This window comes from Streptosporangium sp. NPDC020072, from assembly GCF_040631445.1.
Taxonomy (GTDB): Bacteria; Actinomycetota; Actinomycetes; order Streptosporangiales; family Streptosporangiaceae; genus Streptosporangium.
This window is the reverse complement of the sequence record NZ_JBEYAB010000022.1, coordinates 57,396-115,066: the sequence shown is the minus strand read 5'-3', so window position 1 is coordinate 115,066 and position 57,671 is coordinate 57,396. Positions and strand designations below refer to the sequence as shown.

General features: G+C 71.3%; 48 protein-coding genes (2 of these 48 cut by a window edge). 28 read left to right on the top strand and 20 right to left on the bottom strand.

Translation table 11 applies throughout. From position 1 onward, the window contains the following. Window positions 1-1,061: the 3' portion of an alpha/beta fold hydrolase gene (locus ABZ470_RS38705; protein ID WP_362917808.1), read on the top strand. Its footprint begins 526 nt before the window's first position; 1,061 of the gene's 1,587 nt are visible here — the last part of the coding sequence; the start codon falls outside the window, past its left edge; its stop codon occupies window positions 1,059-1,061. Window positions 1,062-1,195: 134 nt separating this feature from the next. After that, window positions 1,196-1,504: a metalloregulator ArsR/SmtB family transcription factor gene (locus ABZ470_RS38700; protein ID WP_352016388.1), complete on the top strand. Its 309-nt coding sequence runs from the start codon at window positions 1,196-1,198 to the stop codon at window positions 1,502-1,504. Window positions 1,505-1,544: 40 nt separating this feature from the next. On the opposite strand, the gene ABZ470_RS38695 is transcribed toward ABZ470_RS38700, so the two are convergent. After that, window positions 1,545-2,807 carry an amidohydrolase family protein gene (locus ABZ470_RS38695; protein WP_362917806.1) on the bottom strand — a complete coding sequence of 421 codons (1,263 nt, stop codon included), beginning with the start codon at window positions 2,805-2,807 and terminating at the stop codon, window positions 1,545-1,547. Between the two features lie 76 nt (window positions 2,808-2,883). On the opposite strand from ABZ470_RS38695, the gene ABZ470_RS38690 reads away from it, so the two are divergent. Continuing rightward, window positions 2,884-3,417 (top strand): MarR family transcriptional regulator, encoded by a 534-nt coding sequence (locus ABZ470_RS38690; RefSeq protein ID WP_362917804.1) that lies wholly within the window; start codon window positions 2,884-2,886, stop codon window positions 3,415-3,417. On the opposite strand, the gene ABZ470_RS38685 is transcribed toward ABZ470_RS38690, so the two are convergent. Then, a complete protein-coding gene (locus tag ABZ470_RS38685; protein WP_362917802.1) occupies window positions 3,403-4,068 on the bottom strand; it encodes a WYL domain-containing protein in 666 nt (221 codons plus the stop codon). The two genes, ABZ470_RS38690 and ABZ470_RS38685, sit on opposite strands and share 15 nt — an antisense overlap. Before the next feature lie 114 nt (window positions 4,069-4,182). Here ABZ470_RS38685 and ABZ470_RS38680 point away from each other — a divergent pair, with 114 nt between their 5' ends. The 9 genes from ABZ470_RS38680 to ABZ470_RS38640 all read left to right on the top strand — a co-directional run bounded on the left by ABZ470_RS38680 (window position 4,183) and on the right by ABZ470_RS38640 (window position 12,620). Then, the gene (locus ABZ470_RS38680; RefSeq protein ID WP_352016384.1) at window positions 4,183-4,617 is read left to right on the top strand and encodes a hypothetical protein; all 435 of its coding nucleotides are present in this window, start codon (window positions 4,183-4,185) and stop codon (window positions 4,615-4,617) included. 9 nt (window positions 4,618-4,626) lie between these two features. Further along, the gene (locus tag ABZ470_RS38675) at window positions 4,627-5,787 is read left to right on the top strand and encodes a glutathionylspermidine synthase family protein (protein ID WP_362781835.1); all 1,161 of its coding nucleotides are present in this window, start codon (window positions 4,627-4,629) and stop codon (window positions 5,785-5,787) included. Window positions 5,788-5,838: 51 nt separating this feature from the next. Further along, a complete protein-coding gene (locus tag ABZ470_RS38670) occupies window positions 5,839-6,315 on the top strand; it encodes a DUF350 domain-containing protein (protein ID WP_352016382.1) in 477 nt (158 codons plus the stop codon). Between the two features lie 189 nt (window positions 6,316-6,504). After that, the gene (locus ABZ470_RS38665; protein ID WP_352016428.1) at window positions 6,505-7,614 is read left to right on the top strand and encodes a helix-turn-helix domain-containing protein; all 1,110 of its coding nucleotides are present in this window, start codon (window positions 6,505-6,507) and stop codon (window positions 7,612-7,614) included. Between the two features lie 117 nt (window positions 7,615-7,731). After that, window positions 7,732-8,628, top strand: coding sequence for an ACP S-malonyltransferase (locus tag ABZ470_RS38660; RefSeq protein WP_362781831.1), 897 nt, complete (start codon window positions 7,732-7,734; stop codon window positions 8,626-8,628). Continuing rightward, window positions 8,625-9,581 carry a beta-ketoacyl-ACP synthase III gene (locus ABZ470_RS38655; RefSeq protein ID WP_352016380.1) on the top strand — a complete coding sequence of 319 codons (957 nt, stop codon included), beginning with the start codon at window positions 8,625-8,627 and terminating at the stop codon, window positions 9,579-9,581. The genes ABZ470_RS38660 and ABZ470_RS38655 overlap by 4 nt, the downstream gene beginning before the upstream one ends. Window positions 9,582-9,656: 75 nt before the next feature. After that, window positions 9,657-9,896, top strand: coding sequence for an acyl carrier protein (locus ABZ470_RS38650; protein ID WP_352016379.1), 240 nt, complete (start codon window positions 9,657-9,659; stop codon window positions 9,894-9,896). A gap of 57 nt (window positions 9,897-9,953) precedes the next feature. Continuing rightward, window positions 9,954-11,186: a beta-ketoacyl-ACP synthase II gene (gene fabF / locus ABZ470_RS38645; RefSeq protein WP_352016378.1), complete on the top strand. Its 1,233-nt coding sequence runs from the start codon at window positions 9,954-9,956 to the stop codon at window positions 11,184-11,186. 12 nt (window positions 11,187-11,198) lie between these two features. Next, window positions 11,199-12,620: a carboxyl transferase domain-containing protein gene (locus tag ABZ470_RS38640; RefSeq protein WP_352016377.1), complete on the top strand. Its 1,422-nt coding sequence runs from the start codon at window positions 11,199-11,201 to the stop codon at window positions 12,618-12,620. 252 nt (window positions 12,621-12,872) lie between these two features. Here ABZ470_RS38640 and ABZ470_RS38635 read toward each other — a convergent pair whose 3' ends face one another. Further along, window positions 12,873-13,367, bottom strand: coding sequence for a DUF3145 domain-containing protein (locus ABZ470_RS38635; RefSeq protein ID WP_352016376.1), 495 nt, complete (start codon window positions 13,365-13,367; stop codon window positions 12,873-12,875). 201 nt (window positions 13,368-13,568) lie between these two features. Here ABZ470_RS38635 and ABZ470_RS38630 point away from each other — a divergent pair, with 201 nt between their 5' ends. Genes ABZ470_RS38630 through ABZ470_RS38615 form a run of 4 tightly spaced genes read left to right on the top strand, consistent with a single transcriptional unit; the run spans window position 13,569 to window position 18,152 of the window. After that, entirely contained in the window at window positions 13,569-14,621 is a 1,053-nt protein-coding gene (locus ABZ470_RS38630; RefSeq protein WP_352016375.1) for a S8/S53 family peptidase, read from the top strand. A gap of 19 nt (window positions 14,622-14,640) precedes the next feature. After that, entirely contained in the window at window positions 14,641-15,258 is a 618-nt protein-coding gene (locus ABZ470_RS38625; protein WP_362917800.1) for a sigma-70 family RNA polymerase sigma factor, read from the top strand. Next, entirely contained in the window at window positions 15,255-15,722 is a 468-nt protein-coding gene (locus ABZ470_RS38620) for a hypothetical protein (RefSeq protein ID WP_352016373.1), read from the top strand. Before ABZ470_RS38625 ends, ABZ470_RS38620 begins: the two co-directional genes overlap by 4 nt. Then, entirely contained in the window at window positions 15,723-18,152 is a 2,430-nt protein-coding gene (locus ABZ470_RS38615; protein ID WP_362917798.1) for a CHAT domain-containing protein, read from the top strand. Here ABZ470_RS38615 and ABZ470_RS38610 read toward each other — a convergent pair. From ABZ470_RS38610 to ABZ470_RS38595, 4 genes are all read right to left on the bottom strand, one after another. Then, window positions 18,092-18,904 (bottom strand): sulfurtransferase, encoded by an 813-nt coding sequence (locus ABZ470_RS38610; protein WP_362781815.1) that lies wholly within the window; start codon window positions 18,902-18,904, stop codon window positions 18,092-18,094. The genes ABZ470_RS38615 and ABZ470_RS38610 overlap by 61 nt on opposite strands. Further along, window positions 18,901-20,034, bottom strand: a complete 1,134-nt coding sequence (locus ABZ470_RS38605) for a nucleotide pyrophosphatase/phosphodiesterase family protein (RefSeq protein ID WP_362917796.1) — start codon at window positions 20,032-20,034, stop codon at window positions 18,901-18,903. Before ABZ470_RS38605 ends, ABZ470_RS38610 begins: the two co-directional genes overlap by 4 nt. Further along, window positions 20,031-20,621 (bottom strand): DUF5998 family protein, encoded by a 591-nt coding sequence (locus tag ABZ470_RS38600; protein ID WP_352016369.1) that lies wholly within the window; start codon window positions 20,619-20,621, stop codon window positions 20,031-20,033. Before ABZ470_RS38600 ends, ABZ470_RS38605 begins: the two co-directional genes overlap by 4 nt. Window positions 20,622-20,787: 166 nt before the next feature. After that, entirely contained in the window at window positions 20,788-23,448 is a 2,661-nt protein-coding gene (locus tag ABZ470_RS38595; RefSeq protein WP_362917794.1) for a bifunctional GNAT family N-acetyltransferase/acetate--CoA ligase family protein, read from the bottom strand. Between the two features lie 185 nt (window positions 23,449-23,633). On the opposite strand from ABZ470_RS38595, the gene ABZ470_RS38590 reads away from it, so the two are divergent. Beyond that, window positions 23,634-24,527 carry a sugar kinase gene (locus tag ABZ470_RS38590; protein WP_352016367.1) on the top strand — a complete coding sequence of 298 codons (894 nt, stop codon included), beginning with the start codon at window positions 23,634-23,636 and terminating at the stop codon, window positions 24,525-24,527. 48 nt (window positions 24,528-24,575) lie between these two features. Here the strand turns inward: ABZ470_RS38590 and ABZ470_RS38585 are convergent, their stop codons facing one another. Then, window positions 24,576-26,666 (bottom strand): RecQ family ATP-dependent DNA helicase, encoded by a 2,091-nt coding sequence (locus ABZ470_RS38585; RefSeq protein ID WP_362917836.1) that lies wholly within the window; start codon window positions 26,664-26,666, stop codon window positions 24,576-24,578. Between the two features lie 174 nt (window positions 26,667-26,840). Between ABZ470_RS38585 and ABZ470_RS38580 the strand changes: the two genes are divergently transcribed. Then, on the top strand, window positions 26,841-27,464 hold the full coding sequence (locus ABZ470_RS38580) for a GNAT family N-acetyltransferase (protein ID WP_352016366.1): 624 nt from the start codon (window positions 26,841-26,843) through the stop codon (window positions 27,462-27,464). A 292-nt stretch (window positions 27,465-27,756) separates the two neighbouring features. After that, a complete protein-coding gene (locus ABZ470_RS38575; RefSeq protein WP_352015873.1) occupies window positions 27,757-30,243 on the top strand; it encodes a DNA topoisomerase IV subunit A in 2,487 nt (828 codons plus the stop codon). 198 nt (window positions 30,244-30,441) lie between these two features. Here the strand turns inward: ABZ470_RS38575 and ABZ470_RS38570 are convergent, their stop codons facing one another. After that, window positions 30,442-30,822, bottom strand: coding sequence for a VOC family protein (locus tag ABZ470_RS38570; protein WP_362917792.1), 381 nt, complete (start codon window positions 30,820-30,822; stop codon window positions 30,442-30,444). A gap of 174 nt (window positions 30,823-30,996) precedes the next feature. Then, window positions 30,997-31,314, bottom strand: a complete 318-nt coding sequence (locus tag ABZ470_RS38565; protein WP_352015875.1) for a hypothetical protein — start codon at window positions 31,312-31,314, stop codon at window positions 30,997-30,999. A 165-nt stretch (window positions 31,315-31,479) separates the two neighbouring features. Between ABZ470_RS38565 and ABZ470_RS38560 the strand changes: the two genes are divergently transcribed. Then, window positions 31,480-31,974, top strand: coding sequence for a carbonic anhydrase (locus ABZ470_RS38560; protein WP_352015876.1), 495 nt, complete (start codon window positions 31,480-31,482; stop codon window positions 31,972-31,974). A 66-nt stretch (window positions 31,975-32,040) separates the two neighbouring features. Here the strand turns inward: ABZ470_RS38560 and ABZ470_RS38555 are convergent, their stop codons facing one another. Beyond that, window positions 32,041-34,113 (bottom strand): DNA topoisomerase IV subunit B, encoded by a 2,073-nt coding sequence (locus ABZ470_RS38555; RefSeq protein WP_352015877.1) that lies wholly within the window; start codon window positions 34,111-34,113, stop codon window positions 32,041-32,043. Window positions 34,114-34,353: 240 nt separating this feature from the next. Between ABZ470_RS38555 and ABZ470_RS38550 the strand changes: the two genes are divergently transcribed. Next, the gene (locus ABZ470_RS38550) at window positions 34,354-34,584 is read left to right on the top strand and encodes a hypothetical protein (RefSeq protein WP_352015878.1); all 231 of its coding nucleotides are present in this window, start codon (window positions 34,354-34,356) and stop codon (window positions 34,582-34,584) included. A 218-nt stretch (window positions 34,585-34,802) separates the two neighbouring features. Continuing rightward, entirely contained in the window at window positions 34,803-35,543 is a 741-nt protein-coding gene (locus tag ABZ470_RS38545; protein WP_352015879.1) for a peroxide stress protein YaaA, read from the top strand. 61 nt (window positions 35,544-35,604) lie between these two features. Here the strand turns inward: ABZ470_RS38545 and ABZ470_RS38540 are convergent, their stop codons facing one another. Beyond that, entirely contained in the window at window positions 35,605-37,236 is a 1,632-nt protein-coding gene (locus ABZ470_RS38540; RefSeq protein WP_352015880.1) for an RNA polymerase sigma factor, read from the bottom strand. A gap of 241 nt (window positions 37,237-37,477) precedes the next feature. Further along, entirely contained in the window at window positions 37,478-39,571 is a 2,094-nt protein-coding gene (locus ABZ470_RS38535; protein ID WP_362917789.1) for a SpoIIE family protein phosphatase, read from the bottom strand. A gap of 631 nt (window positions 39,572-40,202) precedes the next feature. Between ABZ470_RS38535 and ABZ470_RS38530 the strand changes: the two genes are divergently transcribed. From ABZ470_RS38530 to ABZ470_RS38510, 5 genes are all read left to right on the top strand, one after another. Continuing rightward, window positions 40,203-40,442 (top strand): hypothetical protein, encoded by a 240-nt coding sequence (locus tag ABZ470_RS38530; protein WP_352015882.1) that lies wholly within the window; start codon window positions 40,203-40,205, stop codon window positions 40,440-40,442. 194 nt (window positions 40,443-40,636) lie between these two features. After that, window positions 40,637-42,148 carry a hypothetical protein gene (locus ABZ470_RS38525; protein WP_362917834.1) on the top strand — a complete coding sequence of 504 codons (1,512 nt, stop codon included), beginning with the start codon at window positions 40,637-40,639 and terminating at the stop codon, window positions 42,146-42,148. Window positions 42,149-42,155: 7 nt separating this feature from the next. Beyond that, complete coding sequence (locus tag ABZ470_RS38520; RefSeq protein WP_362781793.1) at window positions 42,156-42,911, top strand: 5-oxoprolinase subunit PxpA; 756 nt, start codon at window positions 42,156-42,158, stop codon at window positions 42,909-42,911. Further along, window positions 42,908-43,552 (top strand): allophanate hydrolase subunit 1, encoded by a 645-nt coding sequence (locus ABZ470_RS38515; protein ID WP_362917787.1) that lies wholly within the window; start codon window positions 42,908-42,910, stop codon window positions 43,550-43,552. The genes ABZ470_RS38520 and ABZ470_RS38515 overlap by 4 nt, the downstream gene beginning before the upstream one ends. Further along, window positions 43,549-44,436, top strand: a complete 888-nt coding sequence (locus ABZ470_RS38510) for a biotin-dependent carboxyltransferase family protein (RefSeq protein ID WP_362917785.1) — start codon at window positions 43,549-43,551, stop codon at window positions 44,434-44,436. Before ABZ470_RS38515 ends, ABZ470_RS38510 begins: the two co-directional genes overlap by 4 nt. 4 nt (window positions 44,437-44,440) lie before the next feature. On the opposite strand, the gene ABZ470_RS38505 is transcribed toward ABZ470_RS38510, so the two are convergent. From ABZ470_RS38505 to ABZ470_RS38475, 7 genes are all read right to left on the bottom strand, one after another. Beyond that, window positions 44,441-45,529 carry a winged helix DNA-binding domain-containing protein gene (locus ABZ470_RS38505; protein ID WP_362917783.1) on the bottom strand — a complete coding sequence of 363 codons (1,089 nt, stop codon included), beginning with the start codon at window positions 45,527-45,529 and terminating at the stop codon, window positions 44,441-44,443. 47 nt (window positions 45,530-45,576) lie between these two features. After that, complete coding sequence (locus ABZ470_RS38500) at window positions 45,577-47,301, bottom strand: ABC transporter family substrate-binding protein (RefSeq protein WP_352015887.1); 1,725 nt, start codon at window positions 47,299-47,301, stop codon at window positions 45,577-45,579. Window positions 47,302-47,314: 13 nt separating this feature from the next. Beyond that, complete coding sequence (locus ABZ470_RS38495; RefSeq protein WP_362917832.1) at window positions 47,315-49,444, bottom strand: ABC transporter ATP-binding protein; 2,130 nt, start codon at window positions 49,442-49,444, stop codon at window positions 47,315-47,317. 71 nt (window positions 49,445-49,515) lie between these two features. Next, the gene (locus ABZ470_RS38490) at window positions 49,516-50,442 is read right to left on the bottom strand and encodes an ABC transporter permease (RefSeq protein WP_362917781.1); all 927 of its coding nucleotides are present in this window, start codon (window positions 50,440-50,442) and stop codon (window positions 49,516-49,518) included. A gap of 9 nt (window positions 50,443-50,451) precedes the next feature. After that, window positions 50,452-51,435: an ABC transporter permease gene (locus tag ABZ470_RS38485; protein WP_352015889.1), complete on the bottom strand. Its 984-nt coding sequence runs from the start codon at window positions 51,433-51,435 to the stop codon at window positions 50,452-50,454. A gap of 214 nt (window positions 51,436-51,649) precedes the next feature. Then, the gene (locus ABZ470_RS38480; protein ID WP_362917779.1) at window positions 51,650-53,989 is read right to left on the bottom strand and encodes an AAA family ATPase; all 2,340 of its coding nucleotides are present in this window, start codon (window positions 53,987-53,989) and stop codon (window positions 51,650-51,652) included. A 238-nt stretch (window positions 53,990-54,227) separates the two neighbouring features. Further along, window positions 54,228-56,120 carry a hypothetical protein gene (locus tag ABZ470_RS38475; protein WP_362917777.1) on the bottom strand — a complete coding sequence of 631 codons (1,893 nt, stop codon included), beginning with the start codon at window positions 56,118-56,120 and terminating at the stop codon, window positions 54,228-54,230. 219 nt (window positions 56,121-56,339) lie between these two features. Between ABZ470_RS38475 and ABZ470_RS38470 the strand changes: the two genes are divergently transcribed. Further along, on the top strand, window positions 56,340-57,671 hold the 5' portion of the coding sequence (locus ABZ470_RS38470) for an MFS transporter (RefSeq protein WP_362917775.1). Its footprint extends 216 nt past the window's final position; the window shows 1,332 of its 1,548 coding nt (coding positions 1-1,332); it begins with the start codon at window positions 56,340-56,342; the stop codon falls past the right edge of the window.

Sequence of the window (57,671 nt, the reverse complement as noted above, 5' to 3'; positions counted from 1 at the left end):
TGGACCACTACCTGGCCATGGACACCGTGGCCACCAACCAGGCGGAGCGGACCAGGCAGAACGAGACCATCAAGGCCTTCGTGAACGCCTGCGAACGGACCTCGGGCAAGGTCCTGCCGTACGTCGGCACGGTCAACGCCGCCCGCGACATGGACAGGCTCCGCGCGGCCCTCGGCGAGAGGCAACTCGACTACTTCGGCATCTCGTACGGCACGCAGCTCGGCGCGGTCTACGCGACGCTGTTCCCCAAGAAGGTGCACCGCTTCATCCTCGACGGGCCGCTCGACCCGAGCGTCACCCTGGAGCAGCGCTCACTGGCCCAGACGACCGCCTTCCAGCACTCCTACGACTCCTTCCTGCGGAACTGCATCAAGGGACCCGGCGAGTGCGAGGCGGGGCCGGACGTCGCGGGCGCGAACAAGAACGTCAAGGCCTTCCTCGACGACCTGCGGATCAACCCGCTGCCCGTCGGCGACCGCAAGCTCACCCAGGGCCTGGCCGTGACCGGCATCGCCGCGGCGCTGTACTCCGACCTGACCTGGCCGCTGCTCGAACAGGGATTCGGCCGTGGCTTCAAGGGCGACGGCCGGATCCTGCTGTATCTGGCGGACGCCTACAACGCCCGCATGCCCGACGGCTCCTACTCGACGATCATGAGCAGCTTCCCCGCCATCACCTGCGTGGACACCTCCGAGCGGCCGACCCGGGAGCAGCTCGACAGGACCGAGAAGGCCTCCCTGGAGATCTCCCCGCTGTTCGGCGGCTCGGGAATGGGCGCCCTGTGCGCGGCGTGGCCCGTGCCCGGCAGCGACGAGGCAAGGCGGGTGGACGCCACGGGCTCGGCCCCGATCGTGGTCGTCGGCGGCACCGGGGACCCCGCGACGCCGTACGAGTGGGCACCGAAGCTGGTCTCCCAGCTCAAGACCGGTGTGCTGGTCACCTACAAGGGCGAGGGGCACGGCGCCTACCTGTCCGGCGACTCGTGCGTCAAGCGGGTCACCGACGGCTACCTGCTCGACGGGAAGGTCCCCGAGAACGGCACCACCTGCCCCTCTTCGTGATCCCAGAAGGGACATCGACCGGGAAAACCCCTACGGAGTTACCGGAAGGATTCTGTAGGTGACAAATGGTTTGACATTCCCTCAACTGTGCTATCTCGGCACTAGGATGGATCCGTGAAGGTGCGGGTGAACTGATGCGCGAGCCATGGCATCCCGCTGCGGATGACATCAAGCTGGCCGAGGTCATGCACGCGCTGGCCGATCCGGTGCGGCTTGAGATCCTGGCGAGACTCGCCAGGAGCGAGGGTGAGAACTGCGGGGAGATCGGCAGTGGCATCGACGTGCACAAGTCCACGATGTCCCACCACTATCGGGTCCTGCGGGAGGCCGGGGTCACCCTGACCACCATGGACGGCCGCTCACGCCTGGTCAGGTTGCGGCGTGACGACCTGAACACGCGCTTCCCCGGCCTGCTCGACTCGGTGCTGAACGCGCTGCGCTGAGCGGTCGGCCGGGCGCCCGGGGTCCCAGGCCGGAGGCGTTTCAGGCCGGGGTCGGGGTGCCCGCGGCCCGCGCGATCCGCGCCGCCGAGCGGGACACCGCGTCGAGCGCCCCGCGCGTGTCGGCGCGCAGCAGCCGCCCGTCCCGCTTCATGACGCGGCCCGCCACGATCACGGTGTCCACGTTGGCCGGCCCCGCGGCGGTCACCACGGCGCCGACCGGGTCGTGGACCGGCGCGAGGCCGAGGTCCCCGGCGCGGAGCATGACGACGTCGGCCTGCCTCCCCGGCCGCAGCGAGCCGATCAGGCCGTCCATGCCGAGTACGGCGGCCCCCTCGACGGTGGCCATCCGCAGCACCTCGGCGGCGGTGAGCGACCCTCCCCTGGCCCGCTCGGCGGCGAACGCGGCGCGCATCACGGCGAACATGTCGCCCGGCGTTGCGGTGACCGTGTCGACGCCCAGCCCGGTCGTGACGCCGAAGCCGCGGAACCTGCCTGTCTCCGGCAGGCCGTGCCCCATCTGGGACTCGACGGCCGGGGCGACGGAGGCGACGCCGCCGCTGTCCGCGACGAGCCCCATCGCCTCGTCGGTGAAGCCGTTGCCGTGCACGAACATCACGTCGGACCCGAGGAGCCCCTCGCGGTGCAGCCACTCGACGGTCCCGGTCCCGGTGGCGTGCACACTGATCTGGAGGCCGAGTTCGCGGGCCAGCAGCCAGTCGGCCCTGGCCGCCTCCGCGGGGCCGTAGACGGGCCCGAGCGCCGCCAGGGCCGGGGTCACCAGGGCGGGCAGGCTCAGCCCGGCGATCCGCCGTACCTCCGCCCGCCGGCGCGGGTCGCTCCCGCCTCCGGGAGGGGCGTAGCCGAAGACGCAGCGGATTCCCGACCCGGCCAGGGCGTCGAGCGCGGCGTCGGTGTGACCGGGGGTGATCTGGATGTGCGACCAGTCGTAGACGGTGGTGGTCCCGGAGTCGAGCGCCTCAAGCGCGCCCCACAGGTTGGCCGCGTGGACGTCCTCGGCCAGGAACACGGGGCCGAGCCTGCCCAGAACGAGGTCGAGGTAGTCCCCCAGCGTGGTGTCGGCCGCGATCGAACGCAGGGCGCTCTGCCACATGTGCCGGTGCGTGTCGACGAGGCCGGGCAGCACGATCATGCCCGCCGCGTCGAGGACCTGGGCGTCCTCCGCTGCCAGGTTCGCCCCGACGGCGGCTATCACCCCGTCCTCGATGAGGACGTCCGCGTCGGGCAGGACGCGCACCTCGGGGTCGGTGTCGACGACGGTTCCGCCGGCGATGAGCATGCGCATGGAACATCTCCCTACCAAGAAAGCAATCGGAAAAGCTTTCTCAAAAGCTATCAGGGGAGAGAGCTATCCTCAATCCATGGCACCGGGAGACAGCGCCGGACGGGACCACGTCGACGAGATGATGGAGGGGTGGCGAACGGAGCTGCCCGAGGCCGCGACCGTCCACCTGGAGATCGTCAAGCGTGTCGGGCGGCTGAAGTCCATGGTCGAGGAGGTCACCCAGACCGTGCTCGGCGAGTACGGCCTGACCTACGCCGAGTTCGACGTGCTGGCGACGTTGCGCCGGGCGGGCGCCCCCCATCGCCTCAAGCCCAGCATGCTCGCCTCCCGTTCCTCGCTGACCACCGGCGGGACGAGCAACATCCTGCAGCGGCTGACCGCCGCCGGGCTCGTCGAGCGCGAGCCGGACCCGGCGGACGGCCGCAGCTCCTGGGTGTGCCTGACGCCGCTGGGCGTCCGGCGGGCCGAGGAGCTCGCCCTGGCCACGACCGAGGCGCACGACAACCTCCTGGCGGGCGTCTCCGAGGAGAGCGCGCGGACCCTGGCCGACCTGCTACGCGAGGTGCTTCTCACGCTCGGCGACCGGGCGGGCGCCTCACGCCGGGGTTGACCCCCATCCCAGACCCTCGGCCCAGTCGGCCGGGTGCCCGGGCGCCGCCTCACCGGTCTCCTCGGCCCTGCCGACCCGGTCGAGCCTGAAGGCGCGGACGTCCTGCCTGAGCCTGCACACACCCACGAGATACCAGTGCCCGCCACGCCCGCCGACCAGGACCGTCGGTTCGACCTCGCGGACGCTCACCCGTCCGCGCCGGTCCTCGTACTCGATCCTGAGCACCCGCCCGTGCAGCAGCGCCCGCTCGACCACCGCCGAAACCCGGGGATACGGCTCCGCCTCGGCGGCCGCGCCCGGCCGTACGACCGGCTCCCGCGCCCCCTGCGCGGGCAGCGCGGCCTCCAGCTTGCGCAGGGCGTCCCGGGCCGGCCCCTCCCCCTCCCGGGAGAGCGCGTCCACGACCGCCGCCGCCTCCTCCCGGGTCAGGCCGAGCGGACCCAGGGTCATGCCCTCACCGAGAAGGTAGCCACCGTCCCCGTCCGTCCGCGCGCGCACCGGCACACCGGATCTTCGCAGGTCGGAGACGTCACGTTCGACCGTACGGGCGCTCACCCCGAGCCTGGCGGCGAGCTCGCCCACCGGCAGGGCCTCGGGCGAGGCGGCGCGGAGTTCCCCGAGCAGAGCGTGCAGCCGGTCGGTACGGTTCACACTTGTCACGTTACGCGTCGATACCGACACTCCCCACTTTTCCCGCCCCAGTTGGGCAGTTGAACACACAAAACAGCACCGATACCCTGTGTCGACGTATCTCATTGGAGCCCGATGGCCGCAAGTCCGAAACACCCCCTGGCCGCCGGCCGGAACTCCGGCGGAAAGCACGACGTCACCCCCTCGGGGTCCAAGGCGACGAAGGTCATCACCCTCACCGGGATCGGTGTCGTCTCGCTGCTCCTGATCGGCTACTGCTCGGCGCAGGACGACTACGAGGAGGTCGGGGCCGAGTGCGTCGACCTCAACAGCTACCAGCCGGACGGCTCGTACACGGTCGTCGACGAGGACTACTGCGACGATGACGACGAGAGCAGCTACCACGGCTCCCACGGCGCCTACCGGTGGTACTACGGCGGCGTGAGGACGGGGACCCGGATCGGCCACGGCACCACGGTGCGTCCCTCCGACGTGCGGATCACGACCCGCAAGGGAACGGTCATCCAGCGAGGCGGCTTCGGGAGCCGCTGGGGCAGCGGCGGAAGCTGACCCGGGCGGATGAGACGCGAGACCTCGCCTCCCCGCGACGGCTGGGAGGCCATCATCGAGAGCCAGGGACTGGCCTACCACCGCACGGCCCACCCCGGCGGCCTGGATCGCCCCTACTGGGACGAGGGCGCGCACTACGTCTTCTCCATGGACGAGGTGCTCAGCCTTGAGGCCCAGGTGGAGGAACTGCACCGGATGTGCCTGCACGCCGTCGAGCACGTCGTCGAGCGGGGCCGCTACGCCGACTTCGCCGTGCCGGAGTGGGCGGGCCAGGAGATCGCCGACTCCTGGCGGCGCGGCGACCCCCACCTGTTCGGCCGCTTCGACCTGCGCTACGACGGAACCGGCCCGGCCAAGCTGCTCGAGTACAACGCCGACACCCCGACCAGCCTGCTGGAGAGCTCGGTCGTGCAGTGGTTCTGGCTGCGTGACCGCCATCCGGGCGACGACCAGTGGAACTCCATCCACGAACGGCTCATCGACCGGTGGCGGCAGATAGCCGAGGGGCTGCCGACCGGGCCCTCACACTTCGCCTGGACCAGGATGGACGAGACCGGTGAGGAGGCGATGACGATCGCCTACCTCCAGGAGACCGCCGAGCAGGCGGGGCTGAGCACGATCGCCGTGGCCATGGAGGACATCGGCTGGGACGGCCTCAACCTGCGCTTCGTCGACATGGAACGCCGGGTGATCCGCTCCCTGTGCAAGCTGTACCCCTGGGAGTGGGCCGTCGCCGACCCCTTCGGCGCCAGGGCGGTGCGCCAGCAGGTCTCCTCGACCTGGATCGAGCCGCTGTGGAAGATGCTGCTGTCGAACAAGGCGCTGCTCGCGGTGCTCTGGGAGCTGTACCCCGGCCATCCCAACCTGCTGCCCGCCTACCTCGACGGCCCCCGCGACCTGACCTCCTACATCGTCAAGCCACTGCTCGGCAGGGAGGGCGCGGGCATGCGGATCGTCACCCCCGGCACGAGCGTCGAGACCCCGGGCGACTACGGCGCCGAGGGGCACGTCCACCAGGAGTTCCAGGCGCTGCCGCTCTTCGACGGCTGGCGTCCGGTGCTCGGCGCCTGGGTCGTCCACGACGAGGCGGCCGGGGTCGGCATCCGCGAGACATCCGGGCTCGTCACCGACGACACCTCATCCTTCGTCCCGCACCGCATCGAACTCTGAGGCCCCCTCGGCTCCGCCTGAAAGCCCAGAAGAGCCCGAAAAGAGAGAACCATGATCCCCACCCCTCAGCCGCTCGCCATCGCGGGCACGGAGACCGTCTCGCTCGCCGAGACCCTCGGCCGCGGCGCCCTCGCCATCGCCTCCTACGCCGTGCTCGGCGTGATCCTGCTGATCATCGGCTTCTACGTGATCGACCTCGCCATCCCCGGCAAGCTCAGCAGGTTGATCAGGGTCGACCGCAATCCCAACGCCACGATGCTCACCGCCTCCGGCCTGACCGCCGTCGGACTGATCGTCGCGGCCTCCATCTGGTCCTCCGGCGGAGCCCTGCACGAGGGGCTGCTGGCCACCCTGGTCTTCGGGCTGGCCGGCATCGCCGTGCAGACGGTGGCGATGCTCGCCTTCGACAGGGTGGTCGGGATCTCCGTCCGCGAACTCGTCACGGAGTCCGACCTGCAGCCGGGCACACGTCTTCTCGCGGTTACCCACGTGGTCATCGGGCTGATCACGGCCGTCGCCGTCATCTGACCGCCCCCGGGATCGGCGCCCGGGCCTCCGGCCGCGGCTGGCGCATCCCTCGCGACCTGGCACTCTTATCACGTGAGGGAGCGGAGCGAGAGAGCCAGCAGACACAGCGACGCCGTGGCAGGGGCCGGGCAGGGGGATCTCGCCTCGGACCGGATACGGCAGGACACCACCCGCAGGCTGGAGCGGGCCATGGGAACGCTGGGAACGGCCGCCATGTCGAGGATGGACGAGCGGCTGATGTGGTTCCGCGCCCTGTCCGCCGAGGACAGGTCGTGGGTCGGGCTGGTCGCCCAGGCGGGCATCGCCGCGTTCGTCGAGTGGTTCCAGCACGCCGGAGAGGGCCGCCTGACCCCCAGCATCGAGTTCTTCGGCACCGCGCCGAGAGAGCTGAAGCGCTCCATCTCGCTGCAGCAGACGGTCGACATCGTCCGCATGGTCGTCGAGGTCGTCGAGGCGCAGACCGGGGAGCTGGCCGCGCCGGGCGGGGAGGCGCAGCTCCAGCAGGCGATGCTCCGCTACACCCGTGACGTCGCCTTCGCCGCCGCGCAGGTCTACGCGCGCGAGGCGGAGGCGCGCGGCGCCTGGGACGCGCGCCTTGAGGCGTTGATCGTGGACGCCCTGGTCAGGGGCGAGGTCGACGACGGCCTGCACTCGTGGGCCGCGGCGCTCGGCTGGACCTCCTCCCCCGTCGTCGTGCTGGCCGGGCAGACGCCGGACGACGACCCGCAGGCGGTGATCGACGGGCTGCGCGACCGGGGCCGCAGATCCGGCCTCGACATGCTGGCCGGTGTCCAGGGCGGCCGCCTGATCGTGATCGTCGGCGGCGCGGACAGCGTCGGCGCGGCGGCCAGGCACGTGGTGCCGCGTTTCGGCCCCGGCCCCGTCGTGATCGGCCCCGAGGTGAACGACCTGCAGGCGGCCGCCAGTTCGGCCAGGGCCGCGATAGCCGGGCTGCGGGCGGCGGCCGGCTGGCCGGACGCCCCCCGGCCCGTCCACGCGGAGGACCTGCTGGCCGAGCGGGCCATCGACGGTGACGCCGACGCGAGGGGCCAGCTGATCGAGAACGTCTACGTCCCGCTCGCGGGCACGCCCCTCCTCGACACCCTGGCGACCTATCTGGAGCAGGGCACTTCCCTCGAAGCCACGGCCCGGTTACTGTTCGTGCACCCGAACACGGTTCGCTACCGCCTGCGGAAGATCACCGAGCTGACGGGCTACCAGCCGACCGAGGGCCGCTCTGCCTTCACGCTGCAGGTCGGGCTCATTCTCGGCCGCTTGTCCGAGACGGACGTCACATAGTGGTTTGCCGGTAATCTCCAAGAAACCTCCGTTGTAGGCTTCCTACAAGAGAGTGAACACAAAGTTCGTCAGAATCCCTATCCGTGTAGCGAAGTTCTACAGGGCACGCTGGGGTTCGTGCTCGTACTCGTCGCGCCGGGCCAAGGCGCCCAGACTCCAGGCTTCCTGACCCCGTGGCTTGAGCTACCGGGTCTGGCGGACCGCCTGTCCGCGTGGTCCGACCTGATCGGTCTCGACCTGATCTCCTACGGGACCACCGCGGGAGCGGACGAGATCCGTGACACCGCGGTGGCTCAGCCACTGCTCGTAGCCGCCGGGCTGGCCGTCGCCGAGGTCCTCGGGGCCTCCCCCGACGTCGTCGCCGGGCACAGCGTGGGCGAGCTGACCGCCGCCGCGCTGGCCGGGGTGCTGACCCCCGAGCAGTCCCTGACCCTCGTGCGCGAGCGCGGCCTGGCCATGGCCGAGGCCGCCGCGGTCACCGAGACCGGCATGATCGCCGTCCTCGGCGGCGAGGAGGAGGACGTGCTCGCCGCCATCGACAAGCACGGTCTCACCCCCGCCAACGTCAACGGTGCCGGGCAGATCGTCGCGGGCGGCACCCTGGCCCAGATCGAGGAGTTCAAGGCCGACCCGCCCGCCCGTGCCAGGCTGATCGCCCTGTCGGTCGCGGGCGCCTTCCACACCGAGCACATGGCCCCCGCCGTCGACCGTCTGCGTACGGCCGCCGCCGCCATCACCCCGAACGACCCCGCCGTCACGCTGCTGTCCAACGCCGACGGCGCCGCGGTCGCCGGCGGCGCCGAGTTCGTCGAGCGCCTGGTCAACCAGATCGCCAACCCGGTCCGCTGGAACGCCTGCATGACGACCATGGCCGACATGGGCGTCACCACGATGATCGAGCTGACCCCCGGCGGCACCCTGACCGGCCTGGCCAAGCGCGCCCTGCGCGGCGTGAAGGCCGTCCCCCTGAAGACCCCCGACGACCTGGACGCGGCACGAGAGGCCCTCAAGTGAAAGTACGGCAGGGCGCTCCGGGCGCGAAGATCCTGGCACTGGGCCACTACCAGCCGTCCAACGTGGTCACCAACGACGATCTCGCGGCGACCATGGAGACCAACGACGAGTGGATCCAGAGCCGGGTCGGCATCAAGGAGCGCCGGATCGCCCCCGCCTCCGAGTCCGAGATCGACCTCGCCGTGCAGGCGGGCGGCAAGGCCCTGGCCACCAGCGGGCTCTCGGCCTCCGACATCGACCTGGTGATCGTCGCCACCTGCACGCTCGAAGCCCAGATCCCCAACGCCGCCGCCAGGGTCGCCACCCGCCTCGGCATCGAGTCTCCGGGCGCGTTCGACGTGAACACCGCCTGCTCCGGCTTCTGCTACGCCCTGGCCGTCGCCGACGACGCCATCCGCTCGGGATCGGCGACCAACGTCCTGGTCATCGGCACCGAGAAGCTCTCCCAGTGGATCGACTGGACCGACAGGAGCACCGCGGTGATCTTCGCCGACGGTGCGGGAGCCGCGGTCGTCGGCCCTTCGCAGACCCCGGGCATCGGCCCCGTCGTGTGGGGCAGCGCGGGCGACAAGTCCGAGGCGATCATGATCAAGGACCGCGCCTCCCACCTGACCCAGGAGGGCCAGACGGTCTTCCGCTGGGCCACCACGGCCCTGCACCCGGTGGCCAAGCAGGTCTGCGAGGCCGCCGGAGTCGACCCCGCCGACCTCGCGGCCTTCGTGCCCCACCAGGCCAACCTGCGCATCATCGAAGCCATCGCCCGCAAGATCGGCGCGGAGAACGCCGTCATCGCCAGGGACATCGTCCTGGCGGGCAACACCTCCGCCGCCTCGGTCCCGCTGGCCCTGTCCCGGATGGTCGAACGCGGCGAGGTCCAGTCGGGCGGACTCGCCCTGCTACTCGGTTTCGGCGCCGGCCTCACCTATGCCGGCCAGGTCGTCGAGATCCCCTAGAGCTTGTACGGCTCCGGCCGTGCAAAACCCAAGAAGACCCAACATCACCACCCAATCCCAAGGAGAACACTCGACATGGCCCTGACCGAGCAGGAGATCCTCGCTGGTATCGGCAAGATCATCAACGAGATCACCGGGATTCCGGCCTCCGAGGTCAGCCCGGAGAAGAGCTTCGTTGACGACCTCGACATCGACTCGCTGTCCATGGTCGAGATCGCCGTCGCCGCCCAGGACGAGTTCGGCGTCGAGATCCCCGACGAGCAGCTCAAGAACCTCAAGACCGTCAAGGACGTCATCGGTTTCATCCAGAACTGAGAAAGGTCTCTGGACACCTACCGGCTTCGGCCCGCGAATCACAAGGAGCGCAAGACAGTGAACACAGACCAGGTACGCGTCGTCGTCACCGGGCTCGGCGCGACCACGCCCCTCGGTGGGAACGTCGCCTCGTCCTGGTCGGCGCTTCTCGCCGGTCAGTCGGGGGTTCGCAACCTCACCGAGGACTGGGTCGACTCAGTCCCGGTGAAGTTCGCAGCCGCGGCCGCCGTGGACCCGACCGAGGTTCTGCCCCGGCCGGAGGCACGGCGGCTGGACCGCGCGGAGCAGTTCGCGCTGGTCGCGGCCCGTGAGGCCTGGGCGCACGCCGCGATCGACAAGGTCGACCCCGAGCGTCTCGGCGTGGTCGTCGGCAGCGGCATCGGCGGCATCACCACGGTCCTGGCCGCCTACGACACCTTCAAGGAGAGGGGCTGGCAGCGACTGTCGCCCTTCACCGTGCCGATGCTGATGCCCAACGGCGCCGCAGGCTGGATCGGCATCGAGATCGGCGCCCGCGCCGGCGTGCACGCGACCGTGAGCGCCTGCGCCACCGGTGCCGAGTCGATCGGATACGGCATCGAGATGATCCGCTCCGGACGTGCCGACGTGGTGGTCGCGGGCGGCACCGAGGCGGCCATCCACCCGCTGAACATCGGTTCCTTCGCCGCCATGCGCGCGATGTCCACCCGCAACGACGCGCCCCACCTCGCCTCGCGGCCCTGGGACAAGAGCCGTGACGGATTCGTGCTCGGTGAGGGCGCCGGCATCGTGGTGCTGGAGTCCGAGGAGCACGCCCTCGCGCGTGGCGCCAAGATCTACGCGGTGGCGGCGGGCGTCGGTTACTCAGCCGACGCGCACCACATCGCCCAGCCCGAGCCCCTCGGCGCGGGCGTCATGCTGGCCATGCGCCGCGTCCTGGAGAACTCCGGCCTGACCGGTGCCGACATCAAGCACATCAACGCGCACGCGACCTCCACCCCCGCGGGTGACGTGGTCGAGACGGTTGCGATCAGCGAGGTCATCGGCAACCACCCGCTGGTCACCAGCACCAAGTCGATGACCGGGCACCTGCTCGGCGGCGCCGGTGGCATCGAGTCGGTCTTCACCATCCTGGCGCTGCACGAGCGGATCGCCCCCGCCACGATCAACATCGACGAGCTCGACGAGGGCGTCGAGGTGGACATCGTGCGTGACAAGCCGCGCGCGCTGCCCGACGGCCAGATCGCCGCGATCAACAACTCCTTCGGGTTCGGCGGACACGACGTCGCCGTGGCCTTCACCAGCATCTGACAGGAGCCCGTGATGACTGTGCTCGACAACAGGGTGGTGAACGACGCCTCCGACAAGGAGGCCGACGATCCCCGCGACCCCCAGGTGCGTCTGGCCGCCCTCCTCGACGAGGGATCGATCAGGCTGATCTCTCCTGTGGACCGCAGCGGGGCGCTGGCGGCGATGGGTCGCGTTGAGGGCGTCCCCGTCGTGGTCTTCGTCAGCGACGCCCGGATGCAGGGCGGCGCGATGGGCAGCCAGGGGTGCGAGCACATCGTGCACGCCTACGACGTCGCGGTCCGCGAGCGGGTCCCGATCATCGGCGTGTGGCACTCCGGCGGCGCACGGCTCGCCGAGGGCGCCGAGTCGCTGCACGCGGTCGGCCGTGTCTTCGCCGCCATGACCCGGGCCTCCGGAGTCGTCCCGCAGCTCTCCGTGGTCGTCGGCCCCGCGGCGGGCGGCGCCGCCTACGGCCCCGCGCTGACCGACATCGTGATCCTGGCCGACGAGGGCCGCATCTTCGTCACCGGCCCCGACGTGGTGCGCAGCGTCACCGGCGAGCAGATCGACATGGCCGCCCTCGGCGGCCCCGAGCCGCACAGCAAGCGCAGCGGCGTGGTCCACATCGTCACCAAGACCGAGACCGACGCCTACCTGCAGGCCCGCCGCCTGGCGGTGCTGCTGGGCCACCAGGGCAGGGTCCGCACCGACCTCGACGAGGTCGACTTCTCCGACCTGCTGCCGGACAACCCCCGCCGCGCCTACGACATCAAGCCGCTGGTCAAGGGGCTCCTGGACGAGCCCGGAGTCGAGTTGCACGCCAAGTGGGCGCCGAACGTCGTCACCACGCTCGGCCGTCTCGGCGGCCGGACCGTCGGCGTCGTCGCCAACAACCCGATGCGTCTCGGCGGCTGTCTCGACGCCACCTCGGCGGAGAAGGCCGCACGGTTCGTCCGTATGTGCGATGCCTTCGGGGTGCCGCTGGTCGTCCTGGTCGACGTCCCCGGTTACCTGCCCGGCGTCGGTCAGGAGCACGACGGTGTGGTCCGCCGCGGCGCCAAGCTCCTGCACGCCTTCGCCGAGGCCTCGGTCCCGCGCGTCACCCTGATAACCCGCAAGGCGTACGGCGGCGCCTACATCGCGATGAACTCCCGCTCCCTGGGCGCGACCAAGGTCTTCGGCTGGCCGACCGCCCAGATCGCGGTCATGGGCGCGGTCGCCGCGGTGCGCATCCTGAAGCGGCGCGAACTGGCCGCCGCCCCTGAGGACGAGCGCGCCGCGCTTGAGACCAGGCTCGCCGAGGAGCACGAACTCCTCGCGGGCGGGCTCCAGAGGGCCATCGAGATCGGCGTCATCGACGAGGTCATCAAGCCCGAGGAGACCCGGGGAGCCATCGCCAAGGTGCTCGCCCAGGCGACTCCGGCCCGGGGCGCCCACGGCAACATCCCGCTGTGACCTGATCCCGCCGTCACACCACGCTTCTGCGACGCCCCCGCGCGGCTCACGCCGCCGGGGGCGTCGTGCTTTCCCCCCGGTTCCGGGAAGGCCCGCGGCGGCCCCGGACGGTGCCGCGCCCGCGCAGGACCTCACCCCGGGAGGGAGCGCGGGCGGGTGCTCCACCGCCCGTTCGGGGAAGCGCTCTCCGGGGGGCGAAGCCGTAGGAGGAGGGGACGCCGGGGCGGTCACCGTCCGTGACGGGCCGCCGGGTCACACCGCGGCGTGCAGCCAGCGGACCGGGGCGCCCTCGCCCGCGTAGCGGAAGGACTCAAGCTCGGCGTCCCACTGTTTGCCGAGCATGCGATCCAGCTCCTCCTCAAGGACCACCCTGCCCTGGCGGGCCATCAGCATGGCCGAGCGCAGCCGGTCCTCGGGGATCAGGATGTCGCCCGCGGCCCCGATCACCGCCGTGAAGGCGCCGAGTGAGGGGGTGTAGGCATTGCGTGACCCGTCGGCGCCTGGTGTGGCGTCCTCCGTGATCTCGAATCGGATCCGTTGCCAGCCCATCAAGGACGAGGTGATGGCCGCCGCGGTTCCCGGCCGCCCCTCCCACTCGGCCTGGGCGCGCACGTGACCGGGCGCGGCGGGCTGTGGAGTCCAGGTCAGGTCTACGGGCACGCCAAGGACACCTGCGACCGCCCATTCGATATGAGGGCACAGCGCAGGCTGAGCTGAGTGGACGTAGAGCACGCCACGAGCAGACACCGGACCTCCCGTTTCGTACGAGGTGCGCCTTCCCCAACGGCCTCGCCAGGATGATCACAAGTGACTGAAGGAAGACTACCGTCGGTTGTGACGCCGCACCAGAGGGGGGTCATACCGAGATGTTGCGACGCGCAGACGCGTCTGCGGCATCCTCTGAAAGGAAAACACCCATCGACCTGGTGATCAACCCTGGAGTACCGGATGGACGCCGACATCACCCGTGTGGAGCCCGTCGCGGGAGTGATCTCCCTGATCAGGCCCGGCCAGTTGCTCACCGACGCCCTCGGCGCGGAGGCCGCCGAGCGGTGGACGATCGCGGTCGCCGAGACCGACGGAGTCTTCCGCGTACGGCTCTCGCCCGGCGTGGACGTCTGCGAACTGGTGGCCACGCTACGTGACCAAGGTCACAGTGCGTCACCCAACCACGTGCTGGTCGGCCAGCCCCTCTTCTTCGGCGGCCCCGCCTCACGGCCCTTCCCCGTCGACCCCGTCCCCGCGCCGGGAGGAAGCCCCGGAAGCGGGGTGACCGTCGCGGTCGCCGACACCGGCCTCGCCCCGCATCCCTGGTGGCGGGAACGGACCTGGTTCGGAGAGGGACGGCAGGAGACCGAGGTTCCCGACACCGACCGCGACGGCCTGCTGGACCCTCAGGCGGGGCACGGCACCTTCGTCACCGGCCTGGTGCTGCGCGCGGCCCCCGGGGCACGGATCCGCCCGCTACGGGTGCTGGACGGCCGGGGCCTGGGAGACGAGGCGGCGCTGCTGCGCGTCCTGGGCAGGCTCGCGAACGATCCACCGCAGGTGCTCAACCTCTCCCTCGGCTGCCACACCTTCGACGACAGGCCCTCCCCGCTGGTCGAGACCGCGCTGGCCGGATTGTCCTCGACCGCCGTCGTCGCCTGCGCGGGCAACACGGCCTCGACCCGCCCGTTCTGGCCCGCCGCCCTGCCCGGAGTGGTCGCGGTGGGCGCGCTCGACGCGGCCGAGCAGGCCCGGGCGCCGTTCTCCGCGCACGGCCCGTGGGTGGACGCCTGGACACGCGGCGAGTGGCTGCGCAGCGCCTTCCTGCGCCATGGAGCGTTCCGCGGCTACGCCGGATGGAGCGGGACCTCCTTCGCCGCGGCCGTGGTCAGCGGAGCGATCGCCGCTGCGACCGGGGAGCGTACCCCGAAGGAGGCGGCGGCCCACGTTCTCGATCCCACCCGCAACCGGCGAATTCCGGATCTGGGGGTCGTCGTGCCCACGCCAAGGTAAAGTCTCACCCAAAGTCTTCATGCAAACACGAAGTGTGTTCGCCGTGGTCTCGGAGGCGCCGGTGAGTGACCAGCAGACGATCGACGCCGCGCTGGCAGGCGACCAGGCCGCGTGGGACGCGCTGGTGACCCGCTTCTCCGGCAGGCTCTGGTCGGTGGCCCGCGCCCACGGCCTCAGCGCGGCGGACGCCGCGGACGTGGTGCAGGGCACGTGGCTGCGGCTGGTCGAGAGCCTGCACACCATACGCGACCCCGAGCGGATCGGTTCCTGGCTGCTCACCACGGCCAGACGTGAGGCCTCTCTCCTGAGCAGGCGCACCCGGGGCGAGCGGCTCGTCGCCGACCCCGCCGCCGCCGAGCGGGCCGAGCCCGGCCCCTCGCGGGCCGACCACGCCGTCCACCCCGATCCGGCGTTGACCGTGCTCTCCGCCGAAGAGGGCCGCCGGCTGTGGCGCACCGTCGAGACGATGCACGAGCCCTGCCGTTCGCTGCTCCTGCTGATGGCCACCGCGCCGGACGCGGGGGTCCACCAGCTCGCCGTACGGCTGGGCATGCCCAGCGGCAGCTACGGCCCCACCAGAGGGCGCTGCCTGAACCGGCTACGCACCATGCTCACCGCCCAGGAGGCGCAACCGTGACCACCCGCCGTCCCCCCGCGATCGACGACGAGTCCCTGGTCGCGGCGCTCCGCCTGGCCGCGGGTAAGGACCCCGTCCCGGCACACGTCCTCTCGGCGTCCAGGGCGGCCTTCGGCCTTCGGGTGCCCGGCGCCTCGACCGCGATCCCGGTGTCCACGCCCGCCCCGGCCGGCGTGCGGTCCGCCGAGGGGGCACGGCTGCTGCGCTTCAGCGCCGCCGGTCTCGTCGTCGAGCTGGAGATCGTCCCCGTCGACGGCCTGGTCGACCTGGCGGGACAGGTCTCCCCCCTCCCCGAGGCCGGCACGACGGTCGAGGTGCGCACCCCTCACCTCACCGCGTCGCGTGAGCTGTCCGCGACGGGCCAGTTCGCCGTCACCGGGTTGCCGCCCGGCTGGTTCAGCGTGGTGTGCAGGCGTCCCGGCCACAGCCCGGTCGTCACCAGCTGGACCCGGATCCGTCCCTAGGTGGTGCCGGACGAGGCGGTCGCCGCCGCGGAGCTGGCGCTGGAGACGTCCGGCAGTGACCCCGCGCGAGCCGGAGAGCTGGCACGTGAGGTGTTGCGCTCGATGACGGTCCCCGACGAGGCCGCCACGATCGCCCATCGGGCTCTGGCGCTGGCCGCCAGGGAGCTGGGAGATCTCCCACTGGCCGAGAGCCATCTGAGCAGGGCCGTCGGCATCGCGCTGGCGGCGGGGCTGCGGCACAGGGCGGCCCAGGCCCGTCTCTCCCTGGTCCACGTCAACGCCGAGCTCGGCCGTCCCACGCAGGCCCTCACCGTCGCCGCCGCGGCCGAGCCGTACCTCAGGCCGGTCGAGGTGGCCAAGCTCGGGGTCCATCGGGCGGTGGCCCTGGCCAGGCTCGGCCGCTACGCGGAGGCCGCCGACCAGTGCGACCGGGCCGTCGGCCTGCTGGAGGAGGACCCCAGGTTCCTCTCCGGGGCCCTGCTGAACCGAGGGCTGGCGCGGGCCTTCCTGGGAGAGTTCGAGGCGGCGGAGTCCGACCTGGCCCGCTGCGCCGAGCTGGCCGGCCGGGCCGGTCTCGACCATGTGGTCGCCCTCGCCGAGGGGAACCTGCCCTTCCTCGCCGCGCGGCGCGGCGATCTGCCCGCCGCCTTCGCCGCCTACCGGCGTGCCGAGGACAGCCTGTTCGGCTATCCGGAGCGGCTGGCCACGACGCGTTGCGACCTAGCCGAGGCACTGGTCGCCGCCCATCTGCCGGGCGAGGCGCGGGTGCTGCTCGACCTGGCGGTGCCCGAACTCATCGCGGCGGGCGCGCAGGGCGCCCTGGCCGAGGCCCTTCTGCTGCTGGCCAGGGCCGAGTTGCGCACGGGTGAGCCGCACCGCGCCCTGCAGACCGCCGAGCGCGCGGGCGCCACCCTGACCGCGCAGGAACGCGCCGCCCTGGTGCCGCTCACGACGGAGATCGCCCTGAGGGCCCGGCTGGCTCTCGGCTCACCGACCCGGGAGTTGCTCACCGAGTTGCTCGCCTGTGCCGACAACCTCGACGAGGCCGGGCACGCGGAGGTCGCCGGAGAGCTGAGGCTCACCGCCGCAGAGGTCGCGCTGCTGGTCGGCGACCGCGCGGCCGCCGACGGCCAGCTCGACCGGCTCACCCGTGGTCCCGGAGTGGTCTCCCGGCACGCCTCGGCGCTGAAACGGGAGCTCGCCGGAGACAGGCGTGGGGCGTTCGCCGAGGTCAGGGCCGGTCTGTCCGAGGTCGCCGCCCGTACGGCCACCGCGGGGGACCCTCGGGTCCGCGCCCACGCGGCCAAGGCCGGTGAACCGCTGGCCGAATTCGGGCTCACGCTGGCCCTGCGCACCGGGCGGGGCCGTACGCTCCTGGCCTGGGCCGAGCGGTGGCGGGCCGTCGCGGGTGGTTCTGGACGGTCACGGGTCCCCGGCGTCGCGGAGCTCCGGGCGGCGCTCGGCGACGCGGTCCTGGTCGAGTTCGCCAGGAACGGCGACGAGTTGGTCGCCGTCGCGGTCTCGCCAGAACGGGTCTCGCTACGCCGTCTCGGCTCCTTCTCCGCCGTCGCGGAGGCCGTTGTGCGGCTCAGGTACGGCCTGCGCAGGGCGCATCTGCGCGATGGGCGGGCGGCAGACGTCGCCGGGGAGGCGGCCCTGCTCGAACGTCTGCTGCTCGATCCCCTGTCGGGAGTCCTGGGTGACAGGGCGCTGGTGGTCGTACCGACCGGGGCGCTGCACACCCTGCCGTGGCCGGTCCTGCCGTCGAACTCCGGGCGCCGGGTCTCGGTGGCCTCCTCGGCCGCTTCCTGGCTGGCCGGCGGGCGGGTGCGGGCCGCGGGGGCGGGGGCGGGGAGGGTCGTGGTGGCCGCCGGACCGGGGCTGCTGCACGCCGAGGCGGAGGCGGAGATGGTCGCCGCCCGTCATCCCGGTGCCGAGCGGATCCCGGCGCTGCGTCCCGAGGTGGTCACGGCACTGCCCGGGACCGGGGTCGCGCACCTGGCCGCGCACGGCACGTTCTGCTCCCGCAGCCCGCTGTTGTCCGGCATCGATCTTGAGGATGGCAGACTGATGGCCTACGACCTGCTTCGGCTGCGCGTTCCGCCCAGGCTGGTCGTGCTTTCGGCGTGTGACGCCGGGATGGCCCATGCCCCCGCGGACGGAGCTCCGCTGGGGCTGGCGGGTGCCTTCCTGTCGCTGGGGACGCAGTGCGTGGTGGCCAGCCTGGTGCCGGTACGCGACGAGGAGACCCTCGACCTGATGACGGTCTTCCACGAACTGCTGGCCGCGGGCCACTGCCCCGCCCAGGCGCTCGCCACGGCGAACGCGAAGACGGGGGTGGCCGGTTTCGTCTGCCTGGGGTACGGCGATCAGCCGGTGGCGACGGGCCGCGCGGGGTCGGCGACCCAGTTGGACCAGGAGCCGACGTAGAGGGCGGCCGGGATGCCCGCGACGTCGAGCGCCAGCACCTCGTGGGCGGCCGTCACGCCTGACCCGCAGTAGGCGCCGACCCGAACGCCGGGGACCGCGCCGAGCGTGTTGAACCGCTCGCGCAGGAAGTCGGGCAGGTGGAAACGCCCGGAGGGGTCGACGTTCTCTCCGGTGGGGGCGCTGACCGCGCCGGGAATGTGCCCCGCGACGGGATCGATCGGTTCGACCTCTCCCCGGTAGCGCTCCGCAGCGCGGGCGTCCAGCAGAACCCCGTCCTTGGCGAGTTCGGCGGCCTGGTCCGCGTCGAGCACGGGCATCCCGCCGGGGCGGGCGGTGAAGTCGCCCTGGGCCGTCTCCTGGTCGCCCTCGGCGAGAGGCAGCCCCTCGGCGGTCCACGCGCGCAGGCCGCCGTCCAGGACCCGGACGTCCGGATGGCCGAAGTGGCGCAGCGTCCACCAGGCCCGGGCGGCGGCGGTCGAGTCGGCCTCGTCGTAGACCACGACCGTACGGGAGCCGGAGACGCCCAGGCGGCGCATGGCCTCCTGGAAGTGCTCGGCGGAGGGCAGCGGGTGACGGCCCCCCTCCCCCGCGGGGGCGGCGAGGTCGGCGTTCAGGTCGCAGAAGACGGCGCCGGGGATGTGCCCCTCGCGGTAGGAGTCGACCCCCGGCGGGCCGCCCAGCTTCCAGCGGACGTCCAGGATCGTCGCCCCGGTCAGGGCGGACAGCTCGGACGGGGTGATCAGCGGGCTCATCGGGTGCTTACCTCCAGCAAGGGAACATGCTGCTCCGCGGTGGTCAGGGAGCCGTGGACGCCGACGAACGACGACTCGAACGGCTCCCTGACCGAGGCGGTGATCGCGCAGTCGGTGTACGGCACAGCCAGGACGTCGCCGATCCTGAGCAGCCAGTCCGGCCGCACCTGGGGCCCGAACCAGCCCGACTCGACGGCTTCCTGCCGGGAGACGACCCACGCCCTGCCCGCCAGGAGCTCACGCCAGGTGCCGAGCACGGCCTGTGTGGCGCCTGGGGCGGTGTAGATGTGCCTGACCCGGGTGTCGCCGCCGAGCAGGGCCACGCCCTCGCGCAGCGCGGCGCCGCGTTCCTCCGGGCCGTCCACGTCGATCAACTCGGCGACGTTGACCATGCCGTGGTCGGCGGTGACGTACATCGCGGCCCCCTGCGGGAGGGTGCCCGCGAGCCGTTCGGCGAGTTGGTCGACGACGGCGAGCCGGTCGAGCCACTGCGGGGAGCCCCAGCCGAACCGGTGGCCCGCGGCGTCGAGGTCGCCGTAGTAGACCGTCACGTGGGAGCGGGGGCGGGTCAGGGCCACGCGCGCGCCCTCGACCCGGTCGTCGAGCGCGTCGGCGCCGAAGAAGTCCGTGCCCCGGTAGACGGCCCGGTTGAACGCGGTCGGCCCGAACGCGGACGGGGCGACGTAACTCACGGAGACACCGGCCGCCGCGGCGCGTTCGAAGACGGTCGGGGTCGGCTGCCACTCGTCGGGCGGGACCGTCGGGCCCGCCGAGGTCCAGCGCAGGCAGTTGAGCAGATGGCCCGTGCCGGGCATGGCGAGCTGGTAGCCGAGCATGCCGTGCTCGCCCGGCGGCAGGCCGGTGCCCAGCGTGCCGAGGCTGGTCGCGGTGGTCGCGGGAAAGCCCGCGGTGAGCACCCTGGCCCGTCGCGCGGACAGGAACGGGGCCGCCTCCGGGTGGGCGTCGAGCAGTTCGGCGCCCAGGCCGTCGACGAGGAACACCAGGACGTGCCGGGCGGCTTCGAGCCCCAGCGGGTTGCCGTGGCCCTCCACTCCGAGCACGGCCAGCAGTGAGCGGGACAGGTCGGCCAGGGAGGCCGTGCCGTACGCGGGGAGCAGCGGGGCGGTCATGAGGCGGCGTGGGCGGTGGCCTCGGAGAGCGCCTTGGCGAAGGCCAGCACGTGTGAGACGGCCTCGGGGCCGTCGGCCGCCTCGCTCACCCTCAGGGACAGGTCGTCGGCCGTGATGGCGCCGGTGTATCCGTGGTCGGCCTCGCAGTTCTCGTCGCCGCAGGTCGCGGGCTCGAGGTCCACGTGGGAGATGGCCCCCCAGCCGATGGTGAGGGTGACCTCGTTCGGCGGCACACCCGGCACGTAGGAGGCCGGGTCGGGGACGACCCTGGTCACGGCGACCGACTGGATCCTGCTCAGGCGCACGGCCTCGGTGGTCGTCGAGGCGTGCGAGACCGAGACCCCCTCGACCGGCGAGTGCTCGTCGGTGTGGCAGACCAGCAGGCGGGTGGGGGTGAGCACCAGGACGGTGACGTGTCTGCGCACCTCCATGGCGGGGTCGAAGGTGGCCTCGTGGTGCACCACGTAGGCGCTCACCTGCTCCTTGCCCAGGGCGGAGTCGACCGCGTCGGCGACCAGGTCGGGATAATAGCCGCTGCGATCGATTGCCTCGCGCAGACCGGCGGCCGAGAGTCGGGTTTCCCTCATGGGTCCATCCTGCCCTGTCCCGGGCGGCGCTTTCACCTGGAGCCCGTGAGGTTCGGCCATCGGCGGAAAGACGCTCCCCGCGAAATGCGGTTTCCCTGAAGTAGCTAAGCGGTTAATTCGGTTTTTTGGCGTTAATTGCATTGGTAAGGCGGTGGCGGGGTTTTCATCACCACCCACGCCCCGCCCAGCCGAGACGGCGCGGCCCCGCGTCCACCCGCGGTCCGTGCTGACTGCTCAGTACGGCGCGCGCCCCGAGAACGATCACCTCCGACTCCCCGACCAGCACCGGATCGAGGTCGAGCCTCGACACCTCGGGAAGGTCGTCGGCCAGCCGCCCGACCCGGACCAGCAGCTCCTCAAGCGCCTCGACCGCGACCGGCGGGTAGCCGTACTCGCCGAACAGCAGCGGGGCCGCGTGTGGCGACCTGACCAGCGCCGCGGCGTCCTGCGAGGTCAGCGGCGCCAGACGGTAGGCCTCGTCGCGCAGCAGGCGCGCGGTGACCTCGCCGAGCCCGAAGGAGACGACGGCGCCGAAGGCGGAGTCCTCGATGACGCTGACCACGGTCGGCACCGCGGGCTGCGGGACCATCCGTTGCACCGCGAGCACCGCGCCCCGGCCAAGCTGCTCCTTCAGCCCCGCGAAGGCCTCGCGCACCCCGTCCGGACCGGTCAGGCCGAGCCGTACGGTCCCGGCGCGTTTGGCCGCCTCCGGGTCTGCCGCCTTCAGCACCACCGGCCAGCCGAGCCGTTCGGCCGCCTCGACGGCCTCCTCGGGGGAGTCGACCACCTCCGCGGGCCACACGGTCAGGCCGTAGCAGGCCAGCAGTTCGGAGGGGTCGATCTCGACGTCCTCCTCCGGCCCCTCGCCGTTCCCGGCCCGCTCCAGCCTGGACAGCACCAGCCGTCGCGCGGCGGCCGTGTCGACGCCCTCGATCTCCTCGGGCACGCCCGGGGACCGTTTGCGCCAGCGGGCGTGCCGTACGGCGTGGGCCAGGGCGCGGACCGCCTCCTCGGGAGCGGCGTAGGACGGGATCGAGCCCCGTTCGGGCACCGCGCCGGTCCGCAGCCCCGGCGGCACGCCGATCCTGCCCTCGAAGGTGGCCAGCACCGGCTTGCCGCAGTCGCGGGAGGCCCTGAGCAGTTCGGCCGCGACCTCGTCCGCCGGGCCGGGGATCGGCGGCATGTAGATGACGACGACCGCGTCCACGTCCTGGAGCACCGAGGTCAGCGCGGCGCCGAACTCGGCCGCCCCGGCCCTGGCCCCGAGGTTGACCGGCGGCGCCGGGTCGAGCCCGGCCTGCACGCAGGCGTCCGCGGCGAGCAGCGCGAGTGCGTCGGAGTTGCCGACCAGGCCGACCCTCGACCCCTTGGGCAGCGGCTGGTAGGCCAGCAGCTGCGCGACGTCGAACTGCTGGATCAGGTCGTCGACCCGGATCACCCCGGCCTGCTCGAACAGCGAGCTGAGCGCGGTGTCCGGCAGGCCGAGCACCGGCGCCGCGTGCCCCCTGGGCACGTTCTGGGTGGTGCCGCCGCTCTTGACGACCACGATCGGCTTGCGCCTGGAGATGCGCCGCGCCAGGCGGGCGAACTTGCGGGGGTTTCCCAGGGACTCCAGGTAGAGCAGGATCACATCGGTCCTGGGGTCCTCCTCCCAGTACTGCAGCAGGTCGTTGCCGGAGACGTCGGCCCGGTTGCCCGCCGAGACGAACGAGGAGATCCCCATGCCCCGCTGGGCGACCCGCTGCAGCAGCGCGGTGCCCAGGGCGCCGGACTGGCTGAAGAAGCCGACCCTGCCGTGGCCGGGGACGGTCGCGGCCAGCGTGGCGTTCAGCCTGATCGCGGGGTCGGTGTTGGCGATGCCCAGACAGTTGGGGCCGACGACGCGCAGGCCGTACGCGCGGGCGATGCGGACCAGTTCGTCCTGCCGATCCCGCCCCTCCTGGCCGGTCTCGCCGAACCCCGAGGAGACCACGACCAGCCCGCGCACCCCCTTCTCCGCGCACTCCTTGACCACCTCGATCACCCCGTCCGCCGGTACGGCCAGCACCGCGAGGTCCACCTCCCCGTCGATGGCCGTCACGCTCGGGTAGGCGCGCACCCCGGCCACCGCCCGCGCCTGGCGGTGCACCGGGTAGACGGGGCCGGTGAAGTCGGCGGCCAGCAGGTTGCGCAGCACGGTCTGGCCGACGCCGCCCGGTTCCCTGCCCGCGCCGACGACCGCGATCGACCCCGGCGAGAGCAGTCGTTCGATGGAGCGGGACTCGGCCCGGTGCTCACGTGAGGCGGTCACCTCCTGGGAGGTCTCGGTCGGGGTCAGGTCGAGGATCATCCGTACGACGCCGTCGGCGAAACGGCTCTGCGCGGTGTATCCGGCCTGCTGGAGCACGGCGGTCATCTTGCGGTTGGCGGGCAGCACGTCGGCGACGAAGCGGGTGATGCCCCGTTCCCTGGCCGTCTCCGCCAGGTGTTCGAGCAGCACCGAGGCCACTCCGCGTCCCTGGTGCGCGTCCTCGACGAGGAAGGCGACCTCCGCCTCCCCGGGATCGATCCGGTCGTAGCGGATCACCGCCACCATGTCGGCGCCGATCGTCGCGATGAGCGCGACACGGTCGACATAGTCGACGTTGGTGAACCGGGTGACCTCACGCTCGGAAAGACGGGGTCTGGGGCCGAAGAACCGGAAGTAGATCGACTCCTCGGAGAGCCGGGAGTAGAACGAGCGAAGCCGGTCCGCGTCGGCGGGCCTGATCGGTCGTACGTGGGCGGTGCCGCCGTCGGAAAGGACGACGTCCGCCTCCCAGTGAGCGGGATACTGAGCAGCCTCCACAGTCCTGAGAGTAAACGTCAGACGCGTATGCCAGATCAGCAGGGCGGTTCGCGTCCTGTTCACGCAACGCTTGTGCATCGACTATGACGCGCTATCCGGTCCGGACCCCATACCCTGGCCGGAAGCTGTTAAGTTTTTCGCGGCTAGAGGCACGTCAGCATCGAAGGCAGCAAGGCGGTGACATCATGACGCGGGTGGTCGTGGTGGGCGATCTGATGACCGATGCGGTCGCACGAGCTCGCTACCCATTGGCACGAGCCAGCGACACACCGGCGATCGTCACCATGCACGGCGGCGGCTCCGGGGCCAACATAGCCTCCTGGCTCGCGGTCGAGGGCGCCGAGGTGGCTTTCATCGGGCGTAGGGGTGCCGACATCACCGGCCGTAACCGCGACATGGAGCTGATGGGCTACGGGGTCGACGCCCGCCTTGTCATGGACCCCGAACGGCCTACCGGCACCTGCGTCGTGCTCGTCACCCACAAGGGCGAGCGCACCATGCTGTCCGACCCGGGTGCCAACGCCGCCCTCTCGCCCGAGGACCTGCCCCGTGACCTGTTCACCCAGGGCGCTCATCTGCACCTGTCCGGTTACACCCTGATCAACGAGGGTTCCCGCGAGGCCGGTCTCGCCGCCCTGGAGATGGCCCGCCGCTCCGGGATGTCGGTCTCGGTCGACTGCTCCTCCTCCGCCCCGCTGGAGCGGACCGGCGCCGAGCCGTTCCTCGAATGGACGCAGAACGTCAAGCTGCTCTTCGCCAACGCCGACCAGGCCAAGGTCCTGACGGGCCGTGACGACCCCGCCGCCGCAGCCAAGGTCCTGACCGCCTGGTTCCCGCAGGTCGTCGTCAAGCTCAGCGACGAGGGCGCGCTGTGGTACACCAACGGCCGCGCGGAGCCTGTCCAGGTGCCCGCCGAGGCCGTCGAGCGCGTGGTCGACGGGACCGGCGCCGGTGACGCCTTCACCGCCGGGTTCCTGCCCGCCTGGCTGGAGAACAAGCCGCCCGCCGAGTCCCTCGCCGCCGGCTGCCGCCTGGCCGCCAAGGCCATCTCCCACCTGGGCGCCCGGCCCCGCCTCTGACCCCTTCTTCTCGGGGTACGGCCCGGCACGGGCCGTACCCCCGTTCGTCTACGCCGTGACCGCGAGGGTGAGCGGAAGCACCGCGGGGGCCCCGGCGTGGCGGAGCATGGCCGCGGCCAGGGTTAGAGTCCAGCCGGTGTCGAGACGGTCGTCGACCAGCAGCACCGGCCCGCCCGTACGCGCGACGGCCTCGGTCAGCGCGGAGGGCATGGCCAGCGTGGCACGGACCGCTTGGACCCGCTGGGCGCTGTTGAACTGGCGGCCGGGGGTCCCCCGGCGGTATCCCAGCTCCCCCAGGTAGGGCAGACGCCCCACCTGGGCCAGCCGCTCGGCCAGGCTCCCGACGAGCTGGGGGCGGCTCGCCGAGGGGATCGCGACGACCGCGGCCGGGCGGTGCCGCCACTCCCAGTGGGACAGCACCGTGACCACGGCGGCGAAGACGTCGTCGGGGATCGGGCCGTCGGGGGCGCCGTCGGCCAGCAGCCCGCGCAGCCTGTTGCCCCAGCCGATGTCGGTCAGCCTGCCCAGCGCCCTGCCCGGTTCGGCTCCCAGCTCGGGTTTGATGCGCCCCTTGAGGTCGCTCAGCCCGCTCGGCCACTGCTTGCGCGCCTCGATCTCGACTCCGGGGCGGTTCAGGCTCTCCGCCGCCCGCTCGACCGCCCGCGCGTCGACCTCGGGCGAACGGTGCATGCCGGTGCAGTTGTCGCAGCGTCCGCACGGCGTGGCGGTCTCGTCGTCGAGCCGCCGCCTCAGGAACCACTCACGGCACTCGGTGGTCTCCAGATAGTCGAGCATGGCCCGCTGCTCGGCCTCGCGTTCGGCCGCCACGCGGGCGTAGCGGCCCGCGTCGTAGGCCCACTCCTCGCCGGTCGCCTCCCAGCCTCCCTTGACCCTGCGCACCGCGCCGTCCACGTCGAGGACCTTGAGCATCGTCTCCAGCCTGCTGCGGCTGAGATCGACCCGGTTCTCCAGGGCCGCGGTCGACAGCGTCCCGCCCTCCGACAGGGCGTCGAGCACGGCCCGGACCACGGGCTCGGGAGGAAAGGCCAGCGAGGCGAAGTAGGCCCAGATCTCCCGGTCCTCGGCGCCGGGAAGCAGGATCACCTCGGCGCGCTCGACCCCGCGACCGGCCCTGCCGACCTGCTGGTAGTAGGCGACCGGGGACTGCGGCGCGCCGACGTGGACGACGAAGCCGAGGTCGGGCTTGTCGTAGCCCATGCCGAGGGCCGAGGTCGCGACCAGCGCCTTGACCTTGTTGTCGAGCAGGGCCTGCTCGGCGGCGAGCCGTTCCGCCTGCTCGGTCTGCCCCGAGTAGGACAGCACCTCGTGCCCCTGCTCGCGCAGGTAGGCCGCGACCTCCTGGGCGGCGGCGACGGTGAGGGTGTAGACGATGCCGGAGCCGGGCAGCTCGTGCAGCGTCTGGGCGAGCCAGGCCAGGCGCTGCTCCGGGCCGCGCAGCCGTACGACGCTCAGGTGGAGGCTCTCACGTTCGAGGGCGCCGCGCAGGACGAGGGTCTCGCCGCCGGAGTGCGCGTCGTCGGCGCTGAGCTGCTCGGCGACGTCGTGGGTCACCCTGGCGTTGGCCGTCGCCGTCGTCGCCAGGACCGGCACGCCCTCGGGCAGCTCCTGGAACAGCGTGCGCAGCCTGCGGTAGTCGGGCCTGAAGTCGTGGCCCCAGTCGGAGATGCAGTGCGCCTCGTCCACGACGACCAGGCCCGCGCTCTCGGCCAGCTCGGGCAGGACCCGGTCACGGAACTCGGGGTTGTTGAGCCGTTCCGGACTGACCAGGAGCACGTCGACCAGGCCCTCGGCGACCTGCCCGTAGATCTGCTCCCACTCTTCGGGGTTGGCGGAGTTGACGGTGACCGCGTTGATCCCGGCCCGCTCCGCGGCGGCGATCTGGTTGCGCATCAGGGCCAGCAGGGGGGAGACGATGACCGTGGGGCCCTCGCCGAGCTCACGCAGGAGCGCGGTCGCGATGAAGTAGACCGCTGACTTGCCCCAGCCCGTCCGCTGCACCACGAGCACCCGGCGCCGGTCCACGACCAGCGCCTTGATGGCCTCCCACTGGTCCTCACGCAGCCGGGCGTGCTCACCGGCAAGGGCCCGCAGCCGCTCCTCTGCCTCTTCGCGCAGCATCTGCTCTTCGCTCACCGGCCTATTGGTACCAGGTCGGGGTGACCGTTTCACTCCGCCCGCCCTTACCGGCGAAGCGAGCATTGGGAGCGTCCTTCTCCTTTCCCCACGGAGTGGCCTCCGTCTCCGTTCAACGGGCCGACCCGGTTCCACGTCGTGGTTTGATGCATCTCAGCTATGGACGTCACAACGTGGTACCTCGAACAGACCTCGCGCTCGGACCTGCTCCCCGCCGGACGGCCCGCGATCGAGGCCGGCATCGTGCGCGCCGAGGTCGTCTCCCCTGAGTTCAGCAGGTTCCTCTACACGGCCGTCGGAGGCGACTGGCAGTGGACGGACAGGCTGCGCTGGACCTGGCGGGAGTGGGAGGACCTGCTCGGGGGCGGTGTGGAGACCTGGGTCGCCTACCACAGGGGCACACCCGCGGGCTACGTCGAACTCACGCCCGGCCGGGACGCGTCAGTCGAGATCACCTGTTTCGGCCTCATGTCCTGGGCGACGGGCAGGGGGCTGGGCGGTCGTCTTCTTGAGGTCGGCACGGCCCGCGCCTGGGACCTCGCCGACCGTCACGAGGACCGCGAGCCGACCCGGCGGGTGTGGCTGCACACCTGTTCCCTCGACGGCCGGCACGCCCTGGCCAACTACCGGGCACGGGGCTTCCGTGTCTATGACGTCATACACGGCGCTCCCGGGGACGAGGACGAGGGGGTCACCCCCGGCCCCTGGCCCGGAGCGGGTCCCCGCTCCCCCACGACCGAGGGCCCGCGAGACGGCGACCGCCGGGAGTGTCGGCCACGGTGAGTATGGTGGCGAGACTCCACACGATGTACGGTCACGTCGATCGGGACGAAGCCCCGATGCCCGCCGATGACCGGTCCCGCCACCACCGAGGAGGCGCCTTCATGATCTCGCCCCCCACGCGGGCGGCAGGGGCGTGTCACCGCACTCCGCAAGGTGCCGCCCGTCACGGGCGCGCAGGACGGCCCCGCCCCGGCACGCAGGCCTGAACCGGCCACCCGTCACACCACGAGGACTAAAAGGAGGATGCGCTCTCCCTCGGCAGAAAACCGAGGCGCCCGCGCAGGAAAAACAGATGGCCCGACGGACGACCACACCCCCGACCGACGGTGACTTCGAGGAGCGGATCGTCGACATCGACGTCTCCGCCGAGATGCGCACCAGCTTCCTTGAGTACGCCTACTCGGTCATCTACCAGCGTGCGCTGCCGGACGCCAGGGACGGCCTCAAGCCGGTCCAGCGCCGCATCCTCTACTCCATGAGCGAGATGGGCCTGCGCCCTGACCGAGGGCACGTGAAGTCGTCGCGGGTCGTCGGTGACGTGATGGGCAAGCTGCACCCACACGGCGACAGCGCCATCTACGACGCGCTGGTCCGCATGGCGCAGCCGTTCTCGATGCGGTTGCCCCTGGTCGACGGGCACGGCAACTTCGGCTCCCCCGACGACCTGCCCGCCGCGATGCGTTACACCGAGGCGAGACTGGCCGCCGCGGCCATGTCGATGGTGCAGTCGATCGACGAGGACACCGTCGACTTCAAGCCCAACTACGACGGGCAGGAGACCGAGCCGACGGTCATGCCCTCGGCGTTCCCGAACCTGCTGGTCAACGGCGCCACCGGCATCGCGGTCGGCATGGCGACCAACATGGCGCCGCACAACCTGGTCGAGGTCGTCGCCGCCGCCCGCCACCTGATCAAGAAGCCGGACGCGACGCTCGACGACCTGATGCGTTTCGTCCCCGGCCCCGACCTGCCGACCGGCGGCACGATCATCGGCCTGGACGGCATCCGCGACGCCTACGCCAAGGGCCGCGGCACCTTCAGGATGCGCGCCAAGTGCGCCGTCGAGCAGGTCAGCCCCAGGCGCAAGGGCATCGTCGTCACCGAGCTGCCCTTCAACGTCGGCCCCGAGCGGGTGGTCACCAAGATCAAGGAGCTGGTCACCGCCAAGAAGCTCCAGGGCATCTCCGATCTGAAGGACCTCAGCGACCGGCACAAGGGCCTGCGCCTGGTCATCGAGATCAAGAACGGCTTCATCCCCGAGGCCGTGCTTGAGGAGCTGTACCGGCTGACGCCGATGGAGGAGACCTTCGGCATCAACAACGTGGCGCTGGTCGACGGCGAGCCGCGCACGCTGGGCCTGCGCGAGCTGCTCCAGGTCTACGTCGACCACCGCATCGACGTCACCAGGCGCCGCTCCCTGTACCGCAGGCGCAAGCGGGAGGAGCGCCTGCACCTCGTCGAGGGCCTGATCATCGCCCTGCTCGACATCGACCGGGTCATCCAGGTCATCCGTTCCTCCGACGACTCCGGCCAGGCCCGCCAGCGGCTGATCGAGTCCTTCGCGCTGTCGGAGACCCAGGCCGTCTACATCCTGGACACCCCGCTGCGCCGCCTGACGCGCTTCGACAAGCTGGAGCTCGACCGGGAGAAGGCGACCCTGGAGGCGGAGATCGCCGAGCTGAGCGAGATCCTCGCCTCTGAGACCAAACTCCGCAAGGTCGTCTCCGACGAGTTGGCGCAGGTCGCCAAGACCTTCGGTACGCCGCGCCGTACGGTCCTGCTGGAGTCCTCCGGCGTCGCCAGGAACGTCTCGGTGCCGCTGGAGGTCGCCGACGACCCGTGCCTGGTGCTGTTCTCCTCCACCGGCCTGCTGGCCCGTACGGCCGACGCCTCCCCGCTGCCCGCCGACGGCGAACGCGCGGCGCACGACGTGCTGGTGTCCGTGGTGCGCAGCACGGTCAGGGGCGAGGTCGGCGTGGTCACCAACCAGGGCCGGATGATCCGGATCCAGGTGGTGGACCTGCCGACGCTGCCGCCGACGAACAGCCCGCCATCGCTGTCCGGCGGCCATCCCGTGTCCGAGTACGTCACCCTTGAGCAGGGTGAGACCGTCGTCGGCATCGGTTCACTCGACCCCGAAGGTCCCGGCCTGGCCCTGGGCACGGCTCAGGGCGTGGTCAAACGGGTCGTTCCCGACTATCCCGCCAACCGTGACGACTTCGAGGTCATCGGGCTGAAGGAGGGCGACACCGTGGTGGGAGCGGCCGAGCTGACCTCGGAGGACCACGACCTGGTCTTCATCACCTCCGACGCCCAGCTGCTGCGCTATCCCGCGACGAGCGTCCGCCCGCAGGGCCGTCCCGCGGGCGGTATGGCGGGCATCCGCCTCGACGGGGACGCCCGGGTGATCTGGTTCGGCGTGGTCGACCCCGCCCGTGAGTCCAGGGTCGTGACGATCGCGGGCTCCTCGACCGCGCTGCCGGGGACCCAGGTCGGTGGCGCGAAGATCTCCGACTACGCCGAGTATCCCCCCAAGGGCAGGGCGACCGGCGGCGTGCGGGCCCAGCGTTTCCTGAAGGGTGAGGACGTCCTGCTGCTCGCCTGGGCGGGCCCCGCCCCCGTGCGCGCCGTCTCGACCGTCGGCAAGCCCGTCCCGCTCCCCGAGGAACTGGGCCGCCGCGACGGATCGGGCCTGCGTCTCACACACACCGTGGCAGCCGTCGGCGGCTCTCTCGGCGCCTCGGACGATCCGTCCGAGGACGAAACCGCCGGGGACTGAGCCCCCGATCCCGGTCCACCGTTCCCGGAGGAGGGCCCCGCGCCCGTCCTCCGGGAACCCTTCCCCGCCCTCACGGCCCGCAGGGCGGGGGTTCTCCCAGAAGATGACCTTTCCCCCCGGTGAACGCCTCTGCGAGCTTGGAGGGCCCGTCAGGGCCGTTCTCGCCCCTCGTTTTCCCTGCCCCGCCTGCGCGGGCCGTCACCCGGTGCGGGAGGGCTCTCCCACACAGAGGCAGAACGGATGCCCCACCGGGTCGAGGAAGACACGGAAACTGTCGTCCTCGCTCGGCTGGTAGGCGTGCTTGGTCGCACCCGCCGCGAGCACGGCGGCCTCCCCCTCGTCCATGTCGTCCACGGTGAAGTCGAGGTGGAACTGCTGAGGGATCTCCGCACCGGGCCAGCGGGGCGGCCGGTAGTCCTCCGCGAGCTGGAAGCACAGCCGGCTCCGCCCGTCGGTCAGAACCACCCAGTCGTCCTCGACCGAGGACACCTCCCAGCCCAGGACGGCGCCGTAGAAATCGGCCAGGATCTTCGGGTCCGGACAGTCGAGGACGACCGACCTCATGCGCGCGATTGCCATGATCCCTCTCCGGAGACACCAACGACGAAGTTACGCCAGTGTCCTTCCCCCGGGCTTCGGCGCCACACCGGCACCCGACGGACCACAGCCCGGCCGAAGCCGTACGGCCAGGCCCCCACCCGGTCGTACGGCGAAGCGCGCCCCCGCGCAGACGGAGTCGGCGGACTCCGGACCTCAGACGGACGAGGTGTGCAGAGCGAACCTGACCGCCATCAGCAGCTGCCAGGGTTCGCCCGACTCCCAGGAGCGGATGAGCCGCGCGACCTGCTCGCCGGGCTGAAATTCACCGAAGCCGTGGGGACCGAAACACCCCGCCGCCACGAGCACCTCGACCAGCGGGTCGTCGTCGCCGAGGGACTCTGTGTAGACCGCCGCATCGAGCAGAGCCAGCGCCGAACGCGCGTTACGGCCCTCGTCATGGGTCTCCACCCGGTCCAGCCTCCGCCTGGCCTGCGCACGCAGGTATTCGGCCATCGATGCGATCCTGCTCATGATCCCCCCAAAATCCCGAACTTTGCGTCACGACATCATCACCCATCGTGAGCGGAGATGGCGGAGTCTTCCCTGAGCGAACGAAGAAGACCGCCCCGGAAGGCATCAGGAAAGCCGCATGAGGGATTATCAATCCATAGTTTCCGCCGACCGAAAGGTTTTTGCGTGGGTGCCTTCGACGATCTTCTGGCCGCGAACGAGGAGTTCTCCGCCACGTTCACCGACTCCGAGCTCACCGGTACGGCAGCCCGCGGCCTAGCTGTCGTCACCTGCATGGACTCGCGAATCGACCCGCTCGGGCTGTTCGGCCTGAAAGCCGGAGACGCGAAAATCCTGCGTAACGCGGGCGCCCGGGTGACCGACGACGTGCTGCGAACGCTGGTGCTCGCGGTCTATCTGCTGGGCGTCAACCGGGTTCTCGTCATGCCGCACACCGACTGCGGCATGTCGAAGGCCACCGACGACGACGTGCACAAGCTCGCCGCGCAGCACGGCGTCGACACCCGCAGTCTGGAGTTCCACACCGTGCCCGACCAGAGCGCCGCTCTGCGACACGACCTGACGCGTATCAGGACCAGCCCGTTCCTCCCCGAGGGACTGGCCATCGGTGGCGCCGTCTACGACGTGCACACCGGGAAGATCATGCCTGTCGAGGTGTGAGAAGAGGGCCGGCTCCGTCCGGAGCCGGCCCTCTCTCATCTCGGACGCCCATGCGTCCCAGGCGCCTCAGGCGTCGATGTGGTCGCGGTCGACCTCGGCCGCGCTGCCCACGATGAACTCCCTGCGCGGGGCCACGTCGCTGCCCATCAGGAGGTCGAAGATGCGCTCGGCTTCCTGGACGTCCTCGATCCTGACCCTGCGCAACGTCCTGCGGCGGGGCTCCATGGTGGTCTCGGCCAGCTGGTCGGCGTCCATCTCACCCAGACCCTTGTAACGCTGGACCGGGTCCTTCCAGCGCTTGCCCCGGCGCTCCAGGTCACGCAGGACCCGGTGCAGTTCGGCGTCGGAGTAACAGTAGACGTACTTGTCCTGGCCGCGTCCCGGGTTCGTGACCTCGATGCGGTGCAGCGGCGGAACCGCGGCGAAGACCCGGCCCGCCTCGACCATCGGCCTCATATAGCGGTGGAAGAGGGTCAGCAGCAGGCATCGGATGTGCGCGCCGTCGACGTCGGCGTCGGCCATCAGGATGATCTTGCCGTAGCGGGCCGCCTCGATGTCGAACGAGCGCCCCGACCCCGCGCCGACGACCTGGATGATCGCGGCGCACTCGGCGTTCTTGAGCATGTCGGCGACGGACGCCTTCTGCACGTTGAGGATCTTGCCGCGGATCGGCAGCAGCGCCTGGAACTCCGAGTCGCGGGCCGCGCGGGCGGTGCCGAGCGCCGAGTCACCCTCGACGATGAACAGCTCGCTGCGGTCGACGTCGTCGCTGCGGCAGTCGACCAGTTTGGCCGGGAGCGCGGAGTTCTCCAGGGCGGTCTTGCGCCGCTGGTTGTCACGGTGCTCACGGGCGGCGATCCTGGCCTTGGCCGCCGCGGCGATCTTCTCCAGTACCGCGCGCAGCTGCTGCTTGGCGCCGCGGGGCGGGTTGGTGAAGATCTCCCTGAGGTCCCGGGAGACGACGTGGGCGACGATCCTGGAGGCGGCCGAGGTGCCGAGGACCTCCTTGGTCTGCCCCTCGAACTGGGGCTCGGGAACGCGCACCGTAACGACCCCGGTGAGGCCTTCGAGGATGTCCTCCCTGGTGACCGGGGCATCGCCGTTCTTCAGCAGCCGGGTCTCACGGAGCAACTCGTTCAGCGTGCGGACCAGCGCCCGCTCCAGGCCGGTGACGTGGGTGCCGCCCTTGGGGGTGGCGATCACGTTGACGAAGGACCTGACGGTGCTGTCGTAGCCCTTGCCCCAGCGCAGCGCGACGTCCACGGTGAGCTCACGCTGCACCTGGGTCGGCGTCATGTGCCCGAGCTCGTCCAGGACGGGCACGGTCTCGTGGAAGTGACCGGAGCCCTGCAGGCGCAGCACCTCGCACACGGCCTCGTCGCGGGCGAGGAACTCGGTGAACTCCGAGATGCCGCCGTCGAAGCAGAACTCCTCCTCGGCGGACTCCTCGCCGCGGCTGTCGCGCACGGCCAGGGTCAGGCCGGGGACCAGGAAGGCCGTCTGACGCAGCCGGACGTGGATCTCGTCGAGGGAGACCTCCGCCTCGGGCAGGAAGATCTGGTGGTCGACCCAGAAGCGGACGCGGGTGCCGGTGACCTTGCGGGGGAGCGGGCCGCCGTCGCGCAGGCCGGACTTCTTCTTGAACCTGCCGCCGGGCCCGTCGCCGTCGAAGACGCCCGGGACTCCCCTGCGGAAGCTGATCTCGTGGACCCGGCCGTCACGGTCGACCGCGACGTCGAGACGGGAGGACAGCGCGTTGACCACGGAGGCACCGACGCCGTGCAGGCCGCCGGAGGCACCGTAGGAGCCGCCGCCGAACTTCCCTCCGGCGTGCAGCTTGGTGTAGACCAGCTCGACTCCGGCCAGGCCGCTCTTGGGCTCGATGTCCACCGGAATGCCGCGGCCGTTGTCGCGCACCTCGATCGAGCCGTCTGCGTGCAGCTCGACCTCGATGCGGGTGCAGTATCCGGCCAGGGCCTCGTCGACCCCGTTGTCCACGATCTCCCAGAGGCAGTGCATGAGACCACGGCTGTCGGTCGACCCGATGTACATGCCCGGGCGTTTGCGGACGGCTTCAAGACCTTCAAGCACCGACAGATGGCGCGCCGTATAGCCCTTCTCCGCGCTAACTGCGGTCACACCCACTCCCACTCTGCTCGAACACGTGTGCGCAGCTTACCGTTCTTCCCGCCGCGGCGGGTACAAGCTTCTCACGCGAGCACCATGGCGTTACACCGAGTGAAAAGTCCGTTACCTTCCGGCGCTTTCCGCTCTCGGCGTAGCCGGGGGCCGGTTGGGAAGCCTCGCATCCGGTTAGATGTTGTCTCAAGTGACTGACGCCAGATCCTCCACACAAGGGGATGACCTGAAAGGCGATACGTGACTGGAACACTCGCCCCCACCAAGCAGCTGACGGCCACGGACCGCTGTGACCGGTGCGGCGCCCAGGCTTACATCCGCGCGACCCTGCCCGCAGGTGGGGAGCTGCTGTTCTGCGCCCACCACGGGCGGCAGCACGTAGCCGTGCTCAGAGACAAGGGCGCCGACATCCAGGACGAGTCGGCACGCCTCAGCGACACCCCCTCGACCGCCGGCAACGACGAACGATAGAGACCGGCAGGTCCGGTGGCGACACCGGACCGACGCCGTGGGTGCGGCCGTTCCCGTGAACGACCCGTCCCGTGGCCCGGCTTGACCCATCTCAGATATCTCTGCCGTGTGCTCCGCTCCAGCGTCATCGGAGCGGAGCACACGGTCTTTCTCCACCGGTTCTCCAGCGAAGGCATCGGGCCTCGTCGGCGTGCCCCGCCGCGTTACGCTCGGCGACTGTGTTGATTCTGCTGCCGCCATCCGAGGGAAAGGCCGCGCTGGGCGACGGCCCCGCCCTCGATCTGTCCCTGCTGAGCTTTCCTTCCCTGACGGCCTCCAGGCGGAAGGTCCTGGGCACGCTCGTCACCCTGTCGGGAAAACGCCAGGCGCAGGACGTGCTCGGCCTGTCCCCGGGGCAGGTGGGTGAACTCGACAAGAACCGGCAGCTGAGGACCGCCGCCACACTGACGGCGGCGGAACTGTACACCGGCGTGCTCTACGACAATCTCGGCCTGGCCTCACTGTCTCCAGGCGCCGCCGAACGGGCCGCCGGAAGCGTGCTGATCTTCTCCGGCCTGTGGGGCCTGCTGCGGATCACCGACCGGGTGCCGCCCTACCGCCTGTCGATGAGCGTACGGCTACCGCCGCTCGGCGCCCTCGGACCCTACTGGCGCAAGACGATCACCCCGGTCCTCGACGCCGAACCCGGCCTGGTCGTCGACCTGCGTTCCAGCACCTACGCGGCGGCCTGGCAGCCGGGGCAACGGGCGGTCGGAGTGCGGGTCCTCAAGGACGGCAAGGTCGTCAGCCACATGGCCAAGGCGACCCGGGGCGTGATAGCCCGGGCGCTCCTGGAGAGTGGCGTCGATCCGCAGACACCGCAGGAGCTGGCCAAGGTCCTGGACGAACTCGGCCACACCGTGACGCTCGGCCCCGTCCCGGGCGGCAGGAAGCCCTGGGCCCTCGACGTCACCACCTGACCTCGCGGGCCCGGGTACGGAAAAGGCCGCGCCATGCGGCGCGGCCTCTCACCGTGAGCGATCAGTCCAGGTAGTCGCGCAGGACCTGGGACCTGGACGGGTGGCGCAGCTTGGACATGGTCTTGGACTCGATCTGGCGGATGCGCTCCCGGGTGACCCCGTAGACCTTGCCGATCTCGTCCAGCGTCTTCGGCTGGCCGTCGGTCAGCCCGAACCGCATCGAGACCACGCCCGCCTCGCGTTCGGACAGCGTGTCCAGCACGGAGTGGAGCTGCTCCTGCAGAAGGGTGAAGCTGACGGCGTCCGCCGGAACGATGGCCTCGGAGTCCTCGATGAGGTCACCGAACTCGCTGTCGCCCTCCTCACCCAGCGGGGTGTGCAGGGAGATCGGCTCGCGGCCGTACTTCTGGACCTCGACGACCTTCTCCGGGGTCATGTCCAGCTCGCGGGCCAGTTCCTCGGGAGTGGGCTCGCGCCCCAGGTCCTGCAGCATCTGCCGCTGCACCCGGGCCAGCTTGTTGATCACCTCGACCATGTGGACCGGGATGCGGATCGTCCGCGCCTGGTCGGCCATCGCCCGGGTGATCGCCTGCCGAATCCACCACGTGGCGTAGGTGGAGAACTTGTAACCCTTGGTGTAGTCGAACTTCTCCACCGCGCGGATCAGGCCCAGGTTGCCCTCCTGGATCAGGTCCAGGAAGAGCATGCCCCGGCCGGTGTAGCGCTTGGCCAGCGAGACCACCAGACGCAGGTTGGCCTCAAGCAGGTGGTTCTTGGCGCGGCGGCCGTCTTCGGCGATCCACTCCAGCTCGGCGCGTACGTCGACCGGCAACCGGTCACCGTCGGTGCCGAGCTGCTCCTCGGCGAACAGGCCGGCCTCGATGCGCTTGGCCAGCTCGACCTCCTGCTCGGCGTTGAGCAGGGGGACCTTGCCGATCTGCTTGAGGTAGTCCTTGACCGGGTCGGCGGTGGCGCCCGCCGCCGCGACCTGCGGCACGGGGGCGTCATCGTCGTCGTCGGACAGGATGAGGACCTCGTCCTCGTTCTGCCTGACGGCCTCGACCTTGGGCTCCTCCTCCGTCTCGGCCTCGGTTTCAGCCTCGGCTTCGATCTCCACGTCGACTTCGACCTCGACGTCGAGGTCGAAGTCCTCGATCTCGACGTCCTCAAGGTCGATGACCTCGTCGTCGTCACCGGAGACCTGCTTGGGCTTCGGCTCGGCCTTGGGCGCGGGGGCGGCCGCCTCGGGGGCGGGCTTCCTCGGCGGGGCGGGAACCGGCTTCTTCGCCGACGGCGCGATCTTCCTGGCCGGGGGCGCGGGCTTCTTTGCCGCCGGAGCGGGCTCGGAGCCGCTGACGACCGCCGTGACGGTCTCGGGCTGCTCCTTGGCCGCCGCGGCGGTCTTCGTCTTCTTGACCGGGGCGGGAGCGGCGGGGGTACGACGCTTGGTCGAAGTCCGGGACTTCTTGGGAGCCGCGGAGTCCTCAGCAGTCAGCCGTACGGTGATGCCCTCTTTGCTGAGGCTGCGCAGAATCCCTGCGACCTGCGCCATCGGAATGTCCGCTTCCTCGACGGCCTTGCGGACATCCTCGGACTCGAGGAACCCCTGCGAGCGCCCCCGCTCCATCAGCTGCTGAATGACGGGCTCGTTCAGCTCGGATGGCTTCGAGCGAGTCGAACTTGCAGGCGACACGAACACCTCTCGAAGGAAAGCGTGACGAGAATGGACCAAGGTGCCCACTAGGGGCGGAACCTCTAGTTGTTGATGAACGAGGCCGCGCGAACCGCGACGCACCTGTCCAGCATTGTGACACGACACCGTGATCCATACGGCCGCCTCCTGGCGGTTGCCCTCCACCCTAGGCCGACCAAGAGAGTAGTGCGTACGGAAGCGAGGCACCGATACCCGAAAGCAACCGTTATGACTGTTTCATTCAGTCACTCTTCGTGGCCAGGGGGACATGAATCGCGAGCACCGTGACGTCATCATCCTGTTCATACCCAGACAGCATCCGGTCAACAAGGAAATCAAGCAACATATGCGGACTTCCAACAACTTCCGGCGGCGCTTCGGTCACAACAGAGCAAAGATCGGCGAGCCCGGCGTCCAGACCTCGCTTACGATTCTCCACGAGACCGTCTGAATACAGGACCGCGGTGTGTCCCGGCGGCACGCAGAACCGGAACTGCCTACGGCTCGTCGGCCAGCCGAGAGGCGTTCCCGGCTCGCCCTCACACAGCAGGGGCACGCCCTGCGGGGAGACCAGCAGGGGCGGTGGATGCCCCGCCAGGGCCAGAGTGCCCTCACCGGTCCCGGGTTCCACGACCATGTAGGCCAGGGTGGTGACCTGCTCTTCCTCCTCGGTCGCCTCGAAGACCCTGTCCAGACCCGTGAGAACCGCCGCGGGCGGTGGGTTGGTCAGCGCCAGCGCCCGCATGGCGTTGCGGATGCGGCCCATGCCCGCGGCCGCCTTGACGCCCTTGCCCATGACGTCGCCGACCACCGCGGCGACCCTGCCGTCCTGCAGCACGAACGCGTCGTACCAGTCGCCGCCGACCTGCACGTGACGGCTTCCCGAGCGGAAGCGCTGGGCCAGCACCAGGCCCCGGACCACCGGCAGGCGGTCGGGCAGCAGGCTGCGCTGCAGCGTCTCGGCGGTACGGTGCTCACGCTCGAAGAGCGTCGCCCGCTCGACGGCCAGGGCGCACTGCCCCGCGAGCGCCTCAAGGAAGACCCCGTCCTCCTGGGATATCTTCTGAGGCCTGGTGAACGAGAAACGCAGCGCGCCGAGGGCACGCCCCGCGGCCAGCAGCGGCAGACCGACCCAGGCCCGCTCGTCACTGTGGGCCAGGAAGTCGCCGATGGCCTCCTCGTCGGCCCCGGCGTCGACGAGCTGGGCGCGCAGGCTCTCGGGCGACTCGGCGAAGACCGGGCGACGGCTGTTGACCGCCATGGTCATCACGCTGGAGTGCGCCAGCGGGATCTCCTCGCCCGGCGCGCCGGGGATGTCGGGGATGCCGCCGTTGTTGACCAGCTTCAGCGCGGCCCGCTCGACGTCGAGCAGCGCCACGGCCGAGCGATCGGCCGCCAGCGCCGTACGGCCCACGTCGATGATGACCTGGACGACCTGCTCGACGGTCAGCGCCTCGGCGAGTATGGCCGTGGCGCCCTGCAGCCTGGCCGTACGCAGCGCGGCGGCGCCGAGCTGGTCGGTGAGCCTGCCGCGCATCTCCTCGGCCTCGCGCTGCGGAGTGACGTCGGTGTTCGCGCCGACCCACTCGACCACCCGTCCGTGCCGGATGATCGGGACGGCGCGCACCTCGAAGTGACGGTAGCCGCTGGCCCTGGTGCGAGCCCGATAGCTCCACTCGAACATGGTCCGGCCGCGGAGGGCCTCGTGCCACGCCTCCTCGGTGTACTGGCGGTCGTCGGGGTGGACGGCGTCGAGCCAGCCGTGGGCGAGGTACTCCTCAAGCCCCTGACCGGTGATGGCCCGCCACTGCGGGGCGTCCTCAAGCACGGCCCCCGTCGGGGCGGTGATCCACACGAGCTGGGACTGCGCCTCGACGAGCGAGCGGTAGCGCTCCTCGCTGCGCCGCAGGTCCTCCTCGACCTGACGGCTCTCGGTGATGTTCACCCCGACCAGGCAGACCGCCCTGAGCGTCCCCTCGTCGTCATGGACGGGCGAGAACGTCAGAGACCAGTGGTGGGTCTCCCCGTCCGCCGTCCTGACCCGGATGCGCTGGTCCCCCTCGACCTCCGCGCCCTCCGCGATGGCCCGGACCGACCCCTCGATCAACGCGGTCAGGTCGGCGGAGAGCATCTCGCCGGGCGTCCGGCCGACCAGGCGCTCGGCGGGCAGGCCGACCACATCGGTGAAGACCTCGTCGACCCGGTGGAAACGCCCCTCGGGGTCAAAGAACGCGAAGGCGAACGGCGACTGCGACAGCAGGCCCTGCAGCAGGCCGGAGTCCGAGATGTCCACACCCGACTTCCGGGGACGGGGCACGGAGGTTTCGGCGCTCATGGTCGGCACCTCCGTCGCGTGCCAGGGTCTCCCACGAGGCACATCTCCAAACTTGCGAATTGGCGTAGCGCAGCTCCGGGGGACCGGATCCTGCAGTACATCATCGGCGATGGGCGGGGGCGGACGGAAGCCCCGCCCATGATGCGGTCGGCGCGTCCGGTGGGCCCTGCCCATGGACGGCCACGGACGAGACGGCCCGGGAGCGTTCCGCGCGCGGCGCGGTCACCCGCTCCGAAGGGCCGGCGTCGGCCGGGGCCCGATGTCGCTCCCACCGCCCTCCCGAAACACCGGGGCGGTCGCCTCCGGCGCGTTCAAACGTTTGCGGCCAGGACCCTAGCAGGATCAAGCCGGACCGTCCCGACAACTGCCCACCTCGTCTCCGCGAGCGCCCCAGGGAAGATCAGGCTACTGACTCATTCCCGATTTGGCTCCCCCTTCGGGGACAGTGGTTTACTCCCCAGTCGACAAATCCAGTCAAGACACGCCTCACCTCGCACCTCTTCCTCGCAAACATCGGCCAACACGGTCTCAGGAGGGTTGACACCCAGGCGATACGTTGTGGAATGGGAACGCACGTCCCCGTCGTCCACCTGGGGATCACCTTCCGGAGAAGCCGGAGGAAGGCGACGCCATGCCCGCTCTCGCCACAGGCCTTGACGGCCCGCGCGCGTCCCGCGACCGGGTGAGCGCGGGTCTCGCCGCCGAGTTCCCCACCGTCCCGCCGGGCACCGTGGACCGCCGCGTGGCCGACGCCCGAGCCCGCGCCGAGCACCTCGGCATCGAGGCCACACCCGAGGTGGTCGAACGCGTCGCCCGCGAGCATCTGCTCGCCCTCGTCAACTCAGCGCCGCCACCGCGGAGTCCCCGGTAACATCGGGATCATCGGGCCGTCTTCCACGCGCCGTTCGGCCCGGGGACGCGAGAAGGTTGGGACGTGAGCGAGCAGGGCGAGCGAGCCGGTCGGCACTGCACCGGTCCCATGCCGCCGACGGAGGGGGCGGCTTGAACCGGCGGCACCGGCGGCACCCGAGAGAGAACCAGTCCCCGGACGAGGTGTTCGCCGAGATGCTGCTCGCCTCCAGGGAGCTGCTGGCGGTGCGCAGTCCGCTGGACGCCGAGCTCATGGTCTCCGACATGGTCGGGGCCTGGTGGGGGCGTCGCCTGCGGGGCGGGGACGCCGAGCAGGTCCTCGGCGAAGGGCTGGTCGACTACGCCGCCAAGGCGGGCTCCCCCGCCGCGCTGACCCTGCTGATCGCTCTGGCCTACCTCGGCACCGCCCGTCAGGCCGCGAAGGCGGAGGGCGCCGCCCTGGCGCTCATCGAACGCGGCGTGGCCAAACCACGCTGGGCCGAGCGTCTCGGCGTCGTCAAACCGACCGGCTGCTACGTCTCCCGCGACGCCTACGGCGACCAGGACACGGTGGTGTGCACCTTCGGCTACCGGGGCGCGGACAACGACGAGGACCGCCACGCGCTGGTCATGGTCGTCGACTACAACATGCGGGGCATCGCCCGCGACGCCTGGGTCTCCTCCCACGTGGACAAACTGCTCGACCAGGCCAGGACCGAGGCCAGGGCCAACCCCATGCTGAGGTTCGAGGAGATCGAGCCGCAGCAGGCCAGGGCGCTGCTCGAATCGGCCATGAAGGCCACCGCCGAGTACGGCGACCGCAGGGCGAACCTCCCGGTCAGCGACAGCTACAGCGCCTACCACGCCTTCGCCCGCGCCCGGATCAAGGCGCTGCCGCCGGGCCGTAAGCGGCCCGCCCCGCTGCACAGCGAGGCTCCCTACAGCCGCGACCGCAGGGCGATGCTGGCGGCGGAGTTCCTCTCCTCCGACGCCGCCGAGCACCTTTCCGACCCGTCGGCGGCCTCACGATGCGCCGACCACATCATCGACTACGGCTGTGACCAGGACTTCGGCAGGCCGCTGCGGGTCAGTCCCACCAAGTGCCAGACGTTCCTGCTCGACTGGCTGCCGCGCAAGGTCCTGCTCACCCCGGCCGAGCAGGAGGCCGTGCCGTACGTGCTGGGGGCGTGGGCTCGGTTCGCGGCGCGGCGCAGCGGGCTGGCCGACCGGGGGCTGCGCGCCACGCTCGACGGCATCTGGGAGGCCACGGCCAGGTTCGCCGAGGCCTACCGTGACCCGACCACCTTCGGGCTCGACCGCGACCTGCTCGAACGGCTGCTGCCCGACGGCGACCTGTCCGCGCTGGCCCGCAGGGTCTTCGCCTTCCCGTTCCTGCAGGGCACGCACGGTGAGATCAAGCTCGACCTGCTCAACCCCTCCGACGAGGCGGACCGCAGGATCCTGCTGGGCATCGACCACGCGGGCGAACTCGACCGGCCCGACTACGACGAACACCTGGCCTGGCACGAGGAGATCGCAGGCAGGCTCTGGGAGGGCGATCCCCCGCAGCTGTGGGAGGCCGCCCAGCGGCTGCTCGACCTGGGTCACGACCGGCACGACGTGCTGCACGTGCTGATCGAGATCGCCGAGCGGATCGGCGACGACCCGGAGGAACTCTCCATCGCCCTCGACGACATCGCTGACATTCCCGACGAGCCTCCGGTGTAGGTGAGCCATGGTGATCGACCTCAACGCCGACCTCGGAGAGGGTTTCGGTGTCTGGCGGCTCGGTGACGACACGGCCCTGCTCGACGTGGTGACCAGCGCGAACATCGCCTGCGGGTTCCACGCGGGCGACCCGCTGACCATCCGCCGCACCTGTGCCGCCGCGGTGGACCGGGGGGTGCTCATCGGCGCCCAGGTCTCCTACCGTGACCTGGCCGGGTTCGGGCGCCGCGAGATGGACGTGGATCCCGAGGAGCTGTGCGCCGAGGTGCTCTACCAGCTTTCCGCGGTCGACGGCATCGCCAGGGCCATGGGCGGGCGGGTCTCCTACGTCAAGCCGCACGGCGCGCTCTACAACCGGATCTGCCGTGACCGCGAGCAGGCGGAGGCCGTCGTCGCGGCCGTCGCCGACCATGACGAACGGCTGCCCCTGCTCAGCCTGCCCGGTTCCGTGGTCCACGAGATCGCCGCCCGGGAGGGGGTGGTCACGGTCACCGAGGCCTTCGCCGACCGCGCCTACACCCCTGAGGGAACCCTGGTTTCCCGGCGTGCTCCCGGCGCGGTGCTGCACGATCCCGGCGAGGTCGCGGCCAGGGCCGTGCGGATGGCCACCAGGGGGACGGTCACCGCCGTCGACGGTTCGGAGGTCGCGGTCGGCGCCAGGTCGATCTGCGTGCACGGCGACACCCCCGGCGCGGTGGCGCTGGCACGGGCCGTGCGTGACGCCCTGGCCGCGGCGGGGGTCACCCTGCGGGCGTTCGGGTGAGCGGGCGGCCCGGGGTGATCCGCAGGGCCGGAGAGCACGCGCTGCTGGTCGAGACCGGGTCGCTTGAGGCCTCACACCGCCTCGACGCCCTGCTGCGGGCCCGGCGCCTGCCCGGCGTCGCCGAGATCGTTCCCGGCCCGGAGACCGTCCTGGTGAGCGCGCCCGGCGCCGATCCGTCCCGGCTGCTGCCCGAGCTGTCCCGCCTGCTCGGTACGGCCTCCGCCGGGCAGGCCGGCAGGGACCTCCCGGACGCGCACGCCGTGACGGTCCCCGTGATCTACGACGGAGCCGATCTGGAGGAGGTCGCCGCCCTGGCCGGGCTCTCCCCCGCCGAGGTCGTCGAACGGCACACCGGGCGGGAGCTCGTCGTCGGCTGGCTGGGGTTCGCTCCCGGGTTCGCCTACCTCACCGGGCTCGACCCCGTGTTGCACGTGCCCAGGCTCACCACACCGCGGACCTCGGTGCCCGCCGGGTCCGTCGCGGTGGCGGGGCCGTACTCGGCGGTCTATCCCTCGGCCTCTCCGGGCGGCTGGCGGCTGCTCGGCCGTTCCGCCGTGGTGGTGTGGGACGTGCACGCCGACCCGCCCGCCCTGCTCACGCCGGGGACCCGGGTCAGGTTCGAGGCCGTCACCGCGTCATGATCGAGGTCATCGCGGCGGGGCCGTACGCCACCGTGCAGGATCTCGGCCGTCCGGGCCACGCTCATCTCGGTGTGCCGTGCTCAGGGGCGGCGGACGCGCCGAGCCTGCGTCTGGCCAACCGTCTGGTGGGCAATCCGGAGGGAGCGGCCGGGATCGAGCTGACCTTCGGCGGCGCCCGGCTCCGCTTCACCGCCGGGGCGTGGGTCTCGGTCGCCGGGGCCGACTGCCCGCTGGAGGTCGTCGTGGACGGCACGACGGTCAGGCCGGCGATGCTGGCGCCGTTCTGGGTTCCGCCGCTCGGTGAGCTGCGGGTGGCGTTTCCCCGGGCCGGGCTGCGGACCTACGTCGCGGTCCGGGGCGGGCTCGACACGCCCATGGTGCTGGGCAGCCGCTCGACGGACTCCCTGTCCGGTCTCGGCCTCGCCCCGCTCGGCGTCGGCGACAGGCTGCCGGTCGGGCCGGCCGGGCACCTGCCCGCCCTCACCGTGGACGCCGCACCCCCCGTCTCGTCCTCCGCCGCGTCCCGGGAGGTCCTGCGGGTCGTCGCCGGGCCCAGGGACGACTGGTTCGCCCCCGGCGCCCTGCGGGCGCTGTGCGCGCAGCCGTACGTGGTGAGCCAGGACAGCAACCGGGTCGGCGTACGGCTGGGCGGCGGCGCGCCACTGCCGCGGGCCCGCCACGGGGAACTGCCCAGTGAAGGGGTGGTCACCGGGGCCGTCCAGGTGCCGCCGGACGGCCTGCCGATCGTCTTCCTGACCGACCACCCCCCGACCGGGGGGTATCCGGTGATCGCCGTGCTCACCTCGGCCTGTCTGCCCGTCGCGGCCCAGCTCCGCCCCGGAGACCGGGTGCGCTTCCTCCTGGAGCGCCTGCCTCCCCTGTGAGGAGTCATCTCAGCAGGGCGGCGACCCGCTCGATCTCCTGGGCCAGGGCGGCGGCGGGGGCCTCCTCGAACAGGTCGAGATCGATGACGCCGTCCTTGGCCTGCCAGACTCCGGTGACCCTGCCCTGGTGAACCACAACCGGGGAGATCCACCCGGCGGCCCGGCTGACCTTGGCCTTCGCCTCCGCCGGCAGAAGGGGTTCGAGATCGCGGGGAGCACCGAGGATGTACTGGTCGAAGCCCGGCAGCAGGTGGACGCCGGTCGCGGGCGCGGTCGCCATCAGGTCGTCGAGGTGCTCGGCGAGCACGACCATGGGGTGGCCGTCCACCTCGATCTCCGCCAGCTCCGGCGCGAGATCGCGGAACCAGCCCCGCAGCACGGTCTTCGGGGCGACGCCCCGGTAGAGCCAGACGTTGAAGGTTTCCGGGGTTCCCGGGCCGTGGGCACCGAGGAAGGACCTGACCAGGCGGACGCCGCCCTCGTCGCGGGAGAGCGGCGCCGAAGGCCCGCCGGGCACCCAGTCGCGGGGGCTGACGAAGGTCACGCGGCCCTCGCGCGGCGGACCGTAGCACAGCTCGCCGAGGAAGCTCAGCGGTTTGAGCAGCGCCCCCCAGCCCGAGGTGAGTGCCTGTCTCAGGTGGGCGTCACCGGTGACCTCGATGACGGCCTCGACCAGCTCGTCGCGGGTCAGCACATGTCCTTCGAGCGCCTTGGGGACCGCCTCCAGGATGGCCGTGACCTCATCGGCGGTGACCCCGTGACCGCGCTGCCACGACGCCTTCTCCCAGTTGCGGAAGGAGCCGAGGACCGCGGTGTAGGCGGGCAGTTCGTCGGAGGGGACCAGGTGCAGGGTGCCGCGCGCCGTCCAGGTCTTGACCAGCGTGCGGTCCAGCCACAGGGCCTCGCCGACCTCACCGGGACGCGGGTCCGCGCGCCGTACGGCGACGGCGAGCTCGGCGGAGGAGGCCACCTGGGCCTGCACCCCCGCCAGGCGGCGGACGACGGACACCGCGTCCGGCCCCGAGGTCGGGTCGACGAACTGCCGTCTCAGCCGCCATGCGAGCACCTGGGGCCAGGTCGTGGAGAGAACCATGGAAAGACTTCTATCGTCTCCCCCCGACAGAATCCCGCCCGGGACCCCTATCTGACGAAACCGATGTCCTGGTACTTCAGATCGTAGAAGCCGCGAGCCCCGTAGTTGGCGATGTTCTTGTTGACCGCCACGTTCTGCGGGCGCTGGTAGAGCGTCACCACGTTGACCGCGTCCCAGATCAGTTTGTCCGCGGCGTTGGTGTCCGCGATGGCCTGGGCGTCCCCCAGGTCTCCGGTCGCCTTGTTCATCGCGGCGTCGATCTCCGCAGAGCCGATGCGGCCGAGGTTGGCGTTCCACTGGGGCTGGCCCTTCGCGTCACGGACGGCGTTGACGTACTGGCCGTAGGCGCTGAAGACCGGGAACGGCGTGCCCATGTAGGCGAACGCGGTGATGTCGTAGTTGCCGGGGATGATGTACTTGGTGAAGTAGTCGTCGCTGGGCACCGCCTGAAGTGTGACCTTGACGCCGATCTGGGCCAGCATGCTCTGGGTGATCTCGGCCTCGGACTTGGTCACCTGCAGGCCGGAGGGCATGACGAAGCGCAGGTTCAGCTCGCGGCCGTCCTTCACGCGGGTCTGGCCGGACAGCCGCCAGCCCGCGGCGTCCAGCAGCCGCCTGGCCCGTTCGGGGTCGTAGACGCCGACCTCGCCCGCGTTGTCGCGGTAGCCCTCCTGGGTGTTCATGAAGAAGTGGTTGTTCAGCAGCACGATGGGCCAGTCGAGCCCCTGCAGGTCGGACTGGGCGATGGCCTGGCGGTTGATGCCCATCGCCACGGCCCTGCGGACGTTGACGTCGGACAGCACCGCGCTCTCGCCGTTCAGCGTGAAGTGCCGGAAGTCGGGCCCCGCCGCCTGACGGACGATGGCTCCCTGGCTGCTCTTGGCCCGCGCGTAGTCGGGCGCGGACGGCCCCATGTCGAAGGTGTCCAGCTCGCCGTTGCTGAAGGCGCCGATCAGGGCGTCGTTCTCCAGAGCCCGGTAGATGATCCTGTCGAGCTTGGCCCGCTGTCCCCACCAGCGCTCGTCCCTGGCGATCGTGATGGTCTTGGCCGTCTGGTCGAACGAGACGAACCTGAACGGCCCCGCGGTGACCGGGACGCGGTTCAGCCAGGCCGTGTTGAAGGTCTCCGCGGTCGCGTTCGTGCTCTTCGGGTAGAGCGGGCCGAACAGGGACTGCCAGTCGCCGAACGGCTTGGCGAAGGTGACGACCACCTCGTGGTCGTTCCTGCCCTTGGCCACGTCCTCGACGTCGCGGTAGCCGGTGGTGCTCGAAACCCGGTAGTCGAGGTTCGAGCCGTTCATCGCCCGCCACTGGGCCCGGTAGTCCTCCCAGGTGATGGGGGTTCCGTCCGACCACCTGGCGCGCGGGTTGAGGGTCAGCGTGACGACCTGCCTCGGCTTGGTCTCGGTGACCTTCCCGGCCAGCAGGTAGTCGGTGTTCGCCGAGATCTCGCCCTTCTCGTTGGAGCGGAACGCCGAGGGCATGAGCGCGTCGACGACCTTCTTGACCATGGCCAGGTTGCCGTCGACGTGGTTGAGGTTCCAGTTGGCCGGATACTCGTTGATGCCCACCCGGAGCAGGCCCCCGTCCCTGACCCTGTCGCGGGGAAGCGGGTTGATGTCGTAGGCCTTGATCGTGGTCCCGCGTTCGTCGCCGTCGCTGCTCGGACCGCCTCCCCTGGCTCCCCCCTGGCCCCCGCAGCCGGTGAGGGCCAGCGAGCCCGCCATGGTCAGCGCGGTGGCGCACACGCCCACACGCCGGATTGCTGTCACAGTTCCTCCAGGGTTATACGACTTCGACCTTCTCGGCGAAGTGACAGGAGACGCCGTGGTCCTCGCCGAACGGCCGGACCTGGGGCTCCTCGTTCACGCATCGGCTCTGGCCGGTCTCGTCGAGGGTCCTGAACAAGGGGCAGCGGGTACGGAAGCGGCACCCGGAGGGAGGTTCCGCCGGGCTCGGCAGGTCGCCCTCCAGCAGGACTCGCCTCCTGGAACGTTCCCTGCGCGGGTCGGGCAGCGGGACCGCCGAGAGCAGCGCCTGGGTGTAGGGGTGCATCGGGGCGTCGTAGACCGCGCCGACCCGGCCTATCTCGGCGATCCTGCCGAGATACATGACCGCGATCCGGTCGGCGATGTGCCGGACCACGGCCAGGTCGTGCGCGACGAACAAGTAGGACAGCCCCAGGCGCCGCTTCAGGCTCTCCAGCAGGTTGACCACGCCCGCCTGGATGGAGACGTCGAGGGCGGAGACCGGCTCGTCCAACACCACCAGCCTGGGCTCCAGGGCGAGCGCCCTGGCGATGCCGATCCGCTGGCGCTGGCCGCCGGAGAAGTCCTGCGGGTAGCGCCCGGCGTGACCGGGGTCCAGCCCTACCAGGCCGAGGAGCTCCTGGATCCTCGGGCCGGGGTCTTTGACGCCGTGCGCCCGCAACGGCTCGGCGATGATGTCGTAGACGGTCATCCTGGGGTCGAGCGAGGCCAGCGGGTCCTGGAAGACGACCTGCATGTCGCGTCTGACGGCCATCCGCTCGCGGGCGCCGAGAGCCGAGGTGTCGTGTCCCAGCACCACGATCGCGCCGCGCTGCGGCCTGGCCAGCTCCAGGATCTCCATCAGGGTGGTCGTCTTGCCGCAACCCGACTCACCGACCAGGCCCAGCGTCTCGCCCTGCCTGATGTCGAAGCTGATGCCGTCGACGGCGTGCACCGTGCCGACCCTGCGCCGGAAGAGCGCCCCTCTCAGCAGGGGGTAGTGCCTGGTCAGCCCGTCGACCGCCAGCACCACCTCGCGTTCGCCGCGGGGCCGTACCGCGACGGCCGTTTCCTCGGGCCGGGCCTTGGGCTCCGCGACCCGGTAGACCTCGGCGGGCGACCAGCCCTCGGCCTCGATCTCTCCCGCGCGGACGCAGGCCGCCAGGTGGTCCGGCGCGCCGGCCTCGCCGAGCGCGGGCTCCGCCTCGGCGCACACGGGCACCGCGATCGGGCAGCGTGGCTCGAACGGGCAGCCCGGCGGCAGCGCGGCGGGCGAGGGCGGACTGCCCGCGATGGGCACCAGGGGCTGGTCCCCGCCCTCGTCGAGCCGGGGAACCGACCCCAGCAGCCCCATGGTGTACGGCATGCGTGAGCTGTAGTAGACGTCGTCGACGGAGCCGACCTCGACGGGCCGCCCGGCGTACATGACCATGACCCTGTCGGCGAACCCGGCGACGACTCCGAGGTCGTGCGTGATCATGACGATCGCCGCCCCGGTCTCCCGCTGCGCCCGTTTGAGCACTTCGAGCACCTGGGCCTGGATGGTGACGTCGAGGGCGGTCGTCGGCTCGTCGCAGATGATCACGTCCGGGTCGTTCGCGATCGCCATCGCGATCACCGCGCGCTGGCGCATGCCCCCGGAGAACTCGTGCGGGAAGGCCCTGGCGCGCTGCGCGGCGTTGGGGATGCCGACCAGGTCGAGCAGTTCGACGGCCCGCCTGGCCGCCTGCTGCCTGGAGACCCGCTGGTGGATCCGTACGGCCTCGGCCACCTGGTCGCCCACACGGTAGACGGGCGTCAGGGCCGACAGCGGGTCCTGGAAGACCATGGAGATGGCCTTGCCGCGGAAGGCGGTGAGCGTCTTCTCCGTGGCGCCGAGTATCTCCCTGCCGAGCAGCCGTACCGAGCCGGTGACACGGGCCTGTGGCGGCAGCAGGCCCATCACGGCCAGCGAGGCGACAGACTTTCCCGACCCCGACTCGCCGACGATGCCGAGCACCTCCCCCGGGTTGACCGAGTAGCCGACCCCCCGTACGGCGTGCACCGCGCCCGCCCCCGTGCCGAAGGTGACGTCGAGGTCGGTCACCTCAAGGACCGGGCCGGTGGGCGCCGCGGGCACAGGAAGGGCGCGACGCCGGTGACGCCCCCCTCTCTCCTGCCTGGCCATGAGGCCGTGGAACTGCGAGAGGGGGAACCTTCCCACGGGGAAGACCCCCACCCGGCGCTCTTCGCGTTCGCTCACCGTGCTCCTTTTCCGGTCGCGGGTTTTCTGGTCGCGGGGTCGAAGGCGTCGCGCAGGGAGTCGCCGACCAGGTTCACCGCGAGCACGGTGACGATCAACAGCCCGGCGCAGAACCAGAACGTCCACGGGGCGTAGACGGCCGTCTGCGCGCCGTCGGCGATGAGGCCTCCCAGCGAGACGTCGGGGGGCTGGATGCCGAAGCCGAAGTAGGACAGGGAGGTCTCGGTGAGGATCGCGGTGCTGACGTTCAGCGTCGCGTCCACCACCAGCAGCGAGGACATGTTCGGGATGATGTGCCGGAAGATGATCCTCGCCGGTGGGACGCCCATGTACCTGGCGGCCTGGATGAACTCCCGCTCCTTGAGCGAGACGGTCATGCTCCGGACGATCTTCGAGGTGACCATCCAGAGGAACATCGCCAGCAGCAGCACGAACAGCGGCCACTGGCCTCCCGCGAACAGCGGCGACATGATCGCCAGGATCAGGAAGGCCGGAAGCACGAGCAGCAGGTCGGTCAGCCAGGTCAGCGCACGGTCGGCCCAGCCGGGGAAGTATCCGGCGAAGGCGCCGACCACGGCGGCCAGGGTCGTGCCGACCACGGCGGCCAGCAGCCCGACGATGAGCGACTTCTGCATGCCGCGCAGCGTGACCGCGTACACGTCGGCGCCGGTCTGCAGCGTGCCCCACCAGTGCTCGCCCGAGGGTGGCTGCAGGAAGGCCATGAAGTCCTTGTCGGTGTAACCCCACCGGCCGGCGTACGGCCCGGCGAAGGCCAGCAGGAACAGCAGCGCCAGAAGGGCGAACCCGACACGGCCCTGGAAGGAGCCGAAGAAACGTCCCGCGACCACCCGCAGCCTGGAGGGCGCCGTGATGCCCGCGACGCTCGCCTCCTGCTCGGCGAACCGCTCGTCCGTGATGGTCATCGCTTCCCCTCACCCCACCCGCACGCGCGGGTCGAGAACCGCGTGCAGAACGTCGGACGCCAGGGAGGCCACCAGCACCGCGAAGGCCGCGAAACAGCTGATCGCCGCGACGGTGTTGACGTCGTTGGTCGAGATGGAGTCGACCAGCCACTCGCCCATGCCGTGCCAGCCGAAGATCTTCTCGGTGAAGGTCGTGCCGACCAGCAGCGCGCCGAAGGTGAAGGCGAAGTAGGTGACCGCCGGGATCAGCGCGGTGCGCAACGCGTGCCGCACCAGCGCGGTACGGCGCCGCAGCCCCTTGGCCATGGCGGTGCGGACGAAGTCGGCGCCGAGCACGTCGAGCATCATGTTGCGCTGGTAACGGCTGTAGACGGCGATCAGCCCCAGGGACAGGGAGAGCGTGGGCAGGATCAGGTGCCGCAGGCGGTCGGTGAGGTGGGTCAGGAGATCGCCCTCAAGGCCGGGCGTCGTCTCACCGCTGACCAGGAAGACCTGGGCGCCGGTCAGGTCGTTGAACGAGACCGCGCCGATGATCAGGATGTTGGCGAGCACGACCGTCGGAACGGCCAGGACGGCGAAGGAGGCCCCGGTCGCGAGGCGGTCGAACACGCCGTACTGCCTGACCGCCGCGTACGCGCCGACAAGCACACCCGTGAGGCTGCCGAGGACCACCCCCACGGTGATCAGGCGCAGTGTGACGCCGACGCGCCGCCCGAGGTCGTCGTTGACCGGCCCGCCGGTGACCGTCTTGCCGAAGTCGCCGTGCGCGAGGCCGCCGACCCAGGTCAGGTAGCGCTCGACCAGCGGCGTCTGGTCGTTGAGGTTCAGCTCGGTGAGCCGCGCGTCGATGACCGCCTCCGGGATCGGCGGGTTGCGGCCCTCGTAGTTGGAGCGGGGGTCGAGCGCGAAGGCTGCGAGCATGTAGGCCAGGCTCGTGGCGACGACGATGAGCACCAGATAGTTGAGCAGCCTGCGGAGAAGAAACCCCGCCATAGCGCCCCCCTTAAGCGTCGTCCCTGTTGTCGATGGCCATCCTGCTACATCTTGCGGCCACTCAACTACAGGGAGTGCTCAATCGGGGGTTCGATCTCGGTCAAGGGCGGTGTTTACCACGCCATCTCTCTGGTTGTCGAACCATCCCTCTGGTTGTGGAACCGAAAAGCACATGTCGGCCATCGCACGCCGTACGGGACCGAGTGGGGAGAGGTCAGCGCCCGGCGAGCTCGTCCACCGCGGCGCGCAGGTCGGCGCTGGTGATGGTGGTCAGGTCCGCCGCGCTGGCCGTGCCGCCCATCTGGGCCGCCAGGCGCACGTCCCTGCGCATCGCGGCGCGCTCGAACAGCGAGCGCGCGAACCTGCCGTTGCCGAGGCTGTCGATGAGGCCGTCCGCGCAGACCCAGGTGAAGACCTCGTCCAGGTCGCGTGCCGCGGCCTCGTCGAAGCGGTCGCCCGCCTCGCGGGCGAGCAACGCGGCGATCTCGGCGAGTTCCCGGGGCGAGTAGGAGGGGAAGTGCACCCGCTGGCCGAACCTGCTGGCCAGGCCCGGGTTGGTCGCCAGGAAGGCGTCCATCTCCCGTTCGTATCCGGCCAGGATGATCACCAGCCGGTCGCGGTCGTCCTCGGCCCGTTTGAGCAGCGTCTGCACCGCCTCCGTGCCGAAGGCGTCACCCCCCGCGTAGCCGGGGTTGACCAGGCTGTAGGCCTCGTCGACGAACAGCACCCCGCCGAGCGCCCTGTCGACCAGCTCGTTGGTCTTGATCGCGGTCGCGCCAAGGTGCTGACCGACCAGGTCGGCCCGCTGTGCCTCGACCACGTCGGGCTGGGCGAGCAGGCCGAGGGCGGCGAAGATGCGGCCCAGGATGCGCGCCACGGTGGTCTTGCCGGTGCCCGGCGGCCCGGCGAAGACGAAGTGCCTGGTCTGCGGGGGTGTCGGCAGCCCCCGCTCCTGGCGCATCCTGGCCACCTTGAGCTGGGCGGTGATGGCGTGCACCTGCTGTTTGACCGGTTCGAGCCCGGCCATCCTGTCCAGGTCGGCCAGCGCCTCCTCCAGGGAGGGGATGGCCTGGTAACCCCGGTAGCGGGCGGTGAGCTCGTCGAAGGCCTTGGCGACGTCCCGCGCGGTCGTGGTCACCAGGTCCTGCGCCGTCGGTGAGCCGCCCGCGCCGACCACCCGCACGTCACGGGCCTGGGCCGCGGCCTCGACGAGGCTCCTGGCGAACCTGGCGTTCCCCAGCTCGTCGACGAGGGCGCGCCGGTGCACGTCCTCGAAGCGGTCGAGCAGCGCGGGCCCGGCGTCGTCGGCGAGCCGGTCGCCGCGCCGCCGCTGCAGCAGCTCGGTGATCTCCAGCAGTTCTCCCGGGGAGTAGCTGGGGAAGCGGACCCGGCTGGAGAAGCGGCTGGACAGGCCGGGGTTCGACGACAGGAAGGAGGCCATCTCCTTCTCGTATCCGGCCAGGATGATGATCAGCCGGTCGCGGTCGTCCTCGGCCCGTTTGAGCAGCGTCTGCACCGCCTCCGCACCGAACCGGTCCGGCTGGCCGTCCCCCGAGTTGATCAGGCCGTAGGCCTCGTCGACGAACAGCACCCCGCCGAGCGCCCTGTCGATCACCTCGTTGGTCTTGATCGCGGTAGCACCGAGGAACTCCCCGACGAGGTCGGCGCGCTGGACCTCGACCACGTAGGGGGTTTCGAGCAGGCCGAAGGCGTAGAAGATCTTCGCGACGGTCCTGGCGACGCTGGTCTTGCCGGTGCCGGGAGGGCCGACGAAGACGAAGTGGCGCATCGGCGGCTCGGTGGAGTATCCCGCCTCCTTGCGCAGCCTGGCCGCCTCGATCGAGGCTGCGATGGAACGCACCTGCTCCTTCACCGGGGCCAGGCCGATCATGCCGTCCAGCTCGCCGAGCGCCTCCTCGACGGAGATCGGCGGCGGGGCCGCGGGTGTGCCCTGCGCGTGGGCGGGCTGCCCGCTCTCACGCGCCCTGATCCGCACCCGCTGGTCCCCGGCCCGCAGATCGGCCCTGGCCTGACGGGCCTGGACGAACCGGTAGGCCAGCACGGCCGCGGCGACGCCGTAGGCGATCCACGGGGCGACGCCGGGGGCGAAGACGGAGATGGCGGCGGCCACGACGGCGGCGGGCACGAGCGCGGCGAGCGTGGTCAGCCACGGCGGCACCCAGCGGATGAGGTGGGCCGCTCCCGCGACGGGCAACGCCAGGAGCGTCAACGGCATCGAGGCGGGCACCCCGACGCCGTACAGGCTCTGGAAGGGGGGCATGAGCAACACCCACCCGACCACCACGACCAGGGTCGCGGCGGCCCGGGGGAAGCGCAGGGTCAGTCCGGCGAAACCGAGCAGGACCAGGATCGCCAGGAAGGTGTCGCGCGACCATCCCATGCCCAGGGTCAGCCCGACGGCCAGGACCAGTGCGAGGAGGTAGATCAGCCGGCGTGTGCCGGGAGCGAGCTGGAAGTAGCGCAGCCGTACCCTTTCGAACGCATCCCGCACCGCCGCCCGCCCCGCGGGCCGGATCCTGTCGGGTTCCCGCATCACGCCTCCCCGGATTCGCCCCCGGTTATACCGCACCGGGCAGACGTTTGCGCGTGCGTGAGCCCCACGCCACGCCGCCACACTGACACGATCAGATAAACGGACGAGACCGGATGAACCCCACGATCCGGGTGCGGGGTTTCTGCCCCGCCTTCGGATGCCGAAACGATCCCTCCCGCCGCCTTCCCGCGTGCCCTCTCCGGGCCTTTCTGCGGGCGGTCCCCGGCACGGTGAACCCTCAGCGTGTCCGTGTGGTCCCGTGTCGCTCCCGGGCACAGCGGCGCCGGTGGCGGTCCCGGTGGCGGGCACCGCCGAGACCTGGGACTTCGGAGACGAGGACCCGCTTCGGGGTGATCCTGAGCGCGCCCGTCTCCACGTCGCCGACCGCGACGCCCCGCACCTCGGCCCAGAACCGGCTCTGCGCCGGGTCGGTGACGAACACCGTGACTCTCGGGTCCCGTCCGGCCGCCTCCCAGGCGTCGGCGGGGGCGGTCAGGAGCAGTTCGCCGTCCGCCTGGCCGGTGACCTCGGCGGCCAGGGTTCTGGGACCCTCCCGGTCCGTGAAGGCCAGGACGACTCCCCTGACCCGGGCCAGCGCCCGCCGCACGTCGCCACCGAGGAGGATCGGCGCCCGCGCGTCCGCCGGCGGGCGCACGTCATGCCCCTCCCGCATGGCCAGGCCCGAACGCCACGGTCCCGGCAGGTCGTGCCCGCGCGCCCGTGCCGCCCTGAGGGCCAGCGCCCCGGCGAGTACGGCCGGCGGCACACCGCAGGCCCACCAGATCCACCAGGTCCACCGCTCCAGGCCTGCCCCGGTCAGCAGGCCGGACGACGTCACGACCGCGACGCCCGTGAGCAGGACCGAGGTCAGGGTCAGCAGGTACCGGGTGGCCGTGAGCAGGCGGTCGGCGGCGAGCACCCGTCCGACGAGGTGCCCCGCCGTACCCCTCGGGCGGGCCAGGGCGAGCGCGACGGGGACGGCGGGGGCGGCCAGGGCCGGCCGGATCTCGCCGAGTGCCCCCGCGGCCAGCAGGAGCCCCATGAGCGCCGACCAGGCGCGGGCCGTGAGCATCCACAGCGTCGTCTCGGCGTTGCGCCGCGCCGTACGGTCTCCCGGGATGGCGGCGAACTCGGCCAGCGCCCTGACCGGGCGCCCGCGCCACGCCCGCGCGGGCACCCGTAGGGCGGGCAGGGCGATGCCGTTGAACAGGACGAACCCCGCGAGCAGGGGCCACGCCACGCCCTGCGGGACGGGCGGGAGGGTGGCGACCGCCACCGTGTAGGCCACGACGGCGAGCACGGTGGCCGAGACCGAGACGCCGAGCCAGGGGTCGCGTGCGAGCAGACGCGGCACGTAGCGCCAGAGCCTGATCTCACGACCCCGCCTGAGGGTGATCGCCACCCCCGCCAGCACGGTCACGCCACCGGTCGTGGCCGCCGCGGCGGGCCCGGTCCGCAGGACGAGCAGGGCGGCCACGGCGAGCGCGACGGCCAGCAGTGCGCGGATCTGCCGGGACCAGGCCTCCACGGCGTCCCTTGTGCGGGCGGTCTCCCGGGGGTCGACCGGCCAGGCGGGGTCGTGGTGGCCGTGCGGAGGCCGCCAGCGCAGCAGGGCGAGCCCGAGGTTGACCCGTGCGAGCGGGTGGTCGTCCGCCAGGCGCAGCGCGGCCCGGTAGGCGGCCTCGGCCCGGTGGTGTTCGCCGCGCAGCAGCGCGAGGTCGCCGGCGAGGACGTGGGGGTCCGGCTCCTCGGGGGCGTAGCGGACGGCCCTGTCCGCCTGGACGGCCGCCTCCCATCGGCGTCCCGGCACCCGGCGCAGGGCGGCGCCCAGTCGCAGCCGTGCCGTCCACGACCCGGGAGCGGTCCGTACGGCCTCCTCGGCGGCGGCCACGGCCTCGGCGTCTCGGCCGAGGCGTTCGAAGGAGAGACTCAGCAGCCGGTATGCCCAGTCCGCGACACCGGTGACCTGACCGTGCCCCATGGCGTCGAGCGCCTCCTGTGGCCGGTCGCGCTCCAGCAGGGCCGCGGCCGTGGCGCACCGTTCGCGGGGGTCACCGGTGTCACCGTCCGGTTCACTGTCCGGTTCACTGTCCGGTTCCGGCGGTTCATGGACCTCGTGCTGGCTCCCCACGACCGTCATCGTGCGCGCGAGATCACTGTTTGCCTAGATAAGAGATATATCCCTGTATCTCTCTAGAGAGGCGGGATATATGGGGACAATATCCACAATTAGCGGTAAGCCAATCTCCGATTCCTGGCTTTCCCACTACCCGGCTTCGCCTAAGCTGCCTGGCATGTCCGTCGAGGCCGACGTTCCCTTCAACGGCCCCTCCAGCGGCTCATGATCGCCATGGGGGTCGTGGACAGTGCGGTCCGCACCGGGATCGACCCGCGAAGGCGAGGGACCGGCCGTTGGTCGGTCCTGATCCTGCTGTGCTTCAGCCTGCTGCTCATCGCGGTGGACGCGACGGTCCTGCACATCGCCGTCCCCGCGCTGACCGCCGCCCTCGAACCCACCTCGGTCCAACTGCTGTGGATCATCGACGTCTACTCCCTGGTGGTCGCGCCGCTGTTGCTGACCTTCGGCACGCTCGGCGACCATTACGGCAGGAAACGCCTGGTGCTGATGGGGTACGTGGTGTTCGGCGTCGCCTCGGCCGCCGCCGCGTTCGCGCCGAGCGCCGCCGCGCTGATCGGCGCGCGGGCCCTGCTGGGCGTCGGCGGCGCGATGATCATGCCCGCCACGCTCTCCATCATCAGGCAGGTCTTCACCGACCGGCGTGAGCGCGCCGTCGCCCTGGGGGTGTGGAGCGGGGTCGCCGCCGCCGGGGCCGCGGTCGGCCCGCTCATCGGCGGGTTGCTCGTGGAGCACCTGTGGTGGGGCGCCGTCTTCCTGATCAACGTCCCGATCCTGCTGGTGCTGTTGCCCGCGGCCGTCAGGCTTCTGCCCGACTCCTGCGCGCGGGCGCTGCACCCGTGGGACGCCTTCAGCGCGCTGCTGTCGGTCGTGGGCATCCTCGCCCTGGCCTTCGGCCTCAAGGAGACGGGGACCGGCGGCACCGGTGGACCGGTGGTCTTCCTGGCCGGGATCGGACTGCTGGCCTGGTTCGTGCGCAGGCAGCGGCGCTCGCCCTCCCCGATGCTCGACCTCGGCCTGTTCCGGCAGCGGGCGTTCTCCATCGGGGTCGCCGCAGTGTTGCTCACGGTCTTCGCCCTGGTCGGGCTCGAACTGATGCTCGCCCAGTATCTCCAGCTCGTGCTCGGCGACAGCCCCTTCCAGGCGGCGGTCCGCCTGCTGCCGCTGATGGCCGCCGCGGTCGCCGGCGGCCTCGCCGGGGCGCGGCTGCTGCACCGCTTCGGGCTGCGCGCGACGATGGGCGGCGGCCTGGCGCTGACCGCGCTCAGCCTGCTGCCCACGCTGGCCTGGGGTACGGAGCCGCACTCCCTGACGCTCGCGCTCTGTTTCGTCGGCGTCGGTTTCGGCATCCAGGTCACCCTGCTCGCCGCCTCCGACACGATCATGTCCTCGGCGTCCGAGGCACAGGCCGGTGGTGCCGCCGCGATCGAGGAGACCGCCTACGAGCTGGGGGCCGGTCTGGGGGTCGCGGTCCTCGGCACGGTCACCACGGCCGTCTACGCGCCCTCGCTGGCACCGGTCGCCGGGGTTCCCTCCGGCCTGATG

Bases quoted from the DNA above. Each gene is read 5' to 3' on its own strand.
- ABZ470_RS38535 (WP_362917789.1), bottom strand. From the start codon at position 39,571: ATGAGCGCCGAAACCTCCGTGCCCCGTCCCCGGAAGTCGGGTGTGGAC.
- ABZ470_RS38485 (WP_352015889.1), bottom strand. From the start codon at position 51,435: ATGGCGGGGTTTCTTCTCCGCAGGCTGCTCAACTATCTGGTGCTCATC.
- ABZ470_RS38565 (WP_352015875.1), bottom strand. From the start codon at position 31,314: ATGAGCAGGATCGCATCGATGGCCGAATACCTGCGTGCGCAGGCCAGG.
- ABZ470_RS38525 (WP_362917834.1), top strand. From the start codon at position 40,637: ATGCTGCTCGCCTCCAGGGAGCTGCTGGCGGTGCGCAGTCCGCTGGAC.
- ABZ470_RS38480 (WP_362917779.1), bottom strand. From the start codon at position 53,989: ATGCGGGAACCCGACAGGATCCGGCCCGCGGGGCGGGCGGCGGTGCGG.
- ABZ470_RS38670 (WP_352016382.1), top strand. From the start codon at position 5,839: ATGATCCCCACCCCTCAGCCGCTCGCCATCGCGGGCACGGAGACCGTC.
- ABZ470_RS38605 (WP_362917796.1), bottom strand. From the start codon at position 20,034: ATGACCGCCCCGCTGCTCCCCGCGTACGGCACGGCCTCCCTGGCCGAC.
- ABZ470_RS38690 (WP_362917804.1), top strand. From the start codon at position 2,884: ATGGCACCGGGAGACAGCGCCGGACGGGACCACGTCGACGAGATGATG.
- ABZ470_RS38570 (WP_362917792.1), bottom strand. From the start codon at position 30,822: ATGGCAATCGCGCGCATGAGGTCGGTCGTCCTCGACTGTCCGGACCCG.
- ABZ470_RS38510 (WP_362917785.1), top strand. From the start codon at position 43,549: ATGATCGAGGTCATCGCGGCGGGGCCGTACGCCACCGTGCAGGATCTC.
- ABZ470_RS38505 (WP_362917783.1), bottom strand. From the start codon at position 45,529: ATGGTTCTCTCCACGACCTGGCCCCAGGTGCTCGCATGGCGGCTGAGA.
- ABZ470_RS38675 (WP_362781835.1), top strand. From the start codon at position 4,627: ATGAGACGCGAGACCTCGCCTCCCCGCGACGGCTGGGAGGCCATCATC.
- ABZ470_RS38625 (WP_362917800.1), top strand. From the start codon at position 14,641: ATGCAAACACGAAGTGTGTTCGCCGTGGTCTCGGAGGCGCCGGTGAGT.
- ABZ470_RS38575 (WP_352015873.1), top strand. From the start codon at position 27,757: ATGGCCCGACGGACGACCACACCCCCGACCGACGGTGACTTCGAGGAG.
- ABZ470_RS38610 (WP_362781815.1), bottom strand. From the start codon at position 18,904: ATGAGCCCGCTGATCACCCCGTCCGAGCTGTCCGCCCTGACCGGGGCG.
- ABZ470_RS38490 (WP_362917781.1), bottom strand. From the start codon at position 50,442: ATGACCATCACGGACGAGCGGTTCGCCGAGCAGGAGGCGAGCGTCGCG.
- ABZ470_RS38640 (WP_352016377.1), top strand. From the start codon at position 11,199: ATGACTGTGCTCGACAACAGGGTGGTGAACGACGCCTCCGACAAGGAG.
- ABZ470_RS38530 (WP_352015882.1), top strand. From the start codon at position 40,203: ATGCCCGCTCTCGCCACAGGCCTTGACGGCCCGCGCGCGTCCCGCGAC.
- ABZ470_RS38700 (WP_352016388.1), top strand. From the start codon at position 1,196: ATGCGCGAGCCATGGCATCCCGCTGCGGATGACATCAAGCTGGCCGAG.
- ABZ470_RS38580 (WP_352016366.1), top strand. From the start codon at position 26,841: ATGGACGTCACAACGTGGTACCTCGAACAGACCTCGCGCTCGGACCTG.
- ABZ470_RS38665 (WP_352016428.1), top strand. From the start codon at position 6,505: ATGGGAACGCTGGGAACGGCCGCCATGTCGAGGATGGACGAGCGGCTG.
- ABZ470_RS38680 (WP_352016384.1), top strand. From the start codon at position 4,183: ATGGCCGCAAGTCCGAAACACCCCCTGGCCGCCGGCCGGAACTCCGGC.
- ABZ470_RS38600 (WP_352016369.1), bottom strand. From the start codon at position 20,621: ATGAGGGAAACCCGACTCTCGGCCGCCGGTCTGCGCGAGGCAATCGAT.
- ABZ470_RS38650 (WP_352016379.1), top strand. From the start codon at position 9,657: ATGGCCCTGACCGAGCAGGAGATCCTCGCTGGTATCGGCAAGATCATC.
- ABZ470_RS38520 (WP_362781793.1), top strand. From the start codon at position 42,156: ATGGTGATCGACCTCAACGCCGACCTCGGAGAGGGTTTCGGTGTCTGG.
- ABZ470_RS38585 (WP_362917836.1), bottom strand. From the start codon at position 26,666: ATGCTGCGCGAAGAGGCAGAGGAGCGGCTGCGGGCCCTTGCCGGTGAG.
- ABZ470_RS38695 (WP_362917806.1), bottom strand. From the start codon at position 2,807: ATGCGCATGCTCATCGCCGGCGGAACCGTCGTCGACACCGACCCCGAG.
- ABZ470_RS38495 (WP_362917832.1), bottom strand. From the start codon at position 49,444: ATGGCCAGGCAGGAGAGAGGGGGGCGTCACCGGCGTCGCGCCCTTCCT.
- ABZ470_RS38590 (WP_352016367.1), top strand. From the start codon at position 23,634: ATGACGCGGGTGGTCGTGGTGGGCGATCTGATGACCGATGCGGTCGCA.
- ABZ470_RS38630 (WP_352016375.1), top strand. From the start codon at position 13,569: ATGGACGCCGACATCACCCGTGTGGAGCCCGTCGCGGGAGTGATCTCC.